Source organism: Acidicapsa ligni, assembly GCF_025685655.1.
Classification (GTDB): Bacteria; Acidobacteriota; Terriglobia; order Terriglobales; family Acidobacteriaceae; genus Acidicapsa; species Acidicapsa ligni.
Window position 1 is genome coordinate 978,410 of the sequence record NZ_JAGSYG010000002.1, and the last position, 49,428, is coordinate 1,027,837.

Sequence of the window (49,428 nt, forward strand, 5' to 3'; positions counted from 1 at the left end):
AGGGCTTGCTGAGATAGTCATCAGCGCCTGCATTGAGCAAGTTGATGGTAGAGCTGATGTCATCTTTTGCAGTCAGAATCAGCACAGGCGTCTGATCTTTTCGCGCACGTATAGTTTTCAATACGCCGAGGCCATCCATAAGAGGCAACATCAGATCCAGAATGATGAGGTCGTAACAGAGATTCATCGCGAGTTGAAGCCCCATCTCGCCATCGTTTGCACAGTCTACTGCGAAGCCCGGGCCCTCACGCAGCGCGGACGTCACATTTTCCGCCAAGCGAAGTTCGTCTTCGACCAGCAAAATTCTCATAGAACGATTATCTATGAATAATGCTTAAGAGAGTCTGAAGGTGAGCTAATAGCTGCGGTTTAGTCTGGCTAGTGCCTGCCCAGATATTCCGCCAAAAATGCGTCCCAGGGAGGCTGCCTGCATGCTTCGTTGGCCTCGTCTATGCGGAGAAAAGCATCCTGCATATAACGCACAGCCAACCAGCGCAGCGGTTCATACATCCAGTCCGGGGAGGTACGTTGCACGAAGGGCAATGCCTCAAAGCCAGTTGTTTTCCCGGTGATCATGCCTGCTAAAATCTGCCCCGCCAGGTTGGTTGTTGACACGCCTTGCCCCGTGTATCCACCGGCGAATCCGATGCGTGTTGCAGGGTTAAAACGCACCGCTGGAGTCCAGTCACGAGGCATGCCCACAGGCCCACCCCATCCATGCGTGAATCGTATTGCGTCGAGCGATGGAAACCACTCAATCAGGGAGCGTTGAATGAGCGCAAATGTCTCTAGATGCTTGTCCTGTTCATCACTGATGGTCGAACCGAATGCGTACGGCGCTCCTCGGCTTCCGAAGAGAATACGTCCATCCGGAGTCTTGGTAAGATAGACGACTGTATTGCGCATGGATGCAAGATTTTCACCCTCGTTCCAGCCAATCTCCGACCACTGCGCAGCCGTCAGAGGTTCAGTAAGGCAGATGAGCGAGTACGCCGGCAACAAAGCGCGATGCATCTTTTTCATCCGAGTGAGATAAGCTTCGCCAGCCAGCACAATAGCTTTATTGGCACGCAACTCACCCGCTTCCGTGAGAAAACGCGGCCTGTCTCCGCCTGAGAAATCAGTCACCGCGGTTTGCTCGTATATGACTCCGCCATGCGCTTCGACAGCACGTGCAAGCCCGCGCACCAGCCGTCCAGGGTGGATGCTCGCACCATCGGGTGTGTATAGGCCGCCATGCACATCCGTCACACGGATACGTTCTTTCACTTCATCCGGAGTAAGGAATTGATAGCGTCCAGCCAGGCCAAGCCGATCATAGGCAGCATAAGAAGATCGCAGCGCAGGCATCTGATGCGCGCCCCGAGCCAGCGTGAGCGTTCCACTCGATCGGAAGCAAGCATCCATCCCCTCGAATTCACATACACTACGAATTTCATCGACAGACGCCTGCAATGCAGCCAGGACGGAGCGAGCAGCCTCAGCGCCGAAGCGCTTGGTCATGGCTCCCGCAGTTACAGGGAAGCGAGGAGAACACCAACCGCCATTTCTTCCGGATGCACCGTAGCCTGCGATCTCACGCTCGACTACGGCGACCTTCAATCCTGGTTGCATGCGCAACAGGTAGTAAGCCGTCCACAAGCCCGTGTAACCGCCTCCGAGTATCGCGACATCAACTTCTTCCGAACGTTGCAGGGCGGGGCGGGGAATCAGCTTTTCACCAGCATCTTCCAGCCAGAAGCTGTAGTCCTCGTATCGTTTTGTCACCGTCCACCTTTCAAGCGATCTGACTCGTGATCACCCTGCGAGGAGCCAGCCAGCCGTGAGTGCAAGCGCGATTCCAAGCCCTTCACGTCGAGTTATTTTCTCGTGCAGAAACAAAACGCTTAATACGATTGTCACCACGGGGTACAACGAAGAGAGAGAGATGACAGTCGAGACTTTGCCCTTTTGCACCGCAGCAAAGAAGGCCAGAAAGCCGATGAAATTGACAAAGCCGCCAGCAAAGGACCAACCGAATCCAGCAGCCGAACGATCAATCTCGAAGCGCTCCAGCACAAGCACGACGAACGCGAATGCCAGCACGCCGACAGCTTGAAACAGAAGCGTCTGACGCGGTCTTGTGTACGCCGATGCCAGCTTGCTGAATACTCCCCAAAGGCCCCAGAACAGCAGCGTCATCATCGAATAAACGATCCATGGCTTCATGCGAACTGCCTCCTGGAAGAGTCGTTGATGTTGTATTAAAAGCTTAGTACCAGCCGATAGGTTTCTCGCTTAGATTGATGTGGACCTGCTTGGTCTCAAGATATTCTTCGATGCCCCACGGCCCAAGCTCGCGACCTATACCGGACTGTTTGTATCCACCCCACGGAGCCTCAACGCAAGTAGGCTGCATATGATTTACCCACACGATACCCGCTCGCAGAGATTTCACCACGCGAAAGGCCTTGTAGATATCACGTGACCATACAGCCGCTGCCAATCCATATGGAGTGTCGTTCGCGATCTGAATTGCATCCGCTTCTGAGTCAAATGGAATCACCGTAGCGACTGGCCCAAAGATTTCTTCTCTCGCGATGCGAGCCGTATTATCGACGTCATAGAAGATCGTCGGCTCAATGTAGTAGCCCTTATCAAAGCCCTTCGGCCGCCCTCCTCCAGAAGCCAACTTTGCTTCGCCGCGACCGATCGCGATGTAAGAGTTCACACGCTCATACTGATCTCTACTGATAACGGGGCCAAGCTTGGTAGCACGATCAAGCGGAGCACCAATGCGAATGGTCTTTGCCTTCTCCGCCATCGCCTCTACGAACTTCGAATAAATCTTTTTTTCAACGAGAATACGGCTGCCCGCAGAACATACCTCGCCCTGATTGATGAAGACGCCAAAGAGCGCGCCATCGATGGATGCTTCCCAATCTGCATCAGCAAAAAAGATATTTGGAGACTTGCCACCCAGTTCGAGCGTGACACGTTTCAACGTGTCAGCAGCGCGTTTTACAATGCTTTTCCCTACCTCTGTGCTTCCAGTGAAAGCGATCTTATCAACCGAAGGATGCTCGACAATCGGTACGCCACAGCTCTCGCCAAAGCCGTTCACGATATTTACTACACCCGCTGGAAGGCCCGCTTCCTCGAACCATTGAGCAAGCATCATCGTGGTCAGAGGGGTTTGTTCCGCAGGCTTCAATACACACGTACATCCTGCGGCCAGCGCGGGGGCGAGCTTCCATGCGGCCATCAGCAGAGGATAGTTCCACGGAACGATGAGACCGGCAACACCGATAGGCTCACGCAAAGATAGGCTCAACGCATCCGAAGATACTGGATTCACCTGCCCCGGAATCTTCGTGGCAAGCCCGCCATAGTATTCAAATACCTCTGCCACGGCATCGATATCGCCCTCGGCCTCAACGATAGGCTTGCCTGTATTGATAGCCTCTACTTCGGCCAGAGATGCAAGTTGCTCGCGGACTTTGGACGCCAGCTTAAAGAGAATGTGAGCGCGACTGAATGGCGTCGACTTCGCCCAGGGGCCAGCATCAAAAGCTCGACGCGCAGCTTGAACCGCTAGATCAATGTCAGCGGCAGAAGCCTCCGCAACTTGCGCCATAACCTCTTCCGTGGCCGGGTCGTAGACCGCAAACGTATCGCCTGAAATGCTGTTAACCCATTTGCCGTCGATATAAAGCTGATACACGCCTTGCGCTGATCGCATAGTTATCCCCTGGCTGTTCCAACTTGAATATCATTGCGACCGCCTGTTTTCAAAGGTAATTCTGCACACTACTCGTGAGTGGATGAATCGGAGGGCCTGGTTCTTACAGCGGCGGATACCTTGAAAGAGGGTGCTTCGTAATCGAGAGGCCGGTTAGTTTCAGGAATTGCAATCGTGTTTCCATCGCGCACTGCGTTGTAATGCGGCGACATAATCTCGACTCCAGCATCGTTGAAAGCATCCTGGATACTCTGATGTAAGTCACTGTATATTGTCGCCATGTGACTCGGATCGTTCGTATAAGCGTTGATCTCATAAGCCACATAGAAATCGTCGAGAGCAGTCTGTAAGACAAAGGGTCTTGGCTCTTGAAGAAGGCCCGGAGTAGCTGTCGCAGCGCTGATCAAGAGCTGATGAATCTGGCGCCACGGCGCGTCATATCCAATAGTCACGCTGGTATGCAGAATCAGCGCGTGTGCTTCGGTGGACGAACTGAAATTGATGATGTGACTGCCAAGCACGAGCGAGTTGGGAATTGTAATGTGAACATTCTTGATGGTTCGAATATTCGTTGCCAGCAGTGTCTTGCCTACAACGTCACCGATTGTCTCAGCAATTTGAACGCGATCTCCAATACGAAAAGCTCTTGTATAAGTGAGAATCACGCCAGCAACTATATTTGCAACAGCCGAACTTGATCCTAAAGAAAGCAGAACGCCAATGAAGATTGAAACCCCTTTAAATGCTGGCGATTCCGATCCAGGCAGATAAGGAAACATGATTACAAGGCAGAAGGCAACAGTAAGTATCTGGAGAATCTTGTATGTAGGCATAGCCCACTCGGGATAAAAACCCGGCCATGCAATCGTTCCTCGTTCAAGTTCTTTGAATACGAATCGCAGAATACGGATTGCAAAATAAGCAAAGCAGGTTATGACCAGCAAGATAAGCAGGCTTGGAAAATAAGCTACAAAGGAATTCCATCCAGCAGAGACAGGGCTAAAGATGTAGCTCAAGAGCGTGCTGCCAAAGGTCCGCGTCCACGGGAAAAAACTAAAAACCAACGGTATATAAAAATAAAACAGCAGCAGAGTAATTGCCCATCTTGCCGTTCGCGCACATTGCAGGATGATCGCAGTAAGCCTCTCTGCCGAGATCAACTCCAGCGACTGAATGCGCACCGTGCGAATATGAGTTCCATGCCACCGCTCGATACGCTTGTAGAGCTTGCGAGCAAGCCAGCTTAACAGCACCAGCAGCAGTATCAGGGCGAGAGTAGTAAGCGCTGCATATAACGCACCGAGTAACAGGCTTTTATATGTATATTCCGCGCGTACCTGTGCAAGCCCTGAACGAATCTGGCGGATGTAATTGTTCGCTAATACTGATCGCTCGATACCAGCGGCCTGTGCATCGCTCTCGGTCACCGTGGTTATGATGAGATCTCCAGAGACGATATCTGTACTCGTCTCATGTTGATCCGCAGTAACGGTATCTGGATTAATCTCGACATCTTTGACGAGATTCTCAAGCCGTTTTGTAGCAGCCTCAGCGCGTTCCGGTGCAGAGAATGGGCCAAGCCTCGTGCGAATTGAGAAAAGCGTCTGGTCCCCGACTACGACAGCGGAAGGTGTCTGTGAATTTTGCGCAGGCTGCGATGATGTCTGCGCGAACGCAGGAACGCAGAGTAATAGCGAGAGCGAATACAGTAAGATGATGCGAGCTTTGACCATTGTTCCCTCGGAGCCGTTGGGCGTAGCCTATCACGGTGCTACCCTAAGAGTCGAAGCGTTCGTGAGATGGGTAGTAATCCGCGAAAAGCAACTTTAGTCGCGCTCTTGAATCAGGCTTGCCAGTTGGCGAATCGTGGGCGCATGCAACAACAACGAGAGCATCAGAGTCTTACCAAGCAGCTTTTCAATATCGCTGAAGACCCGCAGAGCAAGCAGAGAGTGTCCTCCAATCGCGAAGAAGTCTTCGTCGATTCCAATCGGTGCTCGCTCAAAGTTGCTCTCCCATATAGCCACCAGCTTCTGCTCCAGCGGATTGCGTGGAGCAGTATATTCCGCGATCTGTTTTGCTGAACTCTCGATAGTTGTTGCCATCGTCTTCCTATCCACCTTGCCGTTTGGCGTCAGAGGAAAGCTCGCAAAGATTTGTATGTGACTTACCACCATGTGCGCAGGCAATCGTTCCCGTTGCCAGCGCACCAACTCCGCGGTATCGATATCCGCAATGCCTTTGGGCATTACGCATGCGATCAGTGAGTTACCCAGAGCCGCATCGAGATGAACAAGAACAATTGCATCCTCGACTTGCACATGCTCGCGAAGAACACTCTCAATCTCTCCAGGCTCAATTCGAAATCCGCGTATCTTTACCTGTTGATCGATACGTCCAAGGTATTCGATATTTCCATCCTGGCGATACCGTGCCAGGTCGCCCGTCTGATAAGCGCGATCCTGATGCGGCAGATGCGAAAGGTGAACAAAGCGTTCGGCAGTGAGATCAGGGCGATGCAAATACCCACGCGCTACACCTTCCCCTGCGATGAAAATCTGACCAGGAACATCAATCGGGACAGGCTGAAGATGGTCGTCCAATAAGTAGATGCGTGTGTTTGCAAGTGGGCGGCCTATCGTAGGCAGTGCATCTGCGCTTCGTTGTGTGAACGTGGAATAGGTGGTTGTCTCCGTCGGTCCATAGAGATCGAATATTTCTGCCTGCGGCAGTTGCTCTTCTATTTGCCGAACCAATGACGCGGAGAGAGCCTCGCCTGCCAGGTTGATACATCGCACAGTCTGGGGTACCAGACGCGCTTTGATTAGCGCGGCCATTGTGCTGGGGACGGTGTTGATCAGAGTTATCTTATCTACTGCCTCCAGTTCAGCGATTTCCAGTGCATTTTCTGCAAGAACGATGGTGCTTCCTATAGACAATGGAAGAAATATTTCAAAGATAGAAAGATCGAAACAGATCGACGTTGATGCAAGAACATATTGCAAGGATGCAGCAGAGAACGTCTGCATAGCCCAATGTAAAAACGAGTTGGTACTGTGATGTTCAATCGCAACGCCCTTCGGACGGCCTGTCGAACCAGACGTGTAGATAACATAAGCCAAATCGTTAGCGCCAACGTTTCGATCTGGATTAATGCCAGGCATGGAGTCAATGGAAGAAGACTCAGCGCTGCGATAGACAGTGCTGACAAAGTCTGGCAGCGGATGAGGAGCGTACTCCGGTTCAGTAATCAATACCGCTAATCTGCTGTCTTCCAGCATGATCCTGATTCGTTGCGCGGGATAAGCCGGATCAAGCGGAACATACGCTCCTCCAGCCTTTAACACCGCCAGCATGGATTCAATCATGCGGATACTACGATTCAAACAAATGCCGACACACTCGCCCGGACGTACGCCAGTAGCGATTAGATGATGCGCTAATCGATTCGCGTTTTCGTTCAACTGGGCATATGTAATCGCCTCGGAGTGGTGCTCAATTGCAATCGCAGCCGGTGATAGCGCAACTTGCTTTTCAAAGAGAGTATGGATTGCATCCTGTCGTGGAAAGTCGAGTTCCGTTGCATTCCAGTCAATCAAAATCTTCTGCTTATCAGTTGCAGAAAGTAGGTCGAGTTCAGAGATAGCTCTATCTGGCTCATGCACGATTGAGTCCAATAAGACAGAGAAGCTGTTTGCAAATCTATGAATTCCGGCTCGATCAAAGAGGTCTGTACGATACTCGAAATGACCACCCACCGCGCCGCCAGCTTCACTCAATTGAAGCGTGAGATCAAACTTGGACACCCCTGGTTCCGTGTCGATTTGCGACGATACACCACGCGTCTCACCGCGTAATGAATCGAGCGCAAACATGATCTGAAAAAGAGGAGAGATGCCAGGATTGCGTTCTGGATGTAACTCAGCAACCAGTCGTTGAAATGGAGTTTCGCTGTGGGAATATGCTTCGAGCGCTGTACTTCGCACTTGCTTCAATAGTTCTCGAAAAGTGTTTGCCGAGCTTGGCTGACATCGCATCACGACCGTATTTACAAACAAGCCAATCAACGGCTCTGTTTCCGTCCGATGACGACCGGAGATTGGTGAACCTATACAAAAATCCTGCTTGCCCGTATATCGAGTAAGCAGTACGGAAAATGCTGAGAGCAGCAGCATGTATAGAGAAGCATTTTCAGATAGAGCAAGCACTCGCAACCCTGCCGTAGTCTGTTCAGAAATAAAAAAGGGTTCGATATCTCCTGCAAATGTTTGTATGGATGGCCTCGGCTTGCTGAATGGCAATTCAAGATACGTCGGCGCGTCTGCTAATTTCTTCTTCCAATATGTAGACTGCTGTTCATGCAAAACCACGGAGTGCTCGCGTTCCCACACTGCGTAGTCCATGTATTGAATTGGCAGAGGTGGAAGATCGACAGCACGACCCTGGGCCAGAGCCGTATAAATGATCTCTATCTCGTGTTGCAGAATATCCATCGATTCGCGATCAGCAAGGATGTGATGCACATTAACAAAGGCCACATGCCGCGCAGGTGCAAGGCGAAACAGATGAGCACGAACCAGCGGTGGCTTGGAGAGATTAAATGGTATCCGCGACATCTGCCGAACCAGGGCGTGTAGCTCGGCATCACGCAGGGCTTCGTCAATCGTTGATAAGTCAGTAAAGTCGATAGGGATGTGAAAAGATTCAGCGACGTGCTGATATGCCACACCATCTTTTTCTGAAATTGAGCAGCGAAGAATCTCATGCCGCTGCAGTAGATAATCCATAGATCTGGAGAGCAGCTCAAGATCGACTGCAAATTCAAAGAAAAAAGCCTCGGGGATGCTATAGGCAACCGTTCCTGGATGGAAGCGCTCCATGAGCCAGATCGCTTCCTGCTCATAGGTCAACGGAGCGTTTGCCGCGCCTGTACTCTGGATAGCCGAAGATGCAGGTGGAGGCGTCAGCAGAGTAAGCAGCCGTCCTTTTCTGCGCAGCAGCTCCTCCTGCATGGGCTTGGTGAGCGCACCGACGGGTGCATTCACGCGAAGACGATCCTCGCTGGCTCTGACCTCGATGCCGCGCTCTTTCAGCGTACGAAGAAACTCGATATCGTTTAGTTCTTCCATGCGTACCTGGAGATGCAGATGTGCTCTTTTACATCCGTATAAGAGATCAAAGCTCGATCTCCTCTCGTTCCTGATCGAGCGTCGGTGTAGATGAAGCCGCCCCTGAGGCCCAGGGAATAGTCCGCACTAACGTAGCCATTTGAGAAGGTGTGGGTGCTTCAAAGACCATGCGCAGTGGAAGGTCGATGCCAAATCGTTCGCGTATGCGAGCCATCATTTGCGTACCCAACAGCGAGTGGCCGCCAAGCTGAAAAAAGTTATCCTGTGTGCCGATGTGGTCGATACCCAATAGATCCTGCCAGATCGCAACGAGTGCAAGCTCCGTTTCGTCGGCAGCCTCTATGTATTCCGTTGTCAGGGCTGGTCGCGGATGAAGCGTCGCAGCAGTGTTCGTCGATATCCGTTCTTTAACCTGATCAACCGACTGAATGTACTTCAGCAGTTGATTTAAATTACGCGTAGAAATGACAACTTGCGGAGTGGGATAAGAAAGCAAACGTGAAAAAATATCAGCGGCATCCTGATCGGAAATTCCCTCTACTTGTGCATCTTCACGCAAGCCTGCACGCAGCAACCGCTGTGCAAAATCAACAGCCATGCCGCTTTCACTCCATGCATCCCAATTCTGAGCAAGCACCCTGGTGCCTTTGGGATCATCATTCGCCAGCGCAAACGAGTCCAGATACGCGTTTGCCGCGCCATAATCTGTAAGGCCGATTGAGGGTGCGATTGCGCTGATTGAAGAGCAAAGCATGACCAGCCCAGGTTTATGTTGCTCATGAATCAGTGGCAATATCCATTCAACTCCATGTACCTTCGGAGATAGAACCGCCATAGCATCAGCGCGAGACTTGCTCTGCAACATACCCACACCCGGAATGCCGGCAGCATGAATGATGCCGAATAAGCCTCCAAACTTCGTGCGAGCAATGTGAACAGCGTGCTGCATCTGTGCTGAGTTCGATACATCCGCAGTTACGACGATCACGTTGCCACCAAGCTCGCGGATCATCTCAATTGCTTGTATGCGATTCTTCAGCGGCGCTGGCGTTGCATTCGAAGTGAGAAGCTCCGGCCACGTGTGCGGTTCAGGAAACTCGTTTCTGCTGGTAATAACAAATTGCGCTTCATACTTACTCGCGAGATAGCGAGCCCAGGCAAGCCCTATTCCACCAAGTCCGCCAGTGATAAGAAAGACCGCCTTGGCGGGAATGCTAACGCTCAGAGGAAGATTCGCAGGCAAATGCAGAGCATCATAACTCGGGATCCATCGATTGGACCCGCGCCACGCAACAGCCGAGTTACCTGCATTGGAGGCCAGCTCGGTCTTCAGTTGTAACTGAGCAACGTCAGCAGATACAGCAAAGTCGAGATCGATCAAACGATATCCAATGTTAGGGCAATCAATCGGAAGCACGTTGCAGAATCCACTCAACATGCCGGATTTCGGATCGCACTCGCCATCGCCAAAGACATCAAAGCCGCCACGTGTAAGCACATTCAGTTCAATCGTTCGAGTTGAACTTATATCCGATATCGTCTGTGCAAGATACATGAGACTGAATATGGAGTAGTCCAGAGACGAGTCCAGTCCCGTTTGAAATGCCTCACCAAGCGCATATGCATGAACAATCCGTTCAGGCCACTTTCCATTGGCTAAAATCTTGTTCAGCAGTGTTGTATAGTCACCACGTTCGGCTGGATTGATCTGATATTCCGTAGCTGAAAGTTCTTGAAAGTGTGACCCTGACAAAACACGAATCGTGTGACCAAGAGGCTCAACGGCTTGTAGTAAAGGATGGATAAATTCGTCGCCTGATCGAACAAAAAGCAGGCATGCCTTATCCGCGCCAAGAGGCAGACGAGGAGCCTGAGCAACAGGGACGCTTCGTTTCCATGATGGCAGGTAGAACCAATCAGCGATATCTGAAGTCTTACCGGGAAGTTCGTTTCCCGTGGCCACCGGCAGGTTGGTTTTCGCCCTGGCGCTTATCCAGTATCGTTGTCGCTCAAAGGGATAGGACGGCAGCGAGGTCTTACATGGCCTGCCATTTTCGTAGAGTGCGTCCCAATGAATTGAAGCTCCAGTCAACCATAGTTGTCCCACAGCTTCGAGCCAATGCTCGCGATCATCCTTTGTCTTAAGTGGATGCCTTATGGATGATAGGGCTTGTACGCCAGCCTCCCTGCCAAGATGATCACGCAGCAGAGTAAGTAGCGTTTCTCCTGGGCCTGCTTCAAGATATAACGAATGACCAGAGTTATGGAGCTGCTCCGCGCAGTCAGCAAAGCGAACCGCATTACGCAAGTGATTGACCCAGTAGTCAGGACTTGTAGCTTCAGATGCCGTAATCCATCTGCCAGTTAGATTGGATACGTAGGGAATTGACGGCGCTTTAAGATGTATCTTCGCAACGAGCTCTCTGAAGGGAGCAAGCGCAGGCTCCATCATTGCAGAATGGAATGCATGTGAAGTACGCAGACGACGAGATGCGATTTGTTTCGTTTGCAAGTGTTGCTCAAAGGCGCTAATCGCATCCATCGTGCCTGAGACGACAGTGTTCTTGCGAGAGTTGGCAGCAGCAATTGAAATGCCTTCCGAAAGCAATGGCAAAACAACAGATTCAGCAAGAGGGATAGCAAGCATCGCTCCCTCAGGAAGCGATTGAATCAGCCGCCCGCGAGCAGCAATCAATGCAAGCGCATCCTCCAATGGAAAGACTCCAGCAATGCAGGCAGCAACATATTCGCCGACGCTGTGTCCTAACATCGCCTCGGGCTCAATGCCTAAAGTCTTCCACAGCATGGCCGTCGCATATTCAATTGTGAACAGCGCAGGTTGCGTGATCCAGGTCTGGTTCAAGAGATGTTGTGCAGCTTCTTCACCATCGATCTTTGGATAAAGAACGGTTCTTAAATCGAGCCCAAGATGTGGCTCAAGCAACGCAGCGCAGCGATCAATCTCGTCTCTGAAAGCGCCGCTGCTCTGATAGAGCCCAAGGCCCATGTTGATGTATTGAGACCCTTGTCCTGTAAATAGAAAAACAACACCAGTGCGATTTGTTGCTTCGCTTTCCTGGTTTTTGGAGACAACAGTTTGAAGCTGCTGCTTCAAATCTTCAATACTCTTCGCTATCACGAAGCGACGTTGCGCGAATGAATGTCGGCCCGTCTGCAGCGTATACGCAACCTCTGACAGGTTCGCGTCCGGAGTCTTTTCGAGATGCGTCGCCAGCGCGAGCGAAAGAGCATCTATAGCGCCCGTGCTACGAGCAGAGAGAGCAATCAATTGCGATGAAGTATTGCTGCGCGACTGCGGCTCACGCCACTCTTCCAGTGACACGTGAGCATTCGTGCCGCCAATGCCGAATGAACTGACACCCGCGCGGAATGCCTCAGTGCCTTCATAAGCAGTGAGCTTCGTGTTGACGTAAAACGGAGTCTGCGCAAAATCGATATGTGCATTCGGCCGCTTGAAATGCAGTGTTGGCGGTATCATGCGGTGATGCAGTGTTAGCGCCGCCTTGATCAGTCCCACAACGCCGGCTGCTGTATCCAGGTGGCCAATGTTTGGTTTCACTGACCCAAGACCGCAAAACTGTCGTTCGCCTGCGCACTCGCCAAAGGCCTCTGTCAACGCTGCGACTTCAATCGGATCACCGACTTCAGTTCCCGTTCCATGCGCCTCGACATAGCGAATGGATTCAGGTGTGAAGCCCGCCATCTCAATCGATTTGCGAATGACAAGACTCTGCCCTTCAATGCTCGGCGCAGAATAACCCACTTTTGCCGCGCCATCATTGTTGATAGCCGCACCGCGAATCACCGCATAGATACGATCGTTATCGCGTACCGCGTCCGATAGCAGCTTGAGAACTACAACACCGGCTCCGCGTCCAGGGACGGTCCCCGCAGCATCAGCATCGAATGCTCGGCAATGACCATCAGGAGACAGGATCATTCCCGGCATATACATATAGCCTGCGTTTTGCGGAAACTGAATAGAAACTCCACCTGCCAATGCCATCTCGCACTCACCGCGCAGCAGGCTTTCAAATGCCATCTGCACTGCTACAAGCGAAGTAGAGCAAGCGGTCTGAACATTGATTGCCGGGCCTTTGAGATTGAGTTTGTATGCCACGCGCGTAGCAAGAAAATCCTTATCGTTGCCCAGCATCACCTGGTAAGGGCCCACTGACTCAAGCAGCTCTGGATTGGAAAATAGATTGATGGCGCCATACGTATTCATGCCCGAGCCCGCAAAGACGCCGACAGGTCCGTTATGAACGCGAGGATCGCAACCAGCATCTTCCAGTGCTTCCCACGCACATTCAAGGAAGACGCGCTGCTGTGGATCAATGATCTCCGCTTCACGCGCGCCAAATCCAAAGAACGAAGCATCGAAGGATTCAGCATCTTCGACCACGCCGCCAGCTCGCACATACGAGGGATTCGTCAGCAGGCTCGCAGGCACTCCTGCATCGAGCAGGTCTTGATCGGACGCGAGTGTGAGCGACTCTACGCCTGCGCAGAGATTCTGCCAATATTGCGTTACATTGCGCGCCCCAGGGAATCGCCCTGCGAGCCCAATAATAGCAACGGCAACATCCCGTTTTTGATGGGTAGCTGGTTTCATTTACTCCGACCTGTATTTGCTCGCCGTTCGATGTTGGTTTAAGAAATATTACGAAACGGTGGCGATTTGTTTGATGCTTGCTTGATGGCTTTCGAGAAAATCAGCCAGACTTCCAATAGTTGGATACTGGAAAAAATTGATGAGAGTCAATCGCGAATCAATCTCACGCCTGAGCCTCTCATGCACACGCACAATCAGAAGTGAATGCGCACCGAGATCAAAAAAGTTATCGGTCAATTCCAGATGTTGCAGGTCAAGCATTTCGCGAAAAACCTTGGCAATCGACTCCTGCAGCGGCGTCAAAGTCTCCGCGGGTCTTCGCTTTGTATCACTATCCATCTGTGCTGGGATCGCCAGTGCTCCGCGATCCAGCTTGCCGTTCGGCGTTCGTGGAAATTCATGCAACAAAACAATGCGCGACGGTACCATGTACTCCGGCAATAGTTGCCGCAGCGCATTCCGTATAGCCCCTGTATCCTGGCGAGTATCATTCGTGACCAGCCATGCAACAAGGTGCTTATCGTCGCCGATTTCACGCAACAACACAACGGAGTCCTGGATCGATGGCTGTTGCCGAAGCACGCTCTCAATCTCGCCCAATTCGATGCGGAATCCACGAAGCTTGATCTGATGATCCAGCCTTCCGAGAAATTCGATCAGTCCATCTCTTCGATAACAAACCAGGTCGCCCGTGCGATAGAGACGAGCTCCGGGCGTAGCGCTGAAAGGATCATCAATGAATCGCTCCCGAGTTAGCTCCTCGCGATTCAGATAGCCTCTCGCCAACCCATCGCCACCAATCAACAATTCTCCGGCAACACCGATAGGAACCGGCTGGTACTGCGCATCCACAATGTAGAAGGTCGTATTCGCTATCGGATGCCCAATCGGAATCGCATCTTCTGTTCTTCCCGTAAGACGAAGAGCAGAAGACCAGATCGTCGTCTCCGTAGGACCGTACATATTCCAGACGCTCTCAGCATGATTCAGTAGAGAATTGGCAAGCCCGGTCTCGAGCGCCTCTCCGCCGCAGAGTATCTTCAGGAGCGCATCGCCCCGCCAACCGGCACTTAGGAGCAACTGCCACGTTGCAGGCGTCGCCTGCATCACCGTGGGGCGAATGCGTTCGAGGTCGTCCATGAGGGAAACAACGTTGCCCGGCTCAAGCGCGATACAGACCGTGCCACCAGTGAATAACGGCAGATATAGCTCAAGGCCCGCAATATCAAAAGAGATAGTAGTCACGGCGAGCAACACATCGTCACTCGTGAAGCCCGGCTCACGCTGCATGCTTTCGAGAAAGTTAAGCAATGCACCGTGCTGGATCTGAACACCCTTGGGTCGTCCCGTCGAGCCTGAGGTAAAGATGATATAGGCAAGACTATCGGGCGTAACGCGCGTTTCGAGATTGGCTAAAACGTCCGCTTCCACATCTGTTCGCAGTTCATCGAGGCAGAGCACATGAGCGCTCGTTTCCGGGAGAGATGCCCGCAGATGCGTAGAAGTTAGAAGCACCTTTGGCTGCGCGTCATCGAGAATATCTGCGATACGATGCTTCGGATAAATCGGGTCAAGCGGAACATAAGCTCCACCCGATTTCATCACACCAAGCAACGCCGCCAGCATATCCGTGGATCGTTCCATGTAGAGTCCGACAAGGACTCCGCTGCTTACGCCAAGAGATTGCAGCGTATGAGCAATCTGATTCGCGCGCTGGTTTAGTTCGTTGTATGTCAGTGAGTTTGCGCCCGCAATGACAGCGATGCGGTCAGGAGCAGCCGCAACCTGCGCCTCAAATTTTCCATAAAAGCAGACGTTGCTTTCATGAGGCGCGGCAGTCGCGTTCCACTCTTTCAGAATTTGCAGACGCTCATCAGTCTTGAGCAAAGGAATCGTGTCGATCGGCTGATTCGGATCGCTGTGGATAGAGTCAAGCAGCGTTAGAAAATGCCCTTGCAGCTGTTCAATTGTTTCGCGATCATACAGATGCGTGTTGTATTCAAAATACGCGCGCAGCGTCCCATGACGCGGATAGACTTCCACTGTTAGATCAAAGCGAGCTGTGCCTGCGTCGAATTCAATCGCAGTAATCGCCAGGCCGCTTAATTGAAGATCTTCGAGTGGAAAATTCTGAAGTGAGAAGATCGTTTGAAACAGCGGCGAATGCTCTGTCGTGCGCTCTGGACGCAGAGCCTGCACCAGTCTTTCGAACGGAACATCCTGATGTTCATAAGCGCCCAGGGTTACGTCGCGTACCCGCGCTATCAGCTCGCGAAAAGTAGGGTTTCCTTCGAGGCTTGTGCGCAATACAAGATTGTTCACAAAGAAGCCGAAGAGCCCATGCATCTCGCTTCGATTGCGACTCGCCGAGGGAGTGCCGACCACAATATCGTTCTGCCCTGAGTAGCGATACAGCAGCACGTTAAAGGCTGCGAGCATGAGCATAAATAGCGTAGAGCCCTCTTGACGCGCGAGCTGCTCTAACGCCGTGACCGTCTCCACTGGAATGACCATCAGGAGACGATGCCCATCGGAACTTTCAACCTGTGGCCGACGATGATCGGCAGGGAACTGAACTACAGGAGGTGCGCCTGCGAGCTGCTTCTTCCAGTAAGGAAGTTGCCGGTCCAGCTCTCCGCCATCGAGCCATTTTCTTTGCCAGTCTGCGAAGTCCGTATATTGAATTGCAAGCGGAGCGATCGTAGATTCCGTGCCCTCAACCGCATGTCGGTAAAACTCCGCAAACTCGCGAATGGCAATGCCGAGCGACCATCCATCGGAAATGATGTGATGCATTACCAGCAGCAATGCATGCGAGTCCGATCCAAGCTTGATGAGCGTTGCGCGAAGCAGTGGTCCCTGTGCGAGATCAAAAGGCACACGTGCAGCCTGCCCGATCCAGGACTGCAACTCGCACTCTTGTGCTTCTCCAGTAAGCTGCGTCAAGTCAAGCGTTGAGATCTTCCAGTCCACTTGATCCTGAATGATGACTTGCGGCACACCGTCCACTTGGATAAAGGACGAGCGCAGCGTCTCATGCCTCGCAACAATCGAAGCGAGCGCGATTTCAACGGCATCCAGATGCAGCGGCCCCAGCAAACGCATTGCAGTTGGAATGTTGTATGCGGGACTCGTCGGATCGAGTTGCGTAAGAAACCAGAGCCTCTGCTGCGCCAGCGAAAGCGGTAATGGATTATTCCTATCAAAAAGACCGATGCCAGAGCCACCCGCACGAGCAGCTTCCCTCGATGAGCGCAGGAAAGAGATCAACTCCTGCTTTCGTTCTGCAAGCTCCTCGCGCAGCTCGGTAGTCAAAACCCCCGTTGGCGCGCTGCACTTCAGCTTTTGGCCGTCCAGGGTCAGCACGATTTCCTTGGCTCGCAGATCGGTGAGAAACTCGACGATGGTTTTCATGCCCATATCTCATCTTCCACAGTGGGCACAAAATCCTCATTGCGATCGTCGCGATCGGAAAGGGAATTCAGCAGGGCATGCCTCACCGTGTGTACGAGCCTATCGCGGCAGGAGGCCAGAAAAAAGTGATCTCCGGGCAATGTATGCGCAGTGAAAGGGGCGCTTGAATGCTCAGCCCACGCTGCCATCGCCTCTGCAGTTACAACCGGATCATGCGCTCCCACAAACGTTGTGATCGGGCAAGCAAGCAGTCGCTCCTCCACATACCTGTAGCCCTCGTAAGCGGCAAAATCCGCACGCAGAGTAGGCAGAAAGAGCTGCATCATTTCAGGATCGTCAAGAATCGCTGCGGGAATGCCAGAATAGCGACTCTGAATTGCATCGATAAATGCCTTATCCGGCAGGTGCCCAAGCGGAGGCAGAATCCTCTCCAATTGCGGTGCGCGAGCCGCGCCCACGAACAGATGCGCAGGCCCCCGCTGCCCATTCCGTCTAAGCAAACGAGCTACCTCAAAGGCCACGAGAGCGCCGAGGCTATGTCCGTAAAAGCAGAACGGCCTATCATCTAGAGTCGTCAGTGCAGCAGCAATCTCCTGCACCATTTCACTAACGTGATTCAAGGGAGTCTCAAGAAACCGTGCGCCTCTGCCGCGCGACTGAATCCAGATCACCTCAACCTCAGGCGCAAGTAATTCCGGCCATCCAAAGAAAGCCGAAGGAGCACCGCCCGCGTATGGAAAACATAGCAGGCGCATCTTCGCATTCCCCGCAGCAGGGATCGCAGACCGCAAAGCCTTCGGTCGAAGCAGGCAACGGGGTTCCGTATGCTGGATCAAACAGAGTCCTTATCGAGCAAAATCAGATTGAGCAAAGTGAAACAGGGTTGAAGCCGATCCTCACGATGATATCGGTTGCCACCATAGTTAAGCCCATCCCACAAAAGTTACAGGATGATCTCTACTCGTTGCTCAGACTGGTCCAGACATTCCGTAAGTTTCTGTGCGAGGATGCTCACGCTTGGCTCAGCCAGCACCTGCCCGTGATCGCCAGGAATAGGAAAAATTTCCACTCCATCGGCAGCCGTTTCTCTCCAGCCCAGGTCTTCCGGCAAACGCCAATCATCTTCGCCAGTGGCGCGAAACAGCGTGACTCGCCCCTCGTACGGCAGCACCTGGTAGTTCATCGCAGCAACCAGGTTGATGTCGCGAATGCTCTTCATCGTAGATGTAATATCGACCCTGCCTCTCGTCGCCGAGATGGAGTAGATCATACGCAACCACCGGCTCTTGAGCCGATTCTTCAGGTAAGCCAGCTTGCTGGCCACACCCAGTTTGCGCGTATGCAGGTAGACAAGGTGGAGACGGTTATAGATCCGCAGATGCAGCGGCCCGCGATTCGGCAACCTTCGCATATAGCTCGGCTGCCATGTATCCAGCATGCCCAGCAACCCAACCACTTCGCCTGAGGCACGAAGCTGTTGCGCCATCTCGTAGGCCACGAGCCCACCAAACGACAATCCCAAAAAACGATACGGACCATGAGGCTGCACGCGGCGCAGTTCGCGAATGTAGTACGCAGCCATGTCCTTGAGTTGCAGCAGCGTCGGTGCGTTTCGCTGCAGCGCCTGCGCCTGGATGCCATAAACCGGCTGATCCAATTGCAGCCGCTTCACCAGCCCAAAAAATCCAAGAACATTTCCGCCTACGCCATGAATCAGAAATAAAGGAGGCCGCGTTCCCTGGCTTCGAATCGGCACAATCGACCAGTCCTCCGCCGAAGCCTGTTTCAACTGGATAAGGTCGGCCATTCGCCCAACAGTTCGAGCGTCAAACAAAGACGGTGCGGCCAGGTCGATTCCATACCGCTCTTTAACCTTTGCCAGCAGGCGCCCGCCCAACAGCGCATCCCCACCAAGGCTGAAGAAATCGTGATCGGCATGCACATGCTCAATCCCGAGAACTTCCTGCCACCATCCGGTGAGAGTTCGCTCTAGATCGCTCCGAGATCGGTCATTCAGATCGATGAAGGCAAAACTGGACATAGTTGAGAAACCCGTTCTATCTGGGAAAACAATTACAAAGCAACTACCTTATTCTACTTACAGAACTTTATGATCTCCAGACAAGTATAAATATGCAAAACAAGACTACTTTTCGAAATGGGACGAAGATGAGATTCGGGAATCCATTATCGAAGTAGTAAACAAGGTAACCATATTCAAAAGAAACATCACGGATACCAGCACCAGCGTCGGGATGAATGCCTCGATGAATATTCGATGAATGACGGATGAGTGCCGGTCGATCCGAGAACAGCCAGCGATGCTACGATTTCGACAGTCATTCCTCCCGGTCAATCTTCTGACCAAAGGCGATGGTCAGAAATCACTTAACGCATAGGCGAATGCTCTGGCTTAGCAGCCTATTTTCAATGTAGGCTTAGGTACACCAAACAGACTACTTGCTCGTTTCTCTAATCGTTCCTTGGCTTCCGGGCCTTCATTGTATTTGTGTCTCACCCCCCATAATTGAGAGTCAAGTGAAGAACCCCAAAAGCACCTATTTCGAGGAAAAGGCCGCCGAGTACCTTGACCGCATTAGCGATTGTTATGTCTACGACAGCGCCAGCGGGCTCTATCATCACCAATCCGAGAAAGATAAGAATCAGTGCACAGATAAATCAAGAGAAAATAACGCCCTAAGTCCGTTTTGGGTGAATGTTCCCAGAGATCGGGTTGTCCTTCGCATTTCTATTGCTACCCTTTGTGCCGTCTTTATCACAGTTGTCTTCACTGGCATGCAGTGGCTTGAGGCGAATCGAAGTGCCAAGGCCACTGAACGTGCGGTCTATGAATCGTGTAGAGCCTCGCAGGTATCCCGGGGGGCGTTCATTGAATCCATCCAAGCAGCTTGGGATACTCATTCTGCCTCCGTTGCGAATACTTATCAAACTATAGTCGCCACAAAGTCTGAAGCCGCATATGTGATTCCATCTACAAAAGAGTCCTTGGAATTTATTCCGGGAGGCCCAATCCAAGCTGCTTTTCAACTTAAAAATATCGGCAAGAGTGCCGCCAAAAATGTCATCTTCAAAGCCAGAACGGTTTTGGTAAATACCACCGCCACTCCTCCATTCGTTTATCCTGAGGGGATGACCGCATCCGTTGATACCCCTCGACTTCAGGAAGGGGCCGGACCAATTATGGGGATTTCGAACGATATTCTTGTTCCCGTGCGAGACGGGAATGCCACTCACATTGCAACTGCCGATGACCTGAAAGACTTTTCTGAAGGACGAAAGGACGTTCTCGTTTTCGCTCGTGTTACCTACGAGGATTCTCTTGGCGTTCGGCATTGGGTGCAGCTCTGTCATACGTTTCCCCCAATAATCAATCGCGCCGATAAGAAACAACTTCATTATGAATGCATTCACTACAACAAAGAAGACAGCAATAGCGCGATGCCAACCGCAAGCTCTATGCCAATCGTTCCTGTATCGGTTCCAGAGATCACGTGTACTGCCCCAAAACAATGACCTGATGTAAATTAGTGCTGTCCTGTCATTGTTATTTATTAGAGCAATTGGCTACGTTGACTAACCCCAAAGGAGTGTGGCTATTTTCTTGCGCCTTACCTGATGGCCTGAGAGGATGGCTGAGCGAGTATCGTAAGGACAGAGTACCTAAGCGGGTCTCGGGTCTCTGTAGAGCGTGTGGCAAGAATCCGTACGCCCCCATTTTTAAGGATTGAAACTCGCTTTTACGCGATTCGCAAATGGCTTTCGATCGATGGATCGATAAATAGATCGATCCATCAGGCAAATTCGTGTAGGCAAATTCGTGAAAAGCTGGCCAGTGAAATCGCAAACAGGACTATCGACATGAGCCGCAATTCCCGGAGAAGGAAATTACAACTTCAGTGAGCGCCACCAGTTTCTCTTTCTCTCGAATCGTCCTGTACACCGGTTTTGCCGCCACTGGAGTCGCCATGGCTCTACCCGGCTCCGTCCTGCCCGCGCTTCTGGTCCAGTGGACGCTCGCCGACAGCCAGGCCGGACTCCTCTTCTTTCTAGGCTGGCTGGGCTCATCGCTTGGAGCACTTCTCGTACGCGGCTCCCTGGTTCGATCCCTTGTCCTCGGCACATCGCTCCTGGCAACCGCGTCTTTTGGAATGGCCTTCGGTTCGCGAACAAGTTGCTTCGTGTGGATGGCCATCTTCGGAGCCGGCCTCGGCGCCACCATGACCGCCATCAGCCTCCTGCAGGCTGCCCGCCACGCCCAGCATCGGGGCATCGAACTAAACCGTCTCAATCTCTTCTGGGCTCTGGGAGCATGCACCTGTCCTTCACTCGCCGCACACTCTCTCCGCATTGCAAACATCCGCGGAATCTTCAGCGCAGTCGGTTTCTTCTTCGCAGCTCTTCTGCTCTGGGTTCTGGTCATGGAACGCGATCAGCCCGTAGCCAGCCAGCCGTCTCGTCTCGCAGCAACCTCCGCCGGGCCAACCTCGTGGCTATCAGGCCTCACTCGATGGCCGCTTCTCATCATTCTTCTCATGTTTCTCCCCACCGGAATCGAAAGTGCAGTCGGCGGATGGATCGCTGCCTATGTCCAGCGCACGCAGGAGACAATCGCCACCACCGTCACCGCCGGCTCCTGCTTCTGGGTGGGAATGCTCTGCAGCCGCACGCTCAACTCGACCTTCCTGCTCCTGCGCCGTTCCGAGCGTTTTGTCCTTGGCCAAAGCATGATCACCATCGTCTTCGGAATGGCTCTCCTGCTCGTCAGCAAAACCAGCCTCGGCATCCTGCCTGCCGTCTTCCTTACCGGATTCGGTTTAGGCCCTGTCTATCCGTTGCTCCTCGCTCAGGCCCTCCAGTATTCCGAAAACACCGTGATTTTTTTTATTGCCGGTTTAGGTTCCTCTTTCCTGCCCTGGCTCACCGGAGTCGTCTCCACCTCAGCTTCTTCTCTGCGTACCGGCCTCTTCGTTCCATTCGCCGGATCGCTGCTGATGCTGGCTCTGGGCCTTCGCCTGCTGGCAAAACCATCGTTGCCTCCGCCTCACGCTGCTTCAAAATAAGCATCCCTCCGCGCCGCAAACCGCGCAGACAGGGCTGAAATTAGCCCGACGCAAATGCAACGCTTTTCTCTGGTTTTGGGCATCTGATCAACATGTACTGTAGTGCTCTTGACGATCGTTAATCGGCGGTGTTATCTCTGGTATCCATTGCGCAATCGCTTGCGCACGAACCGGCTTAATCCTCAAAAGGGATAAATGCCGCTCCTCGGTTCGGCACCAAATAAGGCTCGTAGGGCTGTGTAATCGATTCAATCATCGAGACAGCCCGTGGCAACCAGTTGTTCTGCTTTGGAGGCAATATGAACTTGAAATTTAAGATAAAGTGGCAAATTATGCTCGCGGCCATCGTCGTGATGATCGTTGGAGCGCCGCTCGCACAGGCACAATATCGTGCCTCGATTCAGGGGGTCGTGACCGATACCACCGGGGCTGTAATTCCAGGCGCAAAGCTCACCCTCACCGATATCGGCACCAACGGCAAACAGGTCCGCATCAGCGACGCCAGGGGCATCTACAACTTCAACGCCCTGCCCGCCGATACATTCAGCCTCGTCGTCGAAAAGAAGGGCTTCCAGAACCAGGTCCTCGATAAGCTGCAACTGATTCCAGAGCAGGCCAACGCAGTCAACGTGCAGTTGAGCGTCGGAGCCGATTCGCAGACAGTGACAGTCGATGCCTCGACCAGCCCTGCTATCGATACCGAGACCGCAAACAACGGGCGAACCATCACAGAGAATGAGATTCAGCATCTGCCCGCATTCCAGCGCGACGTAACCAGCCTTATCCAACTCGCCCCCGGAGTTCAGGCCGATGGATCGCAGTCCGGCGGCGGCGGCGGCTTCCAGGCCCCCGGCACGCAAACCGGTGCATCTTCCGGCGGTGGCGGCAATTTAGGACATTCAAGCAGCATCTTCGCAACGGAAAACGGCGCCTCGGCAAATGCCAATGGCGGCCAGTTTGAAACCAACGGCTACACCGTAGACGGCATCAGCACCGTGAGCGCGGTCTGGGGCGGAGCAACGGTCATCACCCCCAGCGAGGATTCAGTCGGTAACGTCAAGGTTGTCACCAATGCCTATGACGCAGAAAATGGCCGGTTCTCCGGCGCGCTTACTGAGATCACCTCGAAGAGCGGCACCAACGACATCCACGGCAGCTTCTTTCTCCAGGTCAATCGCCCAGGACTGAACGCGTATCAGCGTTGGAATGGCCCTTCATCGGTGCAGGCCTTTGATCCGAAAACCGGAATCAAGCTCACCCCCTCGGAACGCGGTCTCCTCCGGGACTCCGACCGCTACAACCAATGGGGCGGCAGTATCGGTGGGCCAATCTGGAAAAACAAAATCTTTGCCTTCTTCAACTACGAGGGCCAAAGCCAGAACGTCTTAGCGACCGGCACCGGATGGTTCCCGACTGCGGCGCTCGCGGCACTCGCTCCAACCAACAGCCTCGCCTCAACGTATCTGTCGTTCCCCGGAGCAGCCGTTCTCGGCACAGTGATTGGCTCTGCAACCTGCAACGATGCCGGACTAACCGAAGGCGTCAACTGCCGGACCATCGCAGGGCAAGGTTTGAACATCGGCTCGCCGCTTGCCACTCGCCTCGGGACGCAGGATCTTACCTACGTCAGCAACGGCACACCCGGCGTTGGAAATGGACTTTCCAACACAGCGGATATCGCCCAGTACAGCACAAACAATCCAACCAGCAGCGACTTCAAGCAGTACAACGGCCGTCTCGACGCCGATGTAACCAGCAAAGATCACGCCAGCTTTGCAATTTACTGGGTTCCAGCCACCACCACAACGCATAACGGTGGCCTCGGATATCAACTCTTCAATCACTCGCAGATCAACGATGCCTTCTCCGTGATCTGGAATCACATCTTCTCTCCGACCTTCCTGAACGAGGCTCGTGCCAACGCAGCAGGCTGGCGTTACAACGAGCTCAACGGCAATGCTCAGGCTCCATTCGGTCTGCCCCAGGATAGCGTCACCGAAACCGGAAGCATTACCCTCGGTAACCTTGGCGTATCAGCGCCTGCTCATCTGGACCAATGGACCTATGGCTACAAGGACGTTGCAACCAAAGTTCTCCATTCGCAGACGATGAAGTTCGGTGTTGATTTCACCCGGCTCTACTACTTGAATGATCCCGTCGGAACCCCAAATTACAGCTTCTACAACCTATGGGATTTCCTGAACGATGCGCCTGAAGCAGAAGGCGGCAATTTCCAGGCGACCACCGGCATTCCCGGCGGATTCCGCAATGACAATCGCGAAAACATCTTCGGCGTCTTCTTTCAGGACGACTGGAAAGTCCGTCCCAATCTAACCCTGAGTGCCGGACTTCGCTACTCTTACTTCGGACCGCTCACCGACAAGGACGACCACATGGGCGTCCTCTCCTTCGGCAACGGTTCCGACTTTCTGACAGGGATCAACATCCGCACCGGCATCGCTGCCTGGACGGCACAAAAGCTGAACTTCGGACCGCAGGTTGGCTTCAACTGGAGCCCGCTTTCCTCCAATGGAAAGCTGGTTTTCCGCGGTGGTTATGGCCTGAACTACAACCAGCAACAACTCGCGACGGCCAACAATTACGACGGCAATCCGCCGGGAACCAGCTCTCTCCCAGGTTCAAGTAAGAATCCGACGCAGATCAATCCGAATATCATCTACGCCATCTCCAGCAGCCCGACCGATCTCTTTGGTTATCCTGCCAACCCAAATGCCATCACAGCATTTAACTCCAATGGTCTGCCCGTGACAGGCGCTGCAAATCTAGGCGGCTTGCCCGGTCACATGCCTACCGAGTATTCCCATCACTATTCGATCGACATGTCGATCGATCTCGGACATGCATGGGTCGCAAACCTGGGCTACGAGGGTAGTTCCAGTCACCATACCCTCTATAACTACGACGCCACGGCTCTCGGGCAGATCATGGGTGCCCCGCAGAATCCTCTCGTCAACAGCGTCAACACCTTCGGCAGCCAGGGCAAATCCAATAACAACATGATGCTCGCCGGAATCAAGCATCAGTTCTCGCATACCTTCTCTGCGGAAGCTCAATACACCTGGGGCCACAGCATGGATACCGACTCGGGTCCATACGCACGTGATCCCTATTTGTACAATCCCAGCTTCTCTTACGGGCGTTCGGATTTCGACATCAACCAGTCCTTCAAGTTCTTTGGTGTCTGGCAGCCGGTTATCTTTCATGCCAATCACAACTGGGCTGAGAAGGTCGCTGGCGGATGGTCCTTCAGCGGTATCCTGACCCTCCACACCGGCTATGGTTGGACCCCGCTGTATCAGGAGCCACACCAGATCTATTGCAATACCTGCAACTATGGATTCTCAAACCTGCGCCCCATCTATCTTGGCGGAGCTGGCAATAGCACCAGCAATAACGCATTCAAAACCGGCAGCAACTTCCCCAACAAGGGAGCCTCTCACACCGGCACCAACCAGGATGAGTTCCTAAACAACTACTTCCAGGTTCTGAACTACGCGAGTGCCATCACCGACACGCCTGGACAGACAACCAACAACTTCATCCCCGCACCGGGAATCGATCGTAACTCGTTCCCCGGCCCCGGATACAGAAACGTCGACTTCACTGCCTCTAAAGCATTTGGTCTGCCCAACGTGCGTATCCTGGGCGAGAGTGCGAAGATCGAAATCAAAGCCAACATGTTCAATGTCTTCAATCTGTTGAACATCAACCCCAGCAGTCTCGCAACCAACGTGGAAAACTCAAATCTTGGCCAGGCATCAAGCGCACTTGGATCCAGAACCATCGATTTCCAGGCCCGCTTCAGCTTCTAAATAGTTCCACGCATCCCAAATCGCACAGCAAAAATGGCCCGGAATTATTCGGGCCATTTTTGCGCATTCAAGAAATCAATTGCAGAGAATTAGCCGCAACAGTCGCACAATGAAATCGACGTCCACCTCAGCCCAGAGCCGCTGCAGCTACCGTTGCCCTTAGCCTTTGCTTTTGCCCTTAGCCTTTGCTTTTGCCCTTAGCCTTTGCCGTTGCTGCTGCTCTTGCTGTTGCTGTTGCCGCTGCTTTTCTGTCTGTCATTCCCGAAGGGAATCTGTTTCTGCCCTTAACCTTAGCCCTTCGAATAGCCCCCAATAGAAAAAATCTACATAGCCCCCCACCCCCCAGGGTACAGGCACAATTCACCATCCATTCGCCCTTAAGCGAAACACAATCAATGCGGCGAACGCGTAGTAGATTTCCGAATGACAAATTCAGGATGCACGGTGATCACCGAACCGGGAGCCAGCTTTCCATCCCCCTGAATCAGCCCCAGAAGCGTCGTAGCCGCTATCTGGCCCATCTGCCGCAAAGGCTGCCGAACAGTCGTGAGTGCCGGGTGACTTGAAGCCGCAAAGAGAACATCGTCAAAGCCCACCACCGAGACATCGCGCGGCACCTGCAGCCCAGCCTCGCGTAAAGCAGTGATGGCCCCCACGGCAGAGGCGTCATTGAAGCTGAAAATTGCCGAGAAAGGGATGCGGCGTGCAAGCAGCTCCTGCGTCGCCTGGTGACCAGGCTCAGGCCCCGCATCGGGACTGACTAATTGAATCGTCAACTCGGGATGAATCTCGATGCCTAGCTTTTTCGCGACTTCGCGAATCGCCTTCCACCTCCGGCTGGTATCCGAACTGAAGGACTGTCCTTTAATAAATGCAATCCGCTGGTGTCCCAGTTTTTGCAGATGCTCCAACGCAAGATGAGCAGCCTGGATGTGATCGAGCTCCACACTGATCGAGTTCTGATTATGCCAGTGCCCTGAGACCGCCACCACCGGCACACGAACCTCTTCACTCATCTTGGTGTCCACAGCGATAATGCCGTCCACAGCCCGTGAAATCATCAGCCGTGGATACTCCGCAAGCAGCTCCTCGTGATGGCGATGACTCGCTACAAAATAGAAGAGGCCCTCCTTCAGGAGAGCATCTTCTATCCCACTCAACACTGCAGTCGAATATCCCTCGCTGATCTCGGGAACAAGTACGCCGACCGTGAATGTTCGCTTCTGGCGAAGGCTGCGCGCGATCACATTGGCTTCATAGCCAAAGGATGCAGCAGCCTCCAGCACACGCTGCTGCGTAGCCTCGGCAATGCGATGGGCCTTGGCCCCCCCGTTGATCACACGGGACACGGTGGATTGCGAAAGACTAAGGTATGCGCTCAATTCCTTGAGCGCAATGGATTTTCCGGCAACTGGCCGCGTCAATTTCTCAGCGTGAGCGTGGCCAGGATTAGCTTTTTTTGTCATTGTGTTTATCTATCAAAACCGAATGATAGCAGCACAACTGATTCGTTCGTATGTTGAGGGCTCATGCGTGAGCTTATCCACGCACAAAGCCAACCTTCTTCATCGCGCCTGCTGCTTCGGGATTGCGCATGAACGTATCCCATATCAGACTGCTGCGCAGGTTCTCAGCCATGATCACAGTGATGCCCTGGTCGATACCCAGTACATCGCTGTCATACCAGTTCGCGGACGGATGAAACGCATCGACAAAACCATATCGCCCCCATGCTTTAGCACCATACTTGGCCTGCATAGCGCGCAGGACATGGATGCAATCGGCAGGAGCAAACGCCAGTGATCCACCGGCTGCGCACGGTACCACGGTTCCGTCCACAGGCCCTTGCAGCGGAGGCCCACCCCAGGCGGTATATCCCTCAGCATAGTCGGATGCACTGATACCCCAGTAGTCTTCGGAGTACCATTTGGGCATCGACAGGCAAAATGCTTTGTGCGCCTTGGTTGCCTTGACTGAGTTGTCGAAATAATTCGTGTAGTCATCATGCTTGCCCCGGAAATCAAACCAGGCCTGCGAATACTGATGCGTGAAGATGGGATCATTGCCGCTGATGTATTTGAATCCGGCATAGTCGATTGTCGGACGGGTAAAGGCCTTCCACGTACTCGGCGCAACCGGGTGTGTCGGTGAACCGACCGCCAACAAATAGATCATCATCAGTTCGCAGTAGTGCTCCCAGCGCGCAGCGAGAAATCCCTTGTCAGGAAACCACCCCATCGAAAAAGTATTGCCGCCATTCAACATCCAGGGCCAATCCACACGCTCGTAAATCTGCGTAGCCAGCGCGTGGATCTTCGCATCCTTGAAATACGCACGGGCAGTCAGCACCCCACACAGGAACAGCGCCGTATCAATCGACGAGACCTCAGAGCCGGGGAAGGGAACTCCGGTTTCAAGATCGGTAAAGTGGTAATAAAACCCATGCTCATGGTGCAGATGATTCAGGTGCCAGTCGAGCGTAGTTCTCACTCGATCGACGATCTCGGAGCGGGATAAAAAGCCACGATGATCCGCGATGCATAGAGCCGTCAGCCCAAATCCCGTTGATGCAATGCTCGCCATTCGCCTTGGATCGCGTGCGCCCGGCGCAAGATCGTTGCGAGCACGATCCAATACCTGGCCGGTGGTCGGGCTGGCTTGCTCCCAGAAGAAGAGACATGCCCGTTTTTCCAACTCTTCCAGGAAGGCTGTGTCCTCGGCTTTGAGGCTGGAATTCTCCGCCATCGCAAGCTGCTGCGGAACAAATGGCGATACCGCCGCTGCTCCCACGAGACCAAGCATTGTCCGGCGACTGACGCGATTTATTGTGTTATCCATAGATTTCCTCATCGTCATTCTCTAATTTGATGCTAGCTATTTTGTTGAAATCCCGAAACAGGCAGCCCATCGGCTGGCTGCGCCACTTTGCCGCTACTGGCCTGATTTACACCGCTTCAGCTGTGGAAAGTAGACTTTTTGAGCGTTTGCGCAAGCGATTGCGCATTGGAATTTGATAACACTCGCCCTACTCCATTGTCAAACAAGACTCCCGTATACAGAGTGGATCTGGATGCCCCGATGCCGCTTGTCCGTTCATGGCAAGATTATTTCGCAGATCATTTTCAAGATACGTGCGCATGCGTGTCCGGCTGTCATCATGAGGGGGTTCCATCGTTCGATTGCGGAATCCCATGATAGCGGAGAGAAGAACAAAGCGAAGAAATGAAGACAATCGCATGTCTTCTGGTGAAAGGTAGAGGCCGATCTTGACAACACTGCCCCGGAAGCAGTCTGATGCTCATGCAGCCCGCACTCTGATTCTGAAGTTGAATTGTTGCTCTTAGGATGAGTGTCGGTCCTATTTGCGCAGGCTATTCTCAAAATACCAACCGTTAAACATCTCAAACGAGGCGATCCGGATGTTGAAGTCGTTGCTTGCATTTGTTGCTCTGTCTTTCTGTGTGCCAACTCTGTCGGCAACGTCCTACTACACGGAACAGCCTAAAGATCCACAAGCTGTTCTGCTGACGCCCGATCATTTTCCTATTCATGGCGACGGTAAGGCTGACGATAGCGAAGCGATTCAACAAGCTATCAACCAGGTACAGCAGGAGCACAATGAAGGAGTCGTGCTGCTGCCGAGCGGTCACTATCGGTTATCGAAAACGATTTATATCTGGCCCGGCATTCGTCTCATCGGCTATGGCCCAACGCGCCCGGTGCTTGTGCTTGCAGAGAACACACCCGGATTTCAAGGTGATCCGGAATATATGGTCTTTTTCGCAGGCCGTCGCCCAGGCGCGCGCGGGGCGAATGGTTCCATTACCAGTGGTGCCGATCAAAAGCCATCGGATGCGAACCCCGGCACATTTTATTCCGCACTGAGCAATGTCGACATCGAAATCAAAGATGGAAATCCTGGCGCTGTCGGCGTACGTGCGCGGTATGCTCAACACTGTTTTCTTGCTCATATCGATTTTCACATTGGCTCTGGATTGGCGGGAATTCATGATGGGGGCAATGTCGCGGAGGATGTCCACTTTCACGGTGGCAAGTATGGCATATGGACTCGCAAGCCTTCGCCAGGGTGGCAGTTTGCCGTCATTGATGCATCTTTCGATGGCCAGCGCGAAGCGGCTATTCGCGAACATGAAGCAGGCCTGACGCTCGTTCGTCCGCAGTTCAAAAATGTACCAACGGCAATTGATATAGACGCGAGCTACCCCGAAGAGCTTTGGATCAAAGATGCTCGTCTGGAAGATGTGACCGGGCCTGCAATTGTGATCAGTAATGAGAATAATCCGCATACGGAAATCAATGCGGAGAATGTCATGTGCAGGAACGTGCCGACCTTTGCGAAGTTCCGCGAGAGTGGAAAAGAGATTCATGGCAAGGACGCAAATTATGTTGTGAGTTCTTTTAGCCACGGGCTGCATTATGCGGATATAGGGGCAACGCCTGCTATTGAAGATGTCTTCGAAGCAAAGGGCGTGCAGATATTGCCCGACCCTGTAAGGACAGATATTCCCGGCTTGCCTGCGATGAACACGTGGGTCAACATTCGCGATATGGGTGCGAAGGGAGATGGAATAGCGGATGATACACAGGCATTGCAGCAGGCAATCGATGCTCATCGCACCATCTTTTTTCCAGCAGGGCAGTATCGCGTTACCGACACCGTTACGCTCAAATCGGACACAGTATTGATCGGGTTGCAGCCTAGTATTACGAGAATTTTTCTGGCGGATCACACCAAAGCCTTCGATGGTGTAGGTGACCCTAAAGCGATGATTGAATCCCCAAAGGGCGGGACGAATATCATCACAGGAATTGGTCTCTATACCAATGGCATCAATCCACGCGCGGTCGCGTTGAAGTGGATGGCAGGTGCGGATTCCCTGGTGAATGATGTGCGATTCCTTGGCGGCCATGGAACGGTAGACAGAACTCCAGATCCGAAGCCTGAGCATCATGGTGGGGATATTTATAACAACACGCACACTGCCGATTCAGAGCTCTCACGCCGCTGGAATGGCCAGTATCCAAGCCTGTGGATTACGGATGGCGGGGGTGGCACTTTCCTGGATATCTGGACACCGAGCACGTTCGCGCAGGCTGGCATGTATATCTCGAATACATCCACTTCGGGACGCGTTTACGAGCTTTCGAGCGAGCATCATGTTCGCAATGAGATCATGTTGCGGAATGCTGCAAACTGGCAGATCTACGCACTGCAAACAGAAGAAGAACGTGGCGAGGGCGGTTTTGCATTGCCGCTGGAGATACTCGATTCGCATGACATCACGGTTGCTAACTACCACTCCTATCGCGTGGTCAGCATGTTTCAGCCGTTTCCTTATGCAATCAAAGTACAGAACTCGCGCAACATCCATTTCCGCAATGTGCATGTTTATAGCGACAGCAAAGCCTCATTCGATAACTCAGTTTATGATGCAACGTACGATATACCCGTACGGCACCGTGAGTTCGCGTATATGGATGTCTCCGGTAATGAGCCGCAGAAGGCAAGTGAAAAAGAGTCAGCTATATTTGCAAACGATCGCCGTGTAGATAAAGTTACGGGCGGATTTTTCAATATCTCTGGAGGAGCGGTCGATGCGGGAGGCGATCCGTACTTTGTCGATGCTCATTGGCAGACGATCTATCGTTGGTCAGATGCGAAGCATGAACTGATCAAGGTGCGAGATAATCCGCTCGACGCGGGCAACCTAATATTCGATAAAGCCGGAGATTTGATTGTAGTTTCTTATCAAGGGAACGGCACTGTCTACAGCTTTAAACCAGATGCGACGGATCTCAATATCACTATCCTTAAGCCGCAGCCAGCCGCGGAACGCGCGGGCGCGACGGCTGTTCTTCCTGTTGATTATTGGCGTAATGAGAATGACTTTGCGTCGAAGATAGTGCAGAAAAAGCCCTACCAGTTCGTCTCACCGGATGGGTCTCTCTTTTTGCCAGCAGGAGAAGATTTTATAAGTGGATCGCTGTATTACGGAATTAAGATGCACGACGTACTGCGTGCGTATGGGCTTGCACATGCGGAACCTGGGAAGAAGTTTTATATAAGCGACGAGTCACAGGAGAAGACCTACGTAGCGACAGTGGCCGAGGATGGCAACATCACAGACGCAAAACTTTTCGCAGACGAGGGCGGTGAAGGTGTTGCGCAGGATGAACATGGCAACGTGTATCTTGCTGCAGGGGATGTCTATGTTTATAGCCCGGATGGCAAGCGGATCGATACCATCCATGTGCCGGAGAGGCCGCAGCAATTGCTCTTTGGTGGAAGCGATGGAAAGACCTTGTTTATCCTGACACGGACTACTCTCTATTCGGCCAGGACGAAGTACAAGGGGCTCTAAAGTAGAGAAGGCCCGCTGCAATCGTTCGCAGCGGGCCTTTTTGTAACAGGTTGTTTAGATTTGAGAGCAGGCCAGAGGGCTTAGGACCAGATTGGTCACGTTGCTGACGATGGCCTCTTCTGTGTATCTGGGAGAGCCCGATAGCTTCTTCCATTCAGGATCGCTGGTGAAAGCATCCCACTTGGAGTTCATCTCTGCGAGATCGGGAAAACTTAACATGTAAGTTAACTTGGGTAGCCGTGGGCCGATAAGTGCATCGGCATAAAAGACGGGCCAGAATCCTGCGCGTTCGAAGATAGCGAACTCGCCCTTATGGAACATCTCGACCTTTCGCACATGGTCTTTATTCGTAGGGCTTTCATATGTGCGGAGTTGAAATACACGCTTGCCGTGGTCGGCCGATACGGGCGTAACTTTCAGCTTGGGTCTGCCTTCAAAAGCAACTAACAGGGTGCTTTCAATACGCACATACGGTGTTTGTGTCGCGGGCGCGTTCCAGAAGGGATCAGCAGCCTTGAGAAACTCCGCGTCTTCGGCAAGACGAAGGTCTGCTGTCACGAGAGTATCGAGCGAGTTACTCGGAATCAGCACATAGATTGTCGGAGTTTCCGGGCCGACGGTCAGGTTGAATGCGCCAATTGGCGACATGCCGAGACGGTTAAGCGCCGGAATGAGCGCGCTGGATAAATAGTTCTCGACCAGTTTGCTTTGTGGGCCACTTTGGAGATGGTACTGGCGGAGTTCGTAGTATTCGCGGCCTGCAGCTACGGGTGATTGCGCTGGCAGGTTTCGTGCTCCGAGCGCCAGTGCAGATGCTCCCAAAGATGTTGTTAGAAAACGACGTCTTTCCAATGCTCCCCCTTTTCACTCGATCGATGATCTTGAATTGTATGCTACTTCATCGGTCTTGTTTTTCGATCTCTTTTCAAGGGAAAGCTCATGGATCTATTCGGCTCGCAGGGCGTGCACCGGGTCTACGGTAGCAGCTCGTCGTGAAGGAAAGTAGCAGGCCAGATAGGCAATGACGACCACGCCAAAAGTGGTAACGCCATAAGTCACAGGATCTGTGGGACTGACGTTGAACAGGATCGACGACATAAGCCGCATGACGATAAACGCGACCGCCAATCCGAATCCGATGCCAACACCGGCAAGCAGCAGGCCCTGGCGTACGAACATGGTTGTCAACGTCTGTCGCTGAGCCCCTAGCGCCATTCGGATGCCAATCTCGCGAGTACGTTGCGAGACGGAATACGCGATGACTCCATAAATGCCGACGATCCCCAAGAGGAGTGCCATTGCTCCGGCAATACACAGCATCACGAGGGTGAAAGAAGTTCGCGCCATGGATTTTGTATAGAGAGCTTCGACAGTTGTAACGTCGGCGAGCGGGAGGTCGGGATCGAAGGACCACACAACTTGTTGGACTTGTTTCATCAGGCTTTCAGAACCAGCCAGGGGTGAGCGAATTACATAGCTCACGCTGCGGTGAACGGACTCTTTCTGTCCTTCGAATCGAGACAGAAGCACTGGCCAATATACGCTTGGAGGTGCATCCTTGTTGACTCCATCGTCATAGACATCTCTGACGACGCCGATAACTTCACGCCAGTCATCGATGCTTGCTACTCGAATATGCTGGCCGAGCGCATGCGCTGCATCGTGCCAGTATTCTTTGGCAATATTCTCAGAAATGATAGCTACGGGTCGCTTCTGATATGTGTCCGTCCAGGTTACGTCGCGCCCGGCGATGAGTGGTGTGCCCATCGTCTTGAACAGGCCGGGAGAGATGAACTTGAATCGCCGGATGGGAGGTAGCTGGCCCTCGCTCAAGGGGTGATCCTGCGTGTAAAGAAGATCGTTGGAGTCGGACCCGCTCATGGGCACAGCAGTCGAAAATCCGACTGAAGATACACCTGGGATAGCGGCCAGCTTATCAACGATCTGTTGCTCTATTTGTATGACCTGCTCGCCTTTCGTATCGGGGATTTTCGTCTCGGGAATATAGATGCGAAATGTCTGTAGAGTGTTTGGATCGGCGAATCCGGGAGATACATGCATCAACGCCTGGAAGGTGCGAATCATCAGTCCCGAACAGATGAGCAATACCAATGCCAGTGCTACCTGCACTATTACCAGAGTCTTGCGCGCACGATGCCGTTCACGGCTCTGGCTCAAAGCTCGACCACCGGCCCGCAGACCGCTATTCAAGCCTGATCCTGCAAATTTGATTACCGGAATCAGGCCAATGACCAGGCTCACAAACAGGGCCAACCCAAGGGTGAAAAGCAGCACGGGGAAGTCGATTCCAATCTCGTGAATGCGAGGCAGCCCTACTGGCGCTGTTGCTATAAGTGCGCGCAGTGCTGCATATGCCAACGCGAGTCCGATTACACTTCCAGATATGCCGAGAATGAGACTCTCGAAGAGCAATTCGGCTGTAGTTCGCCCGCGTCCAGCGCCGAGGGCAGTTCGAATAGCGAGCTCCTGACGCCGGCCTTCCACACGCACCAGCAGCAGATTCGCTACATTGGCACAGGCCACAAGCAACACCATGCCGATAGAGCCCATCAACACCCAGAGCACATTGCCTATGTCTCCGATCACATCTTTTTTCAATGAACGTAGATTGGGCTGAATGCGCGCCTTGTCGAAGATGCTTGCGCTGAAGCCATCGGGTGCAGGGAAGCTGCGAATCGAAATAGGCAGCAGCCGCGCCATGTCTGCGCTTGCCTGCTCCATCGAAACACCCTGCTTCATGCGCGCTATGCCCTGATAGCTGAAATTGCCAAGCTTCGTTTCGCTGCGATTCCACTGAAAGGGCAGATAAAGCGCGACATCCTGGTAATCCAGGAAGTGGAAGTCTTTGGGGAGCACGCCTATGATCTGACGCGGTCTTCCGTCGGCGACGATAGTACGGCCGATGACGGATTGGTTGCCGCCATATTTTTGCTGCCAATATCCATATGAAATCACTACCGTCTCGGGCGTACCGGGTGAGTCATCCTGGCGCGTAAAGAGCCGCCCAAGCGCCGGTTGAACTCCCAAAATAGGTAAGACTCCATTGGTTACGTCGAGGCCTTTCACATGCTCCGGCTGGCCGGTTCCAGTCACGCTCAGCGAGTCTCCGGTGTAGGCACCGACATCCTGCAGAGTTGTATTCTGCTCGCGATCTATGAAGTAAATGGACGGCGACATGTTGAGATCCTTGATGCCGATTCCGGGTGCGGTGTGCCAGATGCCGATCAGTTGCTCCGCATGGGGATAAGGCAGCGGCTTCAAGATCACACCATTGATCACGCTGAAGACGACCGTATTTGCACCAACGCCAATGGCCAGCGTGATCAGGGTGATTGCAGTGAAGAGAGGCGCTCGGCCGAGCCTTCTCAGTACCTGTTTGAACTGATCGAAAAAGATCGCCATGCGCATGACCTCTCATCTGCAAAGTCGCCAGAAAATCGCCGGATTTCGTGCTGCGGTCGAGTTGGGATGGCCGCTGCTCTAAGGCGTTACGTCAGGGAGGGAGAGAAAGTTCACACGATGTAGAAAATTGGCGGGAGAAAATCCATTCCTGAAGAGAAGCCTCGTGCCCGGGTCGCCGGAGGGAAATTTGAGACACTATAGACGAGGTTTGGATGACGACTCGACGTAGATTTCTCGCCCTTTCGGGAGCTGCTGCAATATCTGCAACGAATCGGCTGTTGCGGGCCCAGGCAAAACCAGCCGATATTACGCTTGAGATCGCCCCGATTCAGCTTGAAATCGCGCCGGGTAAAGTCATTTCGACAGTCGCCTATAACGGACAGGTGCCAGGGCCGTTGATTCGCTGGCCTGAAGGCAAACCTATCTCCATCGACGTCAGAAATCTCACCTCGAAGGAAGAGATCGTCCACTGGCACGGCATGCGGATTGCGTCGCTTCAGGACGGTGCGATGGAAGAAGGTTCGCCGATGATTCCTGCCAGGGGGCAACTGCGTTACGAGTTTACGCCGCAGCCTTCTGGATTTCGCTGGTACCACACGCATACCTACGCCGGGCATAACCTCAAAGAAGGACTGTACGGCGGTCAGTTCGGTTGTTTTTATGTCGAGCCAAAAGACAATGCAGGCAGCTACGATCAGGAGATTTTTCTGACGCTGCATGATTGGAAAGGCTACATGGGCGGCGGTTCAGATGCGTCCATGGATGTGGTCTACGATTATGCGACGATCAACGACCGGATGCTGGGCCATGGCGATCCGATCCGTGTTCGGCAGGGGCAGCTTGTTCTCTTTCACATTCTCAATGCGAGCGCAACGGTTATGCATTCACTCGCACTTGGACCCCATCGGTTTGGAGTTATCGCAATGGACGGCAATGCGGTTCCCAATCCGTCCCCGGTGCCTGCGATCCGACTGGCTCCGGCAGAGCGCGTGGATGTTGTCGTCGAGATGAATCATCCTGGTGTCTGGATTCTGGGCGAGACCAACGACAACCTGCGCAAGGCCGGCATGGGAATCGTCATCGAATATGCGAATCAGACCGGAGAGCCTGTTTGGCAGAAATCCGATGCGCCAGCTTACGAGTGGGATTATCGTGTCTTTGCGAACAGCGGCGCCAGTAGCGAAGAACCAGACGTTCGCATCCCGCTGGTATTCGATTCAAAATTTCGCGGACACGGTGAGTTTGACTACTGGATGATCAACGGAAAATCGTATCCGAAGACAGATACGATTTCGCTCCAACGCGGGAAGCGATATCGCCTCGTGATGACTAACAAGAGCACGGACGATCATCCAATCCATCTGCACCGTCATACGTTTGAGGTCACGAGTCTCGACGGCAAGCCGCTCTCGGGTCTGCGCAAGGATGTTCTTATCGTGAAGGGCAAGAGCAGCGCTGAAGTGGACTTTACGGCTAACAATCCTGGCCCGACGCTGTTTCATTGCCATCAGCAGAGCCACATGGATTTTGGGTTCATGATGCTTTTTCAATATGCATGACACCGGCTATGCCTTCCCAAGAATGGGTCATCTGGAATAGCCCTTTTGTGGCATCCCTGCATGGCCTTATAGCAAAGAAAAACGGTAATAAATGCCTTCACGTGGGCTACTCTATTGAATATGACTCCCGAATGGGTGCCGTTAAAGGTTGCAGCCTGAAACATTGAATCACTTGAACTCTCCGCGCATAACAGCTTGTTGCGAAACTCTACGTCGATTCCAGTCGAGTGACATCTTATGTTTCAAACGACTCCTACAGGAAACTTAGAAACTTTTCGTCTTTTTTGCGTTCCTCACGCAGGCGCGGGCCCGTCCGCCTTTCGAGGCTGGGCGTCCAGCCTGGGGCCGGAAATTGAGCTGACGCTCATTGAACTGCCGGGGCGCGAGGGACGGTTTCGAGAGCAGCCTTATGTCTCAATGAAACCGTTGATTCAGGACTTGTGCGAAGCGATTTTGCCACACCTGAATGACGATCGGGGATTCGCGTTTTTCGGCAATAGTCTGGGCGGCCTCGTCGCATTTGAGACGCTTCATGAAATCAAGAGGCAAAGCGGCTACGAAGCGGCGCATCTTTTCGTTTCAGCAACGGGCGCGCCTCATCTACCCTCGCCGCTGCCGCTCGTGGCGCACCTGTCCGATGTTGATCTACTCGGTGAGATCCTTACTCGCTACGATGGCATACCTGGGGAGATATTAGCTGACCCGGAATTTTTGAAGGCCATGCTGAGTATTATTCGAGCGGATATGCGAGTGCTGGAGTCCTATGTTCGCCCCGGCATATCTCCGCTCGACTGCCCGATCACAGCCTTTGCCGGCCGCTACGATCAGACCGTGTCGCTTGCGGAAGTGGAGGGATGGAAGAGTCAGACTCAGGCGTCGTTCGACTTGCTCCTTCTCGATGAAGATCACTTGTATCTTCAGAGCGCCAGGCCAAAGCTGACAGAGATCATTCGCAACACTCTTTTGAATGTGAGCTGCGCACGCTAAACAGAAAGATCCAGGAGAAGCATGAAGGCAGCAGAGAATTCCAATTCCGAGCCAATCGCAATCATCGGCATGAGCTGCCGACTTCCCGGCGCATCCAGCCCTGAAGCGCTGTGGCTGTCGATTGTCGAAAAGCGAGACAACCTCGCCGATTATCCGGGAGGCCGTTCGCCGGAGTTGGACGCCTATTACGCACAACCCGGCGTACCCAACTTTGCCTCGACGGCTCGCGGTGGCTTCCTGCCTGATCTCGATAAGTTCGACGCATCTTTTTTTGAAATTTCCCCACGCGAAGCTCAGTGGACAGACCCTCAACAACGTCTTCTGCTTGAAGTAAGCTGGGAAGCGATGGAAGACGCAGGCCTGCGTCGCGAACAACTCGCAGGTAGCAAAGCTGGCGTCTATATCGGCGTATGGGCGAGCGATTACGAACGGCACTCCGGTGCGAACGCTCCCTCGATCGACTTTTTCCATCTTGCCGGTGGCCCGCTTTACGGAGCATCCAGCCGCATCTCCTACCAGTTCGATCTTCGTGGACCAGACGCATCTGTCAATGCAGCCTGCGCGTCTTCATTGGTGGCAATCCACATGGCTGTGCGGGCACTGCGTGCTGGTGAGTGTTCAGTCGCTCTGGCTGGTGGCACCAATCTTATTTTTCGTCAGGAACTCACGCAGGCGCTTGCTTCTGCCAATGTGCTTTCGAAAGATGGCCGCTGCAAATTCGGCGATGCCAGTGCTGATGGCTTCGTGCGCAGTGAGGGAATCGGCGTTCTTGTTTGCAAGCGTCTCTCCGATGCGGAGCGCGATGGAGATCGAATCCTTGGATTGATTCGGGGCACGGCCGTCACGAATAATGGGCAGGTTACAGGCTCCATGTCGAGCCCGAGTGAAGAGGGTCAGCGGCAGGCCATGCTCGATGCAGTGGCTGACGCGCAGTTAGATCCAGCGAGCATTGATTACGTTGAAGCCCACGGCACGGGCACACGTGCTGGTGATCCCGTCGAATTGGCCGCAATTGCATCTGTGTTTGGCAAGCAGACCGGACGATCTTCGATTGTGCGCGTAGGCTCGGTAAAGTCGAATATTGGTCATACGGAATCGACTGCAGGCATTGCCAGCATCGTCAAGACGATCCAGGCATTTCAACATAGATTCTTTCCTCCGACCATTCATGCGCACGAATTGAATCCTGCTGTCGATTGGGATAACAACGGGTTGATGCTCGAACGCGAAGGTACGCAGTGGGAGGCGAACTTCAAATCTCCGCGTCGCGCGAGTGTCAATGGTCTTGGGCTGACCGGGACGAATGCGCATGTCGTTCTCGAAGAAGCACCACCATCTGTGCCGATAAACACGGCCTCCAGGGCAGCTTATCTTCTTCCTATTTCAGCCTCATCAGACGCTGCTCTGCTCGAACGCGCTCGCGATATCGCGAATAGACTTGAGCAGTCAGATCTCAACGGAGATTCTGTAAGCCCATGCAGCATTGCCGATCTTTGTTTCACCGCAGCAGTTAGGCGAACACATCTCTCACATCGGCTCGCGGTTACTGGCACTACATCGGAAGAACTGCAAGGAAGTCTCCGTGCATTCGCATCAGGGCAGGAATCGCGGCTTTCAGCATCCGGTATCGCTAAGCAGAACAATCTTCCAAAGGTAGCCTTTGTCTTCCCGGGCCAGGGCTCGCAATGGATTGGCATGGGCCGTGAACTACTTCAATCCGAACCTGAATTTCGTCATGCAATTGAGGCATGCGACCTCGAGATACAAAAGGAAACAGGCTGGTCTCTACTCGATCAATTGCAGAACCCTGCTCGCGAAGATCAGCTAGCGCGTATAGACACGATCCAACCCACGCTTTTTGCAATGGAAGTAGCTCTCGCCGAGTTGTGGAAGAGTTGGGGAATTACGCCGCATGCCGTGGTTGGGCACAGCATGGGCGAGGTCGCGGCAGCACACATCGCCGGGATTCTATCGCTTACTGACGCAGTCAAAATCATTTGCCGTCGCAGTGCGTTGTTGATGCGTGTTGCCGGTTCAGGCGCTATGGTCGTCGTGGACCTGACGCGCGTAGAAGCAGAGCAGGCTATAGCGGGTCTGGAAGATCGAATCTCTATCGCTGTTTCCAACAGCCCACGTTCTACAGTGCTGGCAGGAGATCCGAAAGCACTCGATGGCCTTGTCCAACGCCTTGAAGCGCAGGAGATTTTTTGTCGCTGGGTGCGGGTTGATGTAGCTTCGCATAGCCCGCAGATGGATCCTTTGAAAGATGATCTGTCCGAGGCGCTTCGCGATATCGAGCCGAGTAGCGCATTAGTCCCAATGTATTCGACGGTGAAGGCAATTGTGATCGACGGCGGCGCTGGTAAGCAAATGGATGCAGCTTACTGGGTCAGCAATCTTCGCGAGACAGTGCAGTTTGCAGCGACTGTAGAAATGCTCATCGAGCAAGGTTTCGATGCGTTCATCGAGATGAGTCCTCATCCGATTCTCATTCCTTTCGTAGAGCAGACGGCCGAGCATGTAGGGCGGCAGGTCCTGGCCATCGGATCATTACGGCGCGAAGAGCGGGAGACTGAGACGCTGCTGCTCTCGCTCGGCAGGCTTTACACACATGGTTTTGAAGTGGACTGGAAGCGCCTTTACCCAGTTGGAAATCAGGTAAGCCTGCCCGCTTATCCGTGGCAGCGCGAACGTTTCTGGATTGAGTCGTCGAATGCGAAGCGTTCGCTCATGCCAGGCTCAGGACACCCGTTAATCGGCGAAGCTCTTCACTCAGCAGCTGGTCAATATATCTGGACTCCAACTCTGACTGCAGACAATCATCCGTGGCTTAAAGATCATGGAGTCGATGGCTCCATCCTACTTCCCGCGAGTGCTTATGTTGAGATGGCGCAAGCTGTGCAACAACGGGTTTTCGCGACGGCTGCAAGAGGCATTGCATCTACGGCATCCATTGAGCATCTGCGTCTCGATCAGGCGATCATACTTACCGCGAACAGCGAAATGCTTCTGCAGTTAATCGCGTCACCGCAATCGGACGGCTCCTTTCATTTAGAGTTTTTCACTCGTACGGAAGAGAGTGCAGAGTGGAATAGAGCTGCAGAAGCACGACTGCGGCAGTCTGTGCAGACTGTCGCTGAAACAGTAAATCTGAGTGCCTGGGAAGACGCTGAACTTTCGCCTGAATCCATAAGTGGTCAGCGCTATGCAGAGTCCTTCGCGCGATTCGGCTACGAGTTCGGACCCAGCTTTCGTCAGCATGAATGGGCAACTCTTTTGAAGAGCGCCGGACTCGCAGCGATCAGGGTTCCTCAAGGGCTCAACGTCAACGGCTACCATCTGCATCCGGCAACTCTGGATGCTGCACTACAACTGCTTGCCAGTGTGTTGTTCGAGAACAGTCAAACGGATACTGCGCTGCTGCCTGTTGAGTTTGACCACATCGAGTTCTTCCCATCCATCGAACGAAGTTCCGTCTTCTATGTTCGCGTGCTGGTGGAGAGCGTCGGCTTGCTGAAAGGAGATGTCGCAATCTATGACGCACAGGGACACATGCGCGTCAGGATTTTAGGTCTCGAATTCAAGCCACTTGCCTCCACTTCCGCAGATCAACTGGAAGCGATGATGTTCACCATGGACTGGGAACCTCTCTCCGATCTGCGCACAGGCAGCAAGCAAGCATCCGGCTCCTGGCTTTTGATTGCGGATCATGCAGATCACAAGAATGTCGCAGATCAACTAGCCAATGCTCTAAGGCAGGCTGATGTTGCGGTTCAAATTGTCAGTCGCGCTGAAGTGCTTAAGAGTGAAGAGCTCCTGGCCGATAACTTAAGTGGTGTGGTCTTCCTTGCTTCCTTGGAACTGACTGCAAGTTCATCGTTGGCACAAGCAGAAGAGATTCATTTGCATGTAGTCCAAGTTGTGCAGCGATTGAGCGATGCAAACGAGGCTTCAACTAAAGGCGGGGAAGAGAACACGCGTTTCTGGACTGTCACCCGTAGTGCCCAATCTATACGCGGCGAATTTATCGCAAGTCCGCTTGCATCTGGAATATGGGGCCTCATCGCTTCGGTGCAAAACGAGTATCCAGAACTGCATGCGAGCTGCATCGATCTGCCGGTTGAGATTACTCCAGCCGAAATTTCTCGCCTTGCAGAAACACTCATCGGTAATCCTGAAGAAGATCGCATCCTGCTTCGTGCGAATGCGTCGTACGCAGCGCGCATGACGCAGTGGAGCGCAGACGATAGCAACGCCTCTATCTTCACCATAACCGGCGATGAAACCAGCGAAGACTTCAAGTTTCCAGGCTCCGCGAATTCCTTTGAACTTATTCAGCGCTCTCGCAGCTTGCTCGAAAGCTTTGAGTTGCGATCTACGATTCATCCTGATCCCGGCCCTGACGAAGTGGAGATTGCAGTTGAAGCGGGAGGCCTCAACTTTCTCGATGTTCTTCGCGGCATGGGAATCAATGACGCTCTGTCGGGATCTCACTTCGGCGGCGAATGTTCCGGAATAATATTGCGTGTCGGCGCTAACATTACCGCGTTTCAAGCGGGGGATGCAGTCATTGCCATCTCTCCGTCTTTTCAGGACGCGACACTCTTTGCCTCGTGCGTGAACATTCCAGCGGCCCTGGTTGTTCGCAAGCCGCAATCGATGAGCTTCGATCAGTCCGCAGGATTGCCCTGCGTGTTTCTCACTGCCTACTATGCGTTGGTCAAATTAGCGCAGGTCAAGCGTGGTGAAGAAGTTCTTATACATGCCGCGGCAGGTGGCGTAGGGCTGGCTGCGATTCAAGTTGCACAATGGCTTGGCGCTGAGGTCTATGCAACGGTTGGCTCGGATGAAAAGCGCGCTTATATCGCAAGTCTCGGCGTAAAGCACATCATGAGCTCGCGTACACTCGATTTTCGAAATGAAGTACTGGCGAAGACGAATGGCGAGGGCGTCGATGTTGTTCTGAATTCACTCGCAGGCCCAGCTATTGCAGCCGGGCTAGAGTCGCTCGCTCCCTATGGCCGCTTCATTGAAATTGGCAAACGCGATATCTGGGAGAACAGCAAGATCGGCCTCAATCCCTTCCTGCGCAACAGATCGTTTTTTGCCGTCGATCTTGCAAAATCCGTTGAAGATCGTCGAGCGATGGTGGGCGAGTTATTCGGCGAAGTTATAGCTCTGTTTGAGCAAGGCATCTTCCGTGCGCTCCCTGTCACGGTCTTTCCGATTTCGCAGGCAGGCGAGGCCTTTCGCATCATGGCTCAGGGTAAGCATATGGGAAAAATTATCCTGTCTATGCGGGGCTCCGATGCCCAGGTGCACTTAGATGCGAGTCGAATTTCTTTCAATGCGACGTATCTTATAACCGGCGGCCTTGGCGGTTTGGGACTAGTAGCCGCAGAGGCACTCGTCGCTCGTGGAGCACGGCAGTTAGTCCTCGTATCGCGCCGGGAGCCATCGGTAGAAGCGCAAGTCATCCTAGATAAACTTGAGAGCCAAGGCGCAACGATTCTCGTCCGCTCTCATGATTTGACTTCGTCCAAAAACGTGGAGGAACTATTTGCCGAGATTCGAAGTTCACGGCCACCTCTGCGCGGTATCATTCACGCCGCCGGTGTTCTCGATGATGCCGTAGTACAACATCTCACAGCGGAAAAGTTTGCCACGGTCATGGATGGGAAGGTTGGCGGCGCGCTTGCCATCGACAAAAACATTGTTCCCGGCGAACTCGATTTCCTTATCTACCACTCATCTGCTGCCGGCATTCTCGGCACGCCTGGACAGGCAAACTACGCTGCTGCAAACGCCATGCTTGACGGTCTCGCTCATCAACAACGCTCGCGCGGCATTCCGGCGATCAGCATTGATTGGGGTTCGTGGGCGGAGGTGGGTTTGGCCGCACTTCAGCAAAATCGAGGAGCCCGTCTCACCTCGCATGGGCTCACACCGCTGACCCCGGCAGAGGGAAGCGAGCTTTTATTCCGCATTCTTGCTGAGGCTCCAACGCAGGTTGCAGCCATGCGGTTTGACGCGAATGCCTGGTGCGATTCGAATCCAATTGCGAGAAGGTCGAGGGTTTTCTCCGCACTACTCAACGAGGCTCGTTCGACAGCTTCAAAGACAATCGACATCGCCGAACAATTCAGGTGGTTGTCATCCGACGCATTGCGTGCAGCGCTTACAAGCTGGGTGCGAGAGCAGGTGTCGACAGTTCTTCGCTGCGAGATTGAACGCGTAGCTCAAGACAAGGCGCTGCGCTCGCTGGGCCTTGATTCGCTAATGGCTCTTGAACTACGCAATCGTCTGGAACGCGGTCTACATCTCAAACTCTCGGCGACATTGGCCTGGAACTATCCGACTGTCGTTGCTCTTGCCGCGCATCTCGAAACGAAGCTTGCATCAGGAACACCAGGTTCAGCATTGGCAAGCGCCCTCGCAAAATCGGAAACCATCGATTCTGCTGCGTTGCCCCAAGAGAACCTTTCATCAATCAAAATATTCGAGGAAGCATCCACGCATGCGACGCCTGTTCGGTCGCATGTAGATCCTTCCGCGGCAGAATTACTGGAGGCCGAATTGATGGGCGTCCAGAGTCTGCTGCATAAATAGGAGATGCATCTTGTCGGAGAGTAGCCAGAGCAATCTGAACCCGAACGACCAGCTCCTCGAGCGCGCGCGCAACGTCATCCGCGAACTTAGAGAAAAGCTAGTCGCCGCAGAGGCGTTAAGTAAGCCTGCGCCTATCGCTATCATCGGCATGGCTTGCGATTTTCCCGGCGTTCGAACAGACCTGGACGCTTTCTGGAAGATGACTGTTGAAGGCCGCGATGCGGTCTCCATGATCCCCGAGGATCGCTGGGATCGCGAAGCTCTCTATGCTCCCCACGCGCCGACGCCTGGCAAAATGAATACACGTGAAGCCGCTTTTCTGGGAGATGTGGCGCGCTTTGACGCGGCCTTCTTTGATGTTGCTCCAGTTGAAGCCGTGCGCATGGATCCGCAGCAGCGCATCTTTCTCGAGACAGCATGGCATGCGATCGAGGATGCGGGCTTATCACGCGAGATGCTTAGCGGGAGCGAAACCGGAGTCTTCGTTGGTGTTCACAGTCAGAGCATGGACTACTATGCGCTGCAGGCCTCAGAGATTGATTCGCTCGATGCTTATGCCGCGACAGGTACAGCCCAGGATGTTATCGCCGGGCGCCTCGCTTACTGGCTTAATCTGCAAGGCCCGAGTATGGCGGTCAATACTGCATGCTCATCGTCTTTGGTTGCATTGCACCTGGCCTGCCGAAGCCTGCGCGCAGGAGATTGCAGCGCTGCCATTGCTGGTGGAGTCAACCTGCTGTTGTCGCCAACAACCAGCGTCGCTGCCTCGCAGTTACAAATGTTGGCTCCTGATGGACGGTGCAAAGCCTTCGATAGTCATGCCGATGGATTTGGGCGAGGCGAAGGCTGCGGAATCGTTATCCTCAAGCGTCTGGCTGATGCGGAGCGCGATGGAGATCGCATCCTTACCATTATTCGCGGCTCGGCAATCAATCAAGATGGAAAGACGAATGGCCTCACTGCACCGAATGGTCTTGCACAGCAGCGCCTTTTGCGACGTGCTTTGGAGAATGCAGGTATTGCGCCTTCGCAGGTGGGCTATGTCGAGGCTCACGGTACCGGCACTACTCTGGGCGATCCTATCGAAGTAGAAGCGCTTACGGAGGTTCTCGGCGCAGAAAATCGTATCTTCCCTTGCGCGCTTGGATCGGTGAAAGCAAACATAGGCCACCTCGAAGGAGCAGCCGGTATTGCCGGCGTTATCAAGGCTGTATTGGTATTGCGCAACGGCTACATTCCTCCCGTCGCCAATCTTAAACAACTTAATCCGCATCTCGCATTGCGAGGCTCAGGTCTGCACATTCCCATGCAAGGCCAACCGTGGCCGCGAAATGGACAGAGGATTGCTGGGGTCAGTTCGTTCGGTTGGTCGGGTACCAACGCGCATTTTGTTCTCGAAGAAGCAGCGGAACCGCAGGCAGACAATTCAGCATTCGTAGCGGAGAGTTCATTCGTAGTTGCAGTCTCTGCTCAGTCAACGGAGGCTCTTTACGCTTTGATGCTGGCCTATGCTGATCGCATCGAAAACGTAGGCCAGCGAGAGCTTCGCGACATCGGTTTCACCAGCACATTGCGGCGTTCCCATCACGCGCATCGAGTTGCAGTTACAGGTACGAATGGCTCTGAAATCGCTGCGATACTTCGAGCCAAAGCAACAGCGTTGAAGGCGCACGAGGGTGTGAGACATTCATCTGAAAACGCAATCCAATCTTCGTCTGATTCTGCTAATCGCTTGCAACTGATCATAAGAATGTATGAACAGGGCAGCGACGTAGAGTGGAAAGAGATTTATCCCTCTGGTGGTCGAACGGTCAGCCTTCCTCGCTATCCTTTTCAGGGTAAGCGCTATTGGCTGAGTGAACGCAGCATCTGGCATTCCTCTACTGCCAATACAACTGCGCCCGATGCCTGGTTCTACTCCACGGAATGGGTCGAGCGGCCTTTGCCGATTAGCTCTACTCCAACGCCATTCAAAGCATGGCTCATCTTCGATGATGGATCTGCATTCGGCGAGACATTGGCTAACGTTGTTCGTAAGTATGGGCACAGAGGAATCCTCGTAAGCAGTGGCGAAAATTTATCCAGACTCTCTACAAATCACTACACGATTCCGGGAGCAAATCCAGATCAGCTTGATCAGCTTTTTGCTCTGTTGGTAAGCGAAGGCATATCGACTGCCAATGTCATTTTCATCGCGGGGCAAAGTCGCGTGGAGGAGCTGACCTCACATGCACTTCACCTGGCGCAGGCTATTCTTCGCAGTAAGCTTGATCTCAAGCTGTGGTTTATTTCGCGGCAATCCCAGGAGGATCATGCCGCTCTGCTGGGCTTCACTCGTGTTTTCGGCCTGGAACATCCAGATCGCTCTGGCGTGGTAATCAATATTGATGAACATGCGGTTGAAGAGCAGGCAATTGCAGTCTTCAACGAGATAGCTCATGTAAACAGCGAAGATAAAGTAGCTCTTCGTGCAGGCAGACGATTCGTTCCGCGTCTCAAACGACGCACAGCGGTGCGCAATAAGAGTTTTACTCTTCGTGAAGATAGATGCTATCTGATCACCGGTGCTTTCGGCGGGATTGGACGGCATCTCGCTGAATGGCTGGTCAAACGCGGAGCACGCAACCTGGTGCTCGTCGGTCGTCGACATCCTGATGAGATGCAGCAGACTGAACTGATCCGGCGTCTTGACGATCTGCGCAAGCAAGGCGTCACAATCCATCTTCAGGTCTGTGATATTGCAGACGCATCCGCAGTAGACTCCCTCTTTCGTGATATTGAACTACGCGCGAAACCGCTATATGGTGTAATTCACGCTGCGGCTGCTATATCTTTTGGATCCATCGCGCAGGCAACCCAAAGAGATATCGATCTTGCTTTTGGAGCGAAAGTAGAAGGAGCCAGGCTGCTCGATTTGCATACACGCAAGCATCCACTGGACTTCTTCTTACTGTTCTCTTCTGCGGCGGTTTCCATCGGTTCGCGAAACGCGGCTCTTTACGCAGCCGCGAACAGTTGCCTGAATTCTCTTGCCATAGATCGCCGACATCATGGACTAGCTGCATCAAGCATTGAATGGGGACTGTGGGCAGACTCTGCCGCCATTGGTCAAAGAAGCCTGATCACAAATTCAGGATTCCTGCCCATGCAACCAGCAAAAGCATTGGATGCTTTAGAGCGCATTCTACTCACCGAAGATCAGACCGACGATTCGACAACGTTGATCGCTGACATTGATTGGCAGACGCTTCGACCAGCGTTGCATATGCAACACCGCGGGCTCTTCATCGCCGACCTAGACGAGGCTCCCAGATCAACTGTGGTAGCAGGCGAAGCTCTTGCGTCAACTCATACGCCGAAGATATTGCTGAAAATTCAAGGTGCCCCCGCAACAGAACGATTGGAGTTATTGATCGAATATGTAAGTGCGGAAACAAAATCAGTGTTCGGTATTGCTGCTGATGAACCTCTCGACGAAGGACGCGGGTTTTTTGATCTCGGAATGGATTCGTTGATGAGCGTTGAATTGAAGAAGCAGCTTGAGTTGGGGCTAGGCGTTCAATTGCCAGATACCCTTACCCTCACTTATCCAAGCATCACTGCTCTTGCTACTTATCTCAAAACCAAACTCTTTTCCGAAGCCAATGATGCGGAGCTTGAGATAGCAGAGATGGACGATGCAGAAACAGATGCTGCAATTGCCGCTGAACTTGCGGCGATTCATCAGAAGCTGGGAGCGCGCTGAGCGATGACAACAGACAACCAACCGCTTAGTTCAGAAAAGCAGACGCTGCTCGCCCTGCGTGCTTTGCGTCGGCGCGTCGAAGAACTGGAGCAGGCGCAAGACCACACTCGGGATCATAGCGAACCGATTGCCATCGTAGGCATGTCGTGCAGACTGCCCGGTGAGGTTGCGCATCCGCAGGCATATTGGCAACTCATGACTGATAGGCGCAATGCAGTGGTCGAGATTCCACGAGAGCGTTTTGATCTTGATTCGATCTTTGATTCGCGTCAACAGACCGCAGGTAAAACATACAGCCGTTGGGCTGGAATGCTCGATACGCCGGGAGATTTCGATGCCGAGTTTTTTGGCATATCTCCGCGCGAAGCGCTAAGTACAGATCCGCAACAGCGCCTGTTGCTCGAAGCCAGTTGGGAAGCACTGGAAGATGTAGGCATGGATCCTCGATCACTTGCCGGGCAAGATGTAGGCGTCTTTGTCGGTATCACCAGTTCTGAATACTCCCAGCATCATCAACAATCAGTTCCTGTCGAAGAGTTCGAAGCCTATATGATGCAGGGCTCGGCGCTCAATGCCGCAGCCGGACGGCTTTCTTATTTTTATGGTTTCTCCGGTCCAAGCATGGCCATCGACACAGCATGCTCATCATCGCTGGTTGCTATTGATCGTGCCTGCCGCAGCCTCTCACAAGGAGAAACGAATCTTGCATTGGCAGCGGGCGTAAGCTTTCTGGCCAATCCTGAGATGCTCATCATCGCTTCACAATGGGGCATGTTGTCAGCGCGCGGAGTTTGTAGAGCGTTTGATGGCGGGGCGGATGGTTTTGTTCGTGGCGAAGGTTGCGGGGTAGTGGTGTTGAAGCGCTTGCGAGATGCCGAGTTATCGGGGGATCGTATCCTTGGTGTGAT

The 49,428-nt window shown here is 53.2% G+C and carries 23 protein-coding genes (1 of these 23 running past the window's edge); 9 read left to right on the forward strand and 14 right to left on the reverse strand.

Features of this window, described 5'->3' with window-relative positions; translation table 11 throughout:
- From OHL19_RS10410 to OHL19_RS10455, 10 genes are all read right to left on the reverse strand, one after another.
- Window positions 1-310, reverse strand: partial view of a response regulator transcription factor gene (locus OHL19_RS10410; RefSeq protein WP_263357596.1) — the beginning only. Its footprint begins 380 nt before the window's first position; 310 of the gene's 690 nt are visible here — the first part of the coding sequence; the start codon lies at window positions 308-310; its stop codon lies off the left edge, out of view.
- Between the two features lie 68 nt (window positions 311-378).
- Window positions 379-1,767, reverse strand: a complete 1,389-nt coding sequence (locus tag OHL19_RS10415; protein ID WP_263357597.1) for an NAD(P)/FAD-dependent oxidoreductase — start codon at window positions 1,765-1,767, stop codon at window positions 379-381.
- A 30-nt stretch (window positions 1,768-1,797) separates the two neighbouring features.
- Window positions 1,798-2,208 (reverse strand): EamA family transporter, encoded by a 411-nt coding sequence (locus OHL19_RS10420; protein WP_263357598.1) that lies wholly within the window; start codon window positions 2,206-2,208, stop codon window positions 1,798-1,800.
- 43 nt (window positions 2,209-2,251) lie between these two features.
- Window positions 2,252-3,721 carry an aldehyde dehydrogenase family protein gene (locus OHL19_RS10425; protein WP_263357599.1) on the reverse strand — a complete coding sequence of 490 codons (1,470 nt, stop codon included), beginning with the start codon at window positions 3,719-3,721 and terminating at the stop codon, window positions 2,252-2,254.
- Window positions 3,722-3,789: 68 nt separating this feature from the next.
- Window positions 3,790-5,454 carry a mechanosensitive ion channel family protein gene (locus OHL19_RS10430; protein ID WP_263357600.1) on the reverse strand — a complete coding sequence of 555 codons (1,665 nt, stop codon included), beginning with the start codon at window positions 5,452-5,454 and terminating at the stop codon, window positions 3,790-3,792.
- 93 nt (window positions 5,455-5,547) lie between these two features.
- Window positions 5,548-8,850: a non-ribosomal peptide synthetase gene (locus OHL19_RS10435; RefSeq protein WP_263357601.1), complete on the reverse strand. Its 3,303-nt coding sequence runs from the start codon at window positions 8,848-8,850 to the stop codon at window positions 5,548-5,550.
- A gap of 46 nt (window positions 8,851-8,896) precedes the next feature.
- Entirely contained in the window at window positions 8,897-13,486 is a 4,590-nt protein-coding gene (locus OHL19_RS10440) for a type I polyketide synthase (RefSeq protein ID WP_263357602.1), read from the reverse strand.
- Window positions 13,487-13,534: 48 nt separating this feature from the next.
- Entirely contained in the window at window positions 13,535-16,900 is a 3,366-nt protein-coding gene (locus tag OHL19_RS10445) for a non-ribosomal peptide synthetase (protein WP_263357603.1), read from the reverse strand.
- On the reverse strand, window positions 16,897-17,655 hold the full coding sequence (locus tag OHL19_RS10450) for a thioesterase II family protein (protein ID WP_263357604.1): 759 nt from the start codon (window positions 17,653-17,655) through the stop codon (window positions 16,897-16,899). The genes OHL19_RS10445 and OHL19_RS10450 overlap by 4 nt, the downstream gene beginning before the upstream one ends.
- A 188-nt stretch (window positions 17,656-17,843) precedes the next feature.
- Entirely contained in the window at window positions 17,844-18,941 is a 1,098-nt protein-coding gene (locus tag OHL19_RS10455; RefSeq protein WP_263357605.1) for a thioesterase domain-containing protein, read from the reverse strand.
- A 497-nt stretch (window positions 18,942-19,438) separates the two neighbouring features.
- Here OHL19_RS10455 and OHL19_RS10460 point away from each other — a divergent pair, with 497 nt between their 5' ends.
- The 3 genes from OHL19_RS10460 (at window position 19,439) to OHL19_RS10470 (ending at window position 25,814) form a co-directional block, all read left to right on the forward strand.
- Window positions 19,439-20,434, forward strand: coding sequence for a hypothetical protein (locus OHL19_RS10460; RefSeq protein ID WP_263357606.1), 996 nt, complete (start codon window positions 19,439-19,441; stop codon window positions 20,432-20,434).
- A gap of 383 nt (window positions 20,435-20,817) precedes the next feature.
- Window positions 20,818-21,981, forward strand: coding sequence for an MFS transporter (locus OHL19_RS10465; RefSeq protein WP_263357607.1), 1,164 nt, complete (start codon window positions 20,818-20,820; stop codon window positions 21,979-21,981).
- 299 nt (window positions 21,982-22,280) lie between these two features.
- The gene (locus tag OHL19_RS10470) at window positions 22,281-25,814 is read left to right on the forward strand and encodes a carboxypeptidase regulatory-like domain-containing protein (protein ID WP_263357608.1); all 3,534 of its coding nucleotides are present in this window, start codon (window positions 22,281-22,283) and stop codon (window positions 25,812-25,814) included.
- A gap of 392 nt (window positions 25,815-26,206) precedes the next feature.
- On the opposite strand, the gene OHL19_RS10475 is transcribed toward OHL19_RS10470, so the two are convergent.
- Both OHL19_RS10475 and OHL19_RS10480 read right to left on the reverse strand, forming a co-directional pair.
- On the reverse strand, window positions 26,207-27,280 hold the full coding sequence (locus OHL19_RS10475) for a LacI family DNA-binding transcriptional regulator (protein WP_263357609.1): 1,074 nt from the start codon (window positions 27,278-27,280) through the stop codon (window positions 26,207-26,209).
- Between the two features lie 73 nt (window positions 27,281-27,353).
- Window positions 27,354-28,652 (reverse strand): glucoamylase family protein, encoded by a 1,299-nt coding sequence (locus tag OHL19_RS10480; protein WP_263357610.1) that lies wholly within the window; start codon window positions 28,650-28,652, stop codon window positions 27,354-27,356.
- A 581-nt stretch (window positions 28,653-29,233) separates the two neighbouring features.
- Here OHL19_RS10480 and OHL19_RS10485 point away from each other — a divergent pair.
- Window positions 29,234-32,197 carry a glycosyl hydrolase family 28-related protein gene (locus OHL19_RS10485; RefSeq protein WP_263357611.1) on the forward strand — a complete coding sequence of 988 codons (2,964 nt, stop codon included), beginning with the start codon at window positions 29,234-29,236 and terminating at the stop codon, window positions 32,195-32,197.
- 54 nt (window positions 32,198-32,251) lie between these two features.
- Here OHL19_RS10485 and OHL19_RS10490 read toward each other — a convergent pair whose 3' ends face one another.
- Together OHL19_RS10490 and OHL19_RS10495 are read right to left on the reverse strand one after the other, a co-directional pair.
- On the reverse strand, window positions 32,252-33,049 hold the full coding sequence (locus tag OHL19_RS10490; protein ID WP_263357612.1) for an NIPSNAP family protein: 798 nt from the start codon (window positions 33,047-33,049) through the stop codon (window positions 32,252-32,254).
- Window positions 33,050-33,142: 93 nt separating this feature from the next.
- A complete protein-coding gene (locus tag OHL19_RS10495; RefSeq protein WP_263357613.1) occupies window positions 33,143-35,620 on the reverse strand; it encodes an ABC transporter permease in 2,478 nt (825 codons plus the stop codon).
- A 212-nt stretch (window positions 35,621-35,832) separates the two neighbouring features.
- On the opposite strand from OHL19_RS10495, the gene OHL19_RS10500 reads away from it, so the two are divergent.
- From OHL19_RS10500 to OHL19_RS10520, 5 genes are all read left to right on the forward strand, one after another.
- On the forward strand, window positions 35,833-37,179 hold the full coding sequence (locus OHL19_RS10500) for a multicopper oxidase family protein (RefSeq protein WP_263357614.1): 1,347 nt from the start codon (window positions 35,833-35,835) through the stop codon (window positions 37,177-37,179).
- A gap of 237 nt (window positions 37,180-37,416) precedes the next feature.
- Window positions 37,417-38,166: a thioesterase II family protein gene (locus OHL19_RS10505; protein WP_263357615.1), complete on the forward strand. Its 750-nt coding sequence runs from the start codon at window positions 37,417-37,419 to the stop codon at window positions 38,164-38,166.
- 21 nt (window positions 38,167-38,187) lie between these two features.
- On the forward strand, window positions 38,188-44,775 hold the full coding sequence (locus OHL19_RS10510; protein WP_263357616.1) for a type I polyketide synthase: 6,588 nt from the start codon (window positions 38,188-38,190) through the stop codon (window positions 44,773-44,775).
- Between the two features lie 10 nt (window positions 44,776-44,785).
- Entirely contained in the window at window positions 44,786-48,520 is a 3,735-nt protein-coding gene (locus OHL19_RS10515; RefSeq protein ID WP_263357617.1) for a type I polyketide synthase, read from the forward strand.
- 3 nt (window positions 48,521-48,523) lie between these two features.
- A partial coding sequence (locus OHL19_RS10520; RefSeq protein WP_263357618.1) for a beta-ketoacyl [acyl carrier protein] synthase domain-containing protein occupies window positions 48,524-49,428 on the forward strand: 905 nt, incomplete at its 3' end.

Excerpts from the sequence above, each read along its gene's own strand:
- OHL19_RS10420 (WP_263357598.1), bottom strand. The coding sequence starts at position 2,208 with ATGAAGCCATGGATCGTTTATTCGATGATGACGCTGCTGTTCTGGGGC.
- OHL19_RS10425 (WP_263357599.1), bottom strand. The coding sequence starts at position 3,721 with ATGCGATCAGCGCAAGGCGTGTATCAGCTTTATATCGACGGCAAATGG.
- OHL19_RS10430 (WP_263357600.1), bottom strand. The coding sequence starts at position 5,454 with ATGGTCAAAGCTCGCATCATCTTACTGTATTCGCTCTCGCTATTACTC.
- OHL19_RS10435 (WP_263357601.1), bottom strand. The coding sequence starts at position 8,850 with ATGGAAGAACTAAACGATATCGAGTTTCTTCGTACGCTGAAAGAGCGC.
- OHL19_RS10440 (WP_263357602.1), bottom strand. The coding sequence starts at position 13,486 with ATGAAACCAGCTACCCATCAAAAACGGGATGTTGCCGTTGCTATTATT.
- OHL19_RS10445 (WP_263357603.1), bottom strand. The coding sequence starts at position 16,900 with ATGAAAACCATCGTCGAGTTTCTCACCGATCTGCGAGCCAAGGAAATC.
- OHL19_RS10450 (WP_263357604.1), bottom strand. The coding sequence starts at position 17,655 with ATGCGCCTGCTATGTTTTCCATACGCGGGCGGTGCTCCTTCGGCTTTC.
- OHL19_RS10455 (WP_263357605.1), bottom strand. The coding sequence starts at position 18,941 with ATGTCCAGTTTTGCCTTCATCGATCTGAATGACCGATCTCGGAGCGAT.
- OHL19_RS10470 (WP_263357608.1), top strand. The coding sequence starts at position 22,281 with ATGAACTTGAAATTTAAGATAAAGTGGCAAATTATGCTCGCGGCCATC.
- OHL19_RS10475 (WP_263357609.1), bottom strand. The coding sequence starts at position 27,280 with ATGACAAAAAAAGCTAATCCTGGCCACGCTCACGCTGAGAAATTGACG.
- OHL19_RS10480 (WP_263357610.1), bottom strand. The coding sequence starts at position 28,652 with ATGGATAACACAATAAATCGCGTCAGTCGCCGGACAATGCTTGGTCTC.
- OHL19_RS10485 (WP_263357611.1), top strand. The coding sequence starts at position 29,234 with ATGTTGAAGTCGTTGCTTGCATTTGTTGCTCTGTCTTTCTGTGTGCCA.
- OHL19_RS10495 (WP_263357613.1), bottom strand. The coding sequence starts at position 35,620 with ATGGCGATCTTTTTCGATCAGTTCAAACAGGTACTGAGAAGGCTCGGC.
- OHL19_RS10500 (WP_263357614.1), top strand. The coding sequence starts at position 35,833 with ATGACGACTCGACGTAGATTTCTCGCCCTTTCGGGAGCTGCTGCAATA.
- OHL19_RS10505 (WP_263357615.1), top strand. The coding sequence starts at position 37,417 with ATGTTTCAAACGACTCCTACAGGAAACTTAGAAACTTTTCGTCTTTTT.
- OHL19_RS10510 (WP_263357616.1), top strand. The coding sequence starts at position 38,188 with ATGAAGGCAGCAGAGAATTCCAATTCCGAGCCAATCGCAATCATCGGC.